The organism is Streptococcus sp. 1449 (genome assembly GCF_013276805.1).
Lineage (GTDB): Bacteria > Bacillota > Bacilli > Lactobacillales > Streptococcaceae > Streptococcus > Streptococcus pseudopneumoniae.
This window is the reverse complement of sequence record NZ_VMLS01000039.1, coordinates 1-54,010: the sequence shown is the minus strand read 5'-3', so window position 1 is coordinate 54,010 and position 54,010 is coordinate 1. Positions and strand designations below refer to the sequence as shown.

50 protein-coding genes, 3 tRNA genes and 1 pseudogene are annotated in these 54,010 nt (G+C 36.4%); 24 read left to right on the top strand and 30 right to left on the bottom strand.

Annotated features, from left to right (window positions below):
- Positions 1-234: 234 nt before the first annotated feature.
- From cbpD to HT687_RS07795, 8 genes are all read right to left on the bottom strand, one after another.
- Positions 235-1,353: a choline binding-anchored murein hydrolase CbpD gene (gene cbpD / locus HT687_RS07830; protein WP_050207776.1), complete on the bottom strand. Its 1,119-nt coding sequence runs from the start codon at positions 1,351-1,353 to the stop codon at positions 235-237.
- Positions 1,354-1,441: 88 nt separating this feature from the next.
- Positions 1,442-1,708 carry a Veg family protein gene (locus HT687_RS07825; RefSeq protein WP_001278160.1) on the bottom strand — a complete coding sequence of 89 codons (267 nt, stop codon included), beginning with the start codon at positions 1,706-1,708 and terminating at the stop codon, positions 1,442-1,444.
- 1 nt (position 1,709) lies between these two features.
- Positions 1,710-3,062 (bottom strand): replicative DNA helicase, encoded by a 1,353-nt coding sequence (gene dnaB / locus HT687_RS07820; protein ID WP_000852490.1) that lies wholly within the window; start codon positions 3,060-3,062, stop codon positions 1,710-1,712.
- 43 nt (positions 3,063-3,105) lie between these two features.
- Positions 3,106-3,558: a 50S ribosomal protein L9 gene (rplI, locus tag HT687_RS07815; RefSeq protein WP_000864214.1), complete on the bottom strand. Its 453-nt coding sequence runs from the start codon at positions 3,556-3,558 to the stop codon at positions 3,106-3,108.
- Positions 3,555-5,528, bottom strand: coding sequence for a DHH family phosphoesterase (locus HT687_RS07810; protein ID WP_054392555.1), 1,974 nt, complete (start codon positions 5,526-5,528; stop codon positions 3,555-3,557). The genes rplI and HT687_RS07810 overlap by 4 nt, the downstream gene beginning before the upstream one ends.
- A 135-nt stretch (positions 5,529-5,663) precedes the next feature.
- Entirely contained in the window at positions 5,664-6,212 is a 549-nt protein-coding gene (gene raiA / locus HT687_RS07805; protein WP_000599099.1) for a ribosome-associated translation inhibitor RaiA, read from the bottom strand.
- A gap of 79 nt (positions 6,213-6,291) precedes the next feature.
- On the bottom strand, positions 6,292-6,954 hold the full coding sequence (locus HT687_RS07800; protein ID WP_023936284.1) for a ComF family protein: 663 nt from the start codon (positions 6,952-6,954) through the stop codon (positions 6,292-6,294).
- Positions 6,951-8,249: a DEAD/DEAH box helicase gene (locus HT687_RS07795; RefSeq protein WP_023936282.1), complete on the bottom strand. Its 1,299-nt coding sequence runs from the start codon at positions 8,247-8,249 to the stop codon at positions 6,951-6,953. The genes HT687_RS07800 and HT687_RS07795 overlap by 4 nt, the downstream gene beginning before the upstream one ends.
- A 56-nt stretch (positions 8,250-8,305) precedes the next feature.
- On the opposite strand from HT687_RS07795, the gene HT687_RS07790 reads away from it, so the two are divergent.
- The 3 genes and pseudogenes from HT687_RS07790 to cysK all read left to right on the top strand — a co-directional run bounded on the left by HT687_RS07790 (position 8,306) and on the right by cysK (position 10,152).
- The gene (locus tag HT687_RS07790) at positions 8,306-8,941 is read left to right on the top strand and encodes a YigZ family protein (RefSeq protein ID WP_000395743.1); all 636 of its coding nucleotides are present in this window, start codon (positions 8,306-8,308) and stop codon (positions 8,939-8,941) included.
- Positions 8,942-9,045: 104 nt separating this feature from the next.
- Positions 9,046-9,129: pseudogene (locus HT687_RS11945) on the top strand (PH domain-containing protein); the annotation flags it as partial.
- 96 nt (positions 9,130-9,225) lie between these two features.
- On the top strand, positions 9,226-10,152 hold the full coding sequence (gene cysK, locus HT687_RS07785; RefSeq protein ID WP_023936280.1) for a cysteine synthase A: 927 nt from the start codon (positions 9,226-9,228) through the stop codon (positions 10,150-10,152).
- Positions 10,153-10,273: 121 nt separating this feature from the next.
- Here the strand turns inward: cysK and tsf are convergent, their stop codons facing one another.
- The 12 genes from tsf to HT687_RS07725 form a co-directional block, all read right to left on the bottom strand.
- Entirely contained in the window at positions 10,274-11,314 is a 1,041-nt protein-coding gene (gene tsf, locus HT687_RS07780; protein WP_172924140.1) for a translation elongation factor Ts, read from the bottom strand.
- 78 nt (positions 11,315-11,392) lie between these two features.
- Positions 11,393-12,172 carry a 30S ribosomal protein S2 gene (gene rpsB, locus HT687_RS07775; protein WP_000268466.1) on the bottom strand — a complete coding sequence of 260 codons (780 nt, stop codon included), beginning with the start codon at positions 12,170-12,172 and terminating at the stop codon, positions 11,393-11,395.
- Between the two features lie 222 nt (positions 12,173-12,394).
- A complete protein-coding gene (locus HT687_RS07770; protein WP_023936275.1) occupies positions 12,395-13,582 on the bottom strand; it encodes a CHAP domain-containing protein in 1,188 nt (395 codons plus the stop codon).
- Positions 13,583-13,675: 93 nt separating this feature from the next.
- A complete protein-coding gene (gene mreD / locus HT687_RS07765) occupies positions 13,676-14,170 on the bottom strand; it encodes a rod shape-determining protein MreD (protein WP_023933023.1) in 495 nt (164 codons plus the stop codon).
- Positions 14,170-14,988: a rod shape-determining protein MreC gene (mreC, locus tag HT687_RS07760; protein ID WP_001078988.1), complete on the bottom strand. Its 819-nt coding sequence runs from the start codon at positions 14,986-14,988 to the stop codon at positions 14,170-14,172. The genes mreD and mreC overlap by 1 nt, the downstream gene beginning before the upstream one ends.
- Positions 14,989-15,047: 59 nt before the next feature.
- Complete coding sequence (locus tag HT687_RS07755) at positions 15,048-15,842, bottom strand: energy-coupling factor transporter transmembrane protein EcfT (RefSeq protein ID WP_023936273.1); 795 nt, start codon at positions 15,840-15,842, stop codon at positions 15,048-15,050.
- A complete protein-coding gene (locus tag HT687_RS07750; protein WP_023936271.1) occupies positions 15,835-16,674 on the bottom strand; it encodes an energy-coupling factor transporter ATPase in 840 nt (279 codons plus the stop codon). Before HT687_RS07750 ends, HT687_RS07755 begins: the two co-directional genes overlap by 8 nt.
- Positions 16,659-17,486, bottom strand: coding sequence for an energy-coupling factor ABC transporter ATP-binding protein (locus tag HT687_RS07745; protein WP_000835726.1), 828 nt, complete (start codon positions 17,484-17,486; stop codon positions 16,659-16,661). The genes HT687_RS07750 and HT687_RS07745 overlap by 16 nt, the downstream gene beginning before the upstream one ends.
- Positions 17,483-18,028 (bottom strand): CDP-diacylglycerol--glycerol-3-phosphate 3-phosphatidyltransferase, encoded by a 546-nt coding sequence (pgsA, locus tag HT687_RS07740; protein ID WP_000712127.1) that lies wholly within the window; start codon positions 18,026-18,028, stop codon positions 17,483-17,485. Before pgsA ends, HT687_RS07745 begins: the two co-directional genes overlap by 4 nt.
- Positions 18,029-18,038: 10 nt before the next feature.
- Positions 18,039-18,881, bottom strand: coding sequence for a cytoskeleton protein RodZ (gene rodZ / locus HT687_RS07735; protein WP_023936269.1), 843 nt, complete (start codon positions 18,879-18,881; stop codon positions 18,039-18,041).
- A 41-nt stretch (positions 18,882-18,922) separates the two neighbouring features.
- Entirely contained in the window at positions 18,923-20,206 is a 1,284-nt protein-coding gene (locus HT687_RS07730; protein ID WP_023936267.1) for a pitrilysin family protein, read from the bottom strand.
- Entirely contained in the window at positions 20,203-21,453 is a 1,251-nt protein-coding gene (locus HT687_RS07725; protein WP_172924139.1) for a pitrilysin family protein, read from the bottom strand. The genes HT687_RS07730 and HT687_RS07725 overlap by 4 nt, the downstream gene beginning before the upstream one ends.
- Positions 21,454-21,611: 158 nt before the next feature.
- Between HT687_RS07725 and yaaA the strand changes: the two genes are divergently transcribed.
- Positions 21,612-21,980 (top strand): S4 domain-containing protein YaaA, encoded by a 369-nt coding sequence (yaaA, locus tag HT687_RS07720; protein ID WP_000455902.1) that lies wholly within the window; start codon positions 21,612-21,614, stop codon positions 21,978-21,980.
- Between the two features lie 2 nt (positions 21,981-21,982).
- Positions 21,983-23,080 (top strand): DNA replication/repair protein RecF, encoded by a 1,098-nt coding sequence (recF, locus tag HT687_RS07715; protein WP_000266672.1) that lies wholly within the window; start codon positions 21,983-21,985, stop codon positions 23,078-23,080.
- Positions 23,081-23,129: 49 nt separating this feature from the next.
- Here recF and guaB read toward each other — a convergent pair whose 3' ends face one another.
- Together guaB and trpS are read right to left on the bottom strand one after the other, a co-directional pair.
- Positions 23,130-24,608, bottom strand: coding sequence for an IMP dehydrogenase (gene guaB, locus HT687_RS07710; RefSeq protein WP_000073428.1), 1,479 nt, complete (start codon positions 24,606-24,608; stop codon positions 23,130-23,132).
- Between the two features lie 151 nt (positions 24,609-24,759).
- Complete coding sequence (gene trpS / locus HT687_RS07705; protein ID WP_023936262.1) at positions 24,760-25,785, bottom strand: tryptophan--tRNA ligase; 1,026 nt, start codon at positions 25,783-25,785, stop codon at positions 24,760-24,762.
- 205 nt (positions 25,786-25,990) lie between these two features.
- On the opposite strand from trpS, the gene HT687_RS07700 reads away from it, so the two are divergent.
- The gene (locus HT687_RS07700; protein ID WP_000958774.1) at positions 25,991-27,613 is read left to right on the top strand and encodes an ATP-binding cassette domain-containing protein; all 1,623 of its coding nucleotides are present in this window, start codon (positions 25,991-25,993) and stop codon (positions 27,611-27,613) included.
- Between the two features lie 59 nt (positions 27,614-27,672).
- Positions 27,673-30,216, top strand: coding sequence for a YfhO family protein (locus HT687_RS07695; protein WP_023936260.1), 2,544 nt, complete (start codon positions 27,673-27,675; stop codon positions 30,214-30,216).
- Between the two features lie 29 nt (positions 30,217-30,245).
- Here the strand turns inward: HT687_RS07695 and HT687_RS07690 are convergent, their stop codons facing one another.
- Complete coding sequence (locus HT687_RS07690; RefSeq protein ID WP_023936258.1) at positions 30,246-32,885, bottom strand: YhgE/Pip domain-containing protein; 2,640 nt, start codon at positions 32,883-32,885, stop codon at positions 30,246-30,248.
- A gap of 127 nt (positions 32,886-33,012) precedes the next feature.
- Here HT687_RS07690 and HT687_RS07685 point away from each other — a divergent pair, with 127 nt between their 5' ends.
- Positions 33,013-33,555, top strand: a complete 543-nt coding sequence (locus tag HT687_RS07685; RefSeq protein ID WP_001158278.1) for a TetR-like C-terminal domain-containing protein — start codon at positions 33,013-33,015, stop codon at positions 33,553-33,555.
- Positions 33,556-33,595: 40 nt separating this feature from the next.
- Here HT687_RS07685 and HT687_RS07680 read toward each other — a convergent pair.
- From HT687_RS07680 to rlmH, 7 genes are all read right to left on the bottom strand, one after another.
- Positions 33,596-33,669: transfer RNA gene (locus HT687_RS07680), tRNA-Asn, on the bottom strand.
- Between the two features lie 5 nt (positions 33,670-33,674).
- Positions 33,675-33,746 (bottom strand) — tRNA-Glu (locus HT687_RS07675).
- A gap of 51 nt (positions 33,747-33,797) precedes the next feature.
- Positions 33,798-34,550, bottom strand: coding sequence for a competence system response regulator transcription factor ComE (gene comE / locus HT687_RS07670; RefSeq protein WP_000866065.1), 753 nt, complete (start codon positions 34,548-34,550; stop codon positions 33,798-33,800).
- Positions 34,547-35,872 carry a competence system sensor histidine kinase ComD gene (gene comD, locus HT687_RS07665; protein ID WP_001048117.1) on the bottom strand — a complete coding sequence of 442 codons (1,326 nt, stop codon included), beginning with the start codon at positions 35,870-35,872 and terminating at the stop codon, positions 34,547-34,549. Before comD ends, comE begins: the two co-directional genes overlap by 4 nt.
- Positions 35,873-35,892: 20 nt before the next feature.
- On the bottom strand, positions 35,893-36,018 hold the full coding sequence (gene comC / locus HT687_RS07660; protein ID WP_000799687.1) for a competence-stimulating peptide ComC: 126 nt from the start codon (positions 36,016-36,018) through the stop codon (positions 35,893-35,895).
- Between the two features lie 164 nt (positions 36,019-36,182).
- Positions 36,183-36,256: transfer RNA gene (locus HT687_RS07655), tRNA-Arg, on the bottom strand.
- 40 nt (positions 36,257-36,296) lie between these two features.
- Positions 36,297-36,776, bottom strand: coding sequence for a 23S rRNA (pseudouridine(1915)-N(3))-methyltransferase RlmH (gene rlmH / locus HT687_RS07650; RefSeq protein ID WP_000695932.1), 480 nt, complete (start codon positions 36,774-36,776; stop codon positions 36,297-36,299).
- Between the two features lie 182 nt (positions 36,777-36,958).
- Between rlmH and HT687_RS07645 the strand changes: the two genes are divergently transcribed.
- The 16 genes from HT687_RS07645 (at position 36,959) to HT687_RS07575 (ending at position 53,896) form a co-directional block, all read left to right on the top strand.
- Positions 36,959-38,140: a S1C family serine protease gene (locus HT687_RS07645; protein WP_023936253.1), complete on the top strand. Its 1,182-nt coding sequence runs from the start codon at positions 36,959-36,961 to the stop codon at positions 38,138-38,140.
- Between the two features lie 57 nt (positions 38,141-38,197).
- On the top strand, positions 38,198-38,956 hold the full coding sequence (locus HT687_RS07640) for a ParB/RepB/Spo0J family partition protein (RefSeq protein WP_000410378.1): 759 nt from the start codon (positions 38,198-38,200) through the stop codon (positions 38,954-38,956).
- 212 nt (positions 38,957-39,168) lie between these two features.
- A complete protein-coding gene (dnaA, locus tag HT687_RS07635; protein ID WP_023936251.1) occupies positions 39,169-40,530 on the top strand; it encodes a chromosomal replication initiator protein DnaA in 1,362 nt (453 codons plus the stop codon).
- A gap of 158 nt (positions 40,531-40,688) precedes the next feature.
- The gene (dnaN, locus tag HT687_RS07630; protein ID WP_023936249.1) at positions 40,689-41,825 is read left to right on the top strand and encodes a DNA polymerase III subunit beta; all 1,137 of its coding nucleotides are present in this window, start codon (positions 40,689-40,691) and stop codon (positions 41,823-41,825) included.
- A gap of 64 nt (positions 41,826-41,889) precedes the next feature.
- On the top strand, positions 41,890-42,084 hold the full coding sequence (locus HT687_RS07625) for a DUF951 family protein (protein ID WP_000285186.1): 195 nt from the start codon (positions 41,890-41,892) through the stop codon (positions 42,082-42,084).
- Positions 42,085-42,168: 84 nt separating this feature from the next.
- On the top strand, positions 42,169-43,284 hold the full coding sequence (gene ychF, locus HT687_RS07620; RefSeq protein ID WP_001218709.1) for a redox-regulated ATPase YchF: 1,116 nt from the start codon (positions 42,169-42,171) through the stop codon (positions 43,282-43,284).
- A 71-nt stretch (positions 43,285-43,355) separates the two neighbouring features.
- The gene (gene pth / locus HT687_RS07615) at positions 43,356-43,925 is read left to right on the top strand and encodes an aminoacyl-tRNA hydrolase (protein ID WP_000163938.1); all 570 of its coding nucleotides are present in this window, start codon (positions 43,356-43,358) and stop codon (positions 43,923-43,925) included.
- The gene (gene mfd / locus HT687_RS07610; RefSeq protein WP_054388172.1) at positions 43,926-47,429 is read left to right on the top strand and encodes a transcription-repair coupling factor; all 3,504 of its coding nucleotides are present in this window, start codon (positions 43,926-43,928) and stop codon (positions 47,427-47,429) included.
- A 57-nt stretch (positions 47,430-47,486) separates the two neighbouring features.
- Positions 47,487-47,753 (top strand): RNA-binding S4 domain-containing protein, encoded by a 267-nt coding sequence (locus tag HT687_RS07605; RefSeq protein ID WP_001234978.1) that lies wholly within the window; start codon positions 47,487-47,489, stop codon positions 47,751-47,753.
- A complete protein-coding gene (locus tag HT687_RS07600) occupies positions 47,746-48,114 on the top strand; it encodes a septum formation initiator family protein (protein WP_000041903.1) in 369 nt (122 codons plus the stop codon). The genes HT687_RS07605 and HT687_RS07600 overlap by 8 nt, the downstream gene beginning before the upstream one ends.
- Before the next feature lie 4 nt (positions 48,115-48,118).
- Positions 48,119-48,241 (top strand): SP_0009 family protein, encoded by a 123-nt coding sequence (locus HT687_RS12200; RefSeq protein WP_000429334.1) that lies wholly within the window; start codon positions 48,119-48,121, stop codon positions 48,239-48,241.
- Entirely contained in the window at positions 48,234-49,502 is a 1,269-nt protein-coding gene (locus HT687_RS07595) for a serine hydrolase (protein ID WP_001224763.1), read from the top strand. The genes HT687_RS12200 and HT687_RS07595 overlap by 8 nt, the downstream gene beginning before the upstream one ends.
- Complete coding sequence (gene tilS / locus HT687_RS07590; protein ID WP_054388171.1) at positions 49,499-50,776, top strand: tRNA lysidine(34) synthetase TilS; 1,278 nt, start codon at positions 49,499-49,501, stop codon at positions 50,774-50,776. Before HT687_RS07595 ends, tilS begins: the two co-directional genes overlap by 4 nt.
- Before the next feature lie 4 nt (positions 50,777-50,780).
- The gene (hpt, locus tag HT687_RS07585; RefSeq protein ID WP_000892175.1) at positions 50,781-51,323 is read left to right on the top strand and encodes a hypoxanthine phosphoribosyltransferase; all 543 of its coding nucleotides are present in this window, start codon (positions 50,781-50,783) and stop codon (positions 51,321-51,323) included.
- 15 nt (positions 51,324-51,338) lie between these two features.
- The gene (gene ftsH, locus HT687_RS07580; protein ID WP_023936238.1) at positions 51,339-53,297 is read left to right on the top strand and encodes an ATP-dependent zinc metalloprotease FtsH; all 1,959 of its coding nucleotides are present in this window, start codon (positions 51,339-51,341) and stop codon (positions 53,295-53,297) included.
- 119 nt (positions 53,298-53,416) lie between these two features.
- Complete coding sequence (locus HT687_RS07575) at positions 53,417-53,896, top strand: sigma-70 family RNA polymerase sigma factor (RefSeq protein WP_000588858.1); 480 nt, start codon at positions 53,417-53,419, stop codon at positions 53,894-53,896.
- Positions 53,897-54,010: the final 114 nt, after the last annotated feature.

The window sequence follows — 54,010 nt, the reverse complement described above, 5'->3', positions numbered from 1 at the left end:
CCTGTTCGTAGAGCCACGATTTCGCTATCCCTTCCTCTGACGATTCTTATTTCCAGTGTCAGACTTAAAACGGTCTATCCCCAGACCGTTTTAATCCGCTACCTCACGATAGTCAGGCTTGGGAATCGCTATTGGGTTCACCGGTAGCAGGTGCCCACCGAGGACTTACACCTCAGATGCACGACATGCCCGTCGTACCAGAAAAGAGCAGGAAAAATTTCCTACTCCAATTTTCTACACTCGTTCTCCATCACTGTTTACTCTGTAGCCATCCACCGTCGTATTAACAGCTAGGGCACCTGAAGAGTAAGAATAATACCACTTACCAGAAACTTGATACCAGCCTGTTTTCATTGCCCCTGAACTATCCAGATAATACCACGAGCCATTTTCCTTTAACCATCCTGTCTGCATTTCACCAGATGATTTCAAATAATACCAGCTAGAACCGTCTTTCAGCCAGCCTGTTGATTTAGAACCATTTGATTTGAAATGATACCAACTACCATTTATTTTCTTCCAACCGACAGTTGGACTACTATTGGATCTATAGCTAGAGCTATTTCCTGATTGATTCTGATAATTTTGTGAAGAAGTCACTCCCTCTAGCTGTATATAGCGACGACTTCCGTTATAAGCCGTATAACTCAACCACTTGTAGCCATCTTTTTCGAGAATTTGATCATAATGAACCTTCTCCCCAGGATAATAGTAATCAATCACAGTTGCGCTAGCTAGAGGTTGATTTTTGATAGCTGACTTAGTCTTAAAATAATGTGTGCCCCCTGTTGAAGCTAAGGATTGACTAGTCCCAACACTGCCACCAGCCAAATCTTTAAAATGAATAAATCCTGTCATCGTATTTGCTTTTATACTTCGTTTATTATAGGCTTCTGTATAACCATAGTTATATTCCTCGATCTCAATCTGATCTCCCATTACATTTGACACCCAGGCAACATGCCCATAAGTTCCTGCAGTAGACCAAGCAATGGAGCCAATCGTCGGTGTATTATCTACACGATAGCCTTCACGACGAGCACGATGCCCCCATTCATTCGCATTTCCATAAGCCCTTGGAATCTCAAAACCATTGACATTACTCAAACGAAAGGCTGCGAAAGAAGTACACTGACGAGAATACATGCGCCACTGATCAATCTCCTGGCTCCCATTTTTATAATAAGCAGGATAATCATCTCCACGCGCAATCGATCCATTCCCTCCAGAGTAGGCATAGACACTATCACCCGCTGCTAGCATCAATCCTACTACTAAAAAAGAAACAAGCTTTTTAACTGACATCTTCAAGTAATAACTTGTCCCTCTTGCTATAAACGGTAAAATTTTCATTCTTCCTCCTTGAAAAATAATATAAATCGAAGATTGCCTTCACTTAAACTATTCGGAGAAAAAAGAAAAAGTGAGAAAATTTCTCACTTTAGTCCAGATAATGAATCAAATTCTTTTCTGTAAGGATATCTGAGTAGGTAAAGGATTCAACGTAAACATTAGCTTGTTTATCTCCTTCAACGTTCCCAAATTCCACAATAAATAGGGATGGATAAACTTCAATTAACTTACCCAATCTATTTTTTTGGCGCTTGCGCCCATTTTCCAAAGTCATTTCAATTACATGACCCTCATGCGCCTTGATTTCCTCTTTGATTTTTTTCATCTTGGCTACATCTGTAAATGCATCTGACATCTTATGCCTCCCTCTTTGAGATACTTGAAAATTTATTGTATTCTTTTTGGAAAATCAATTCCACAGTTCCACGAGCTCCACTACGGTTTTTCTCGATAATAACTTCCACCTTATTATTTGGTATGCCTTCCTCTTCTTCACCACCACGCTCATAGTAATCGTCGCGATAAAGAAAGGCTACGATATCAGCGTCCTGCTCGATAGACCCAGATTCACGAATATCAGACAAGACTGGTCTTTTATCCTGACGTTGTTCTACACCACGAGACAACTGACTCAGAGCGATTACTGGAACCTTCAGTTCCTTGGCTAGGATTTTCAACTGACGTGAAATTTCTGAAACTTCTTGTTGGCGGTTTTCTCGCCCAGTTCCCGTGATAAGCTGCAAGTAATCTATCAAAATCAAACCTAGATTGCCCGTTTCTTGAGCCAGTTTACGAGAACGAGAACGAATCTCTGTAATTCGAATCCCTGGCGTATCATCGATATAGATACTTGCGTTTGCTAGGTTCCCTTGAGCAATGGTATATTTTTGCCACTCCTCATCGGTCAATTGACCTGTACGGATAGAATGCGACTCAACCAACCCTTCTGCCGCTAACATACGATCGACTAGACTTTCCGCACCCATTTCCAGCGAAAAGATAGCAACCGTTTTGTCCAACTTAGTCCCAATATTCTGAGCGATATTCAAGGCAAAAGCTGTCTTACCAACCGCCGGACGAGCTGCTAAGATAATCAACTCCTCTTCATGCAGACCAGTCGTCATATGATCTAAATCACGATAGCCTGTCGCAATACCTGTAATATCGGTCGTTTGTTGCGAGCGAGCTTCCAGATTTCCAAAGTTGACATTCAACACATCTCGAATGTTCTTAAACCCGCTTCGATTAGCATTTTCACTGACATCAATCAGGCCTTTTTCTGCCTGAGCAATGATTTCATCAGCTGGTTGCGACGCTTCGTAAGCTTGATTGACAGACTCTGTCAACTTGGCGATTAATCGCCGTAACATAGCCTTTTCTGCAACGATTTTAGCATAATACTCCGCATTAGCAGAAGTTGGCACAGAATTGACAATCTCAACCAAGTAAGACAAGCCACCAATATTCTGCAAATCGCCTTGATTATCAAGAATGGTACGAACCGTTGTTGCATCTATGGCATCGCCACGATCGGATAAATCGACCATAGCTTGGAAAATCAAACGATGGGCATACTTAAAAAAGTCCCGAGACTCAATATATTCTCGCACAAAAACAAGCTTACTCTCATCAATAAAGATAGCCCCCAAAACGGATTGTTCAGCTAAGATATCTTGAGGTTGTACTCGCAACTCTTCTACTTCTGCCATCAGATTTCCCTTCCTTTTACAATCTTGTCAAGAAGGTGTAAACTTATCCTTCTTTCACACGAAGATTGATTACACTTGTGATATCTTGATAGATTTTCACTGGCACATCAATCAAACCAACTGCTCGAATCGGAGCTTGTACTTGAATATGACGTTTATCAATCTTAATTCCAAATTGCTTTTGCAATTCTTCTGCAATCTTCTTATTGGTAATAGAACCAAAGGTACGACCATCTGGACCAACTTTTTCAACAAATTCTACAACCGTTTCTTCTGCTTCAAGTTGGGCTTTAATTGCTTTTGCTTCTGCAATCATCTCAGCGTGAGCTTTCTCTTCAGATTTTTGTTTACCACGAAGTTCACCTACAGCTTGAGCAGTCGCTTCTTTTGCTAGGTTCTTTTTGATAAGAAAGTTTTGCGCATACCCTGTTGGTACTTCCTTAATTTCGCCTTTTTTACCTTTTCCTTTAACATCTGCTAAAAAAATTACTTTCATTCTTCTTTCTCCTTTTCCTTTATTTCATTTAATACAATTTCTGTCAGTTTTTCACCTGCTTCTGACAAGGTTAAATCTTTAATTTGAGCTGCTGCCAAATTAAAGTGACCTCCACCGCCTAACTCTTCCATAATCCGTTGCACATTCAGTTTACTACGACTCCGAGCTGAGATGGATATAAAGCCTTGTGTATTTTTCGCAAGAACAAAACTCGCTTCAATACCTGACATAGCTAACATGGCATCTGCTGCCTTACTAATAACAACTGTATCATAGCATTTCGTGTCCTTAGCCTCTGCTATTAGTACATCTGAACCTAATTTACGCCCCTGTAAAATCAGTTCATTGACCTCACGATATTCTTCAAAATCTGTCGCAGCGATTTCTTGGATAGCAATACTATCACTTCCGCGCGTTCTGAGATAGCTAGCAACATCAAATGTCCGACTAGTCACTCGTGAGGTGAAATTTTTAGTATCCAGCATCATACCAGCCATCAAGACACTTGCTTGCATACGACTCAAACGATTTTTCTTAGAATTTTGGAACTGAATCAACTCCGTTACCAACTCACTGGCACTGCTTGCACCACTTTCGATATAAGTGATAACTGCATTGTCTGGGAAATCCTGATCCCTTCTATGGTGGTCAATAACAATGGTTTGGGTAAATAAATCATAAAAATCTTTTGATAATGTTAAGGCTGTCTTTGAATGGTCTACAAGAATCAACAAAGAACGATTGGTCACCATCCCCATTGCATCCTTAACAGACAACAACTTCGTAACTCCTTCTTTTTCTAAGAATGAAACAGCTCGTTCAATATCTGGAGACATTTGTTCTTCGTCATAAAGAGCATAGCTATTTTCAATCACATTGCTGGCGAACAACTGCATACCTACAGCAGAGCCCAAAGCATCCATATCTAAATTTCTATGCCCAACTACAAACACTTGATCCACACTACGAATCTTATCAGATATGGCTGTCATCATTGATCGAGTACGGGTACGAGTGCGCTTGATGGACGCAGCCGACCCACCGCCAAAGTAGACTGGATTTTTCGTTTCATCATTCTCCTTGACAACCACCTGGTCGCCACCACGTACTTCAGCCAAGTTCAAGTTGAGCAAAGCAACTTTCCCTATTTCATCATGATTTCCATCGCCATAAGAAAATCCCATACTTAAGGTCAAGGGCAACTGCCTCTGTTTCGACTCTTCTCTGAAAGCATCAATAACAGAAAATTTATCATTCATCAAGCCCTCAAGCACCGTATAGTCAGTAAATAGATAAAATCGATCCATACTTACCCGACGAGAAAACATCATGTATTTTTCTGAAAACTCTGATATAAAATTAGCTACAAAACTATTGATTTGACTAATATCTGACTCAGAAGTTGCATCCTCCAAATCATCATAATTATCCACAGACACAACTCCAATCACTGGTCGACTCGTTACTAATTCATCTGTTATGGCTTGCTCCCTGGATACATCTACAAAATACAAAACACCGGAAGAAGAATCCATATGAACAGCATAACGCTTCTCACCCAGCTTAGCATAAGTAGACGGATTTCCTACTGAAGCCTTGATAATCGTTTGAACAGCTTCTAAATCAAAATCGCCATCTTCCTTGGTCAAAATCAATTCAGCATAGGGATTAAACCACTCAACCTCTCCAGAAGATAAATTCAATTTCATAACACCTACAGGCATCTGTTCCAATAGAGATGTCAAACTTTCTTCCGCTTGGTGGTTTACATACTGTATCTGTTCTACATCACTCCTTGTATAATGCACTCTCAGTTTCTTAAATAAAAAAACATAGCCTCCTACAAAAAGAAACAAAATGAAAACCGTCAACAGATTATTATTAACAAAAATAATGAAAGTGGATAAGACTCCAAACGCAATCAATCCTACTAGAATAGGAAAAATTGGACTTACATAAAATTTTTTCATTCAAAACCTCTTGGCACCCATTATACCATAATACCCCTCAAAAAGCGACTTTTTAAAAGTGTAATCAGTAATTCTATCAATTATAAGAAAAAGGTAGTTTACAATTCAGTAAACCTACCTTTACACATATTGAAATTAAGATTCTTTAACCTCTAACAAACCAATTTCGCCATCCTCACGACGATAAATCACATTGGTTGTCTGATCTTCAACATCCACATAGATAAAGAAATCATGCCCCAATAAATCCATTTGTAGAATTGCTTCTTCCAAATCCATTGGTTTTAAATCAATTTGTTTTGAACGAACAACTTTAGACTGGACAACATTTGAATCTTCCACCAAAGCATCTGTAAATAATTGACCAGTTGCTACCTTATTTTTATTTTTACGCTCGATTTTTGTTTTATTTTTACGAATCTGACGTTCAATTTTATCAGTTACAAGGTCAATTGAACCATACATATCTTGAGATACATCTTCTGCACGAAGAGTAATAGAGCCAAGCGGAATCGTTACTTCCACTTTAGCAGTTTTTTCACGATACACCTTCAAGTTAACTCGAGCATCCAACTCTTGTTCAGCTTGAAAATACTTTTCGATCTTTTCGAGTTTAGAAACTACATAATCACGAATTGCTTCTGTTACTTCTAGGTTTTCACCACGTATACTATATTTAATCATATGAGTACCTTCTTTCTAAACATTTTTGTTTTTATGATTTTATTATAACGCTTTCATTCTATTTTTGCAAATTTTTTCCTCATCTTACAAGGGAAAATGTTTTTACATCCTTAGCACCAGCTTCTTCCAACAGTTTCTTGACACGATTTATAGTTGCTCCTGTAGTATAGATATCATCTATAAGTAGGATTTTTTTAGGAATAGTGACTCCACTTTTTATAAAGAAAGGAAGTTCTGTCCCCAAGCGTTCTGAACGATTTTTAGAAGAACTGGCTCTCTCTTCTCTTTTCCCTAGTAAATCCAGATACGAAAAACCTGCTGCCTCTACCAAGCCCTCAACCTGATTAAATCCTCTGTTAACATATCTATCAGGACTTAGGGGAATGACTACAAATTGATACTCTTTGTACTTTTTTAACTCCTCACTTAAAACTGAAGCAAACACTTTTCTTAAAAGGAAGTCTCCATCAAACTTATACCGACTGAAAAAATCCTTCATAGCTTGATTGTAAGTAAAAATCGCTCTATGACTGACTTCAACTCCTTCTTTACACCAAAATTGACAACCTTGACACTTTGTTGACAATCCTATTTTCATACAGTTTGGACAGTGCTCTTCTCCAATCCTCTCAAAAGTAGAATCACAATCTAAACAAAGACAGGAGGCATCATTCTTCAGAAGTAAGAGACTACTAAAAGTTAAAACAGTCTTCATAGTCTGCTCACATAACAAGCACTTCATAGACCAGCCTCCTTATTCATCATCTGAATTTCCTTAATCGCCTTCTTAATTGAAGCATTTAACCCATCATGGAAGAAAAGCAAATCTCCTGTCGGTCTATCCATACTTCGTCCAACTCGTCCACCAATTTGAATCAAACTAGACTTGGTAAACAAACGATGATTGGCCTCTACTACGAAAACATCCACACAAGGGAATGTAACTCCACGCTCCAAGATTGTCGTACTGATAAGTATTGTCAGCTCCCCATCTCGAAAAGCTTGTACTTGCTCTAATCGATCCTCTGTTACAGAAGATACAAAGCCAATTTTCTCATTTGGAAATTGCTCCTGTAAGATTTCTTTTAACTGCTCCCCTTTCTTAATTTCTGAAGCAAAAATAAGTAACGGATAACCTGTCTTTCTCTGCTTATCAATATAGGACTTTAACTTTGGCGACAAACACTTCTTATCTAAGTAGCGATTAAAATCCGATAACCAAATTGGTTTTGGAATAATCAACGGATTTCCATGAAACCGTCTCGGTAAGCTCAATCTTTTTAGTTCTCCTAAACGGACTTTCCTATCTAACTCATCTGTCGAAGTCGCTGTTAAAAAGATTCTCAATCCATTCTCCTTTACACTATTCTTGACAGCATGGTAAAGCGTGGGATTGTCAACATAAGGAAAGGCATCTACTTCATCCACTATCAGCAAATCAAAAGCTTGATAAAACTTCAATAACTGATGGGTCGTCGCAACAACTAGTGGTGTTCGAAAATACGGCTCTGATTCTCCGTGTAGTAAAGATATCTCGCAAGCAAAATCATCTTGCAGGCGCTTGTATAGCTCCAAACAAACATCTATGCGAGGACTGGCCAAACATACTGCACCACCTTCATCAATCACTTTGGCCACTACTTGATAAATCATTTCTGTCTTTCCAGCTCCTGTTACAGCGTGAACCAAGGTTGGCTCCTGCTTGTCTACTGCTCGAATCAGTCCCTGTGATACCTTCTCTTGAAAAGGAGTTAATTGACCACTCCATTTAAGAACATCTTGCTTCGGAAAATCCTCCTGCGGAAAATAGTATAAAGCTTGATCACTCCTGAATCGCTTCATCAGTAAACACTCCCTACAATAGTAAGCACCGATGGGCAAATACCATTCATCTAAAATAGCACTATCACAACGTTGACAGAAAAGTTTCCCTTTCTCCTTTCTCATTGCTGGAAGTTTCTCCGCCAACTGACGTTCCTCTTTAGTTAATTCATTCTCAGTAAACAAACGACCGAGATAATTTGGATTTACTTTCATACTTCTTTATTCGTAAAAACCTAGCGCTTTAGATGATTTTTTAGTACAATTAAATCATGGAATTTAGAACAATTAAAGAGGACGGTCAAGTCCAAGAAGAAATCAAAAAATCTCGCTTTATCTGCCATGCCAAGCGTGTTTATAGCGAAGAAGAGGCTCGTGACTTCATTACTGCCATCAAAAAAGAACACTACAAAGCGACACATAACTGCTCTGCCTTTATTATTGGAGAACGTAGTGAAATTAAACGTACAAGTGATGATGGTGAGCCTAGTGGTACTGCTGGTGTTCCCATGCTTGGGGTACTAGAAAATCACAATCTCACCAATGTCTGTGTGGTTGTGACACGCTACTTTGGTGGTATTAAACTAGGCGCTGGAGGACTAATTCGTGCTTACGCCGGCAGTGTCGCCTTAGCTGTCAAAGAAATTGGCATCATTGAAATAAAGGAACAGGCGGGCATTGCTATTCAAATGTCTTATGCTCAGTACCAAGAGTACAGTAACTTTCTTAAAGAACATAATCTCATGGAGCTGGATACAAACTTTACAGATCAAGTCGATACGATGATTTATGTTGATAAAGAAGAAAAAGAAACTATTAAAGCTGCACTGGTAGAATTTTTTAATGGAAAAGTCACTTTAACTGATCAAGGTTTACGCGAAGTTGAGGTTCCTGTAAACCTAGTGTAAACAATAGATAATACAGTGTTTCACTGATATTTCCACCGCTACTTTAATTAGCAAAATAAAAAGATGCGTACCAAAATATACTAGAAAATGAAGCAATTCAAACGAAACCTGATATCGTTTTCCTTTACACCTATTTACTAGAATTAGCTGAACACAATCGCTTAAAAATTAATGGCTTAGACCTGTGATATAAAAAAATCCTATCACTTCGATAGGATTTCTATATTTTACAAATGGTATAGATAGCGTTATACTAGAAATATCTTATACAAAGAGGTATTCATATGTCTATTTATAACAACATTACTGAACTAGTCGGTCAAACACCGATTGTTAGACTCAACAACATTGTGCCAGAAGGTGCTGCAGATGTCTATGTAAAACTTGAAGCATTTAATCCTGGTTCATCTGTAAAAGACCGTATTGCCCTTAGCATGATTGAAAAAGCTGAACAAGATGGTATTCTGAAACCTGGTTCTACTATTGTTGAAGCAACAAGTGGAAACACTGGTATTGGACTTTCATGGGTAGGGGCTGCTAAAGGGTATAAAGTTGTCATCGTTATGCCTGAAACTATGAGTGTAGAACGCCGTAAGATTATCCAAGCCTATGGTGCTGAACTCGTCCTTACGCCTGGTAGCGAAGGAATGAAGGGTGCTATTGCTAAGGCTCAAGAAATCGCTGCTGAACGTGATGGCTTCCTTCCTCTTCAATTTGACAATCCAGCTAATCCAGAAGTACACGAAAGAACAACAGGAGCTGAAATACTAGCTGCTTTCGGTAAAGATGGACTAGATGCCTTTGTTGCTGGAGTGGGTACCGGTGGAACGATTTCTGGTGTTTCTCATGCACTCAAATCAGCAAATTCAAACATTCAAGTTTATGCAGTGGAAGCTGATGAATCTGCTATTCTATCTGGTGAAAAACCTGGTCCTCACAAAATTCAAGGTATCTCAGCTGGATTTATTCCTGATACACTTGATACTAAAGCCTATGATGGTATCGTTCGTGTAACATCAGATGATGCTCTTGCACTCGGACGTGAAATTGGTGGAAAAGAAGGCTTCCTTGTAGGGATTTCCTCAGCTGCAGCTATCTACGGAGCCATCGAGATTGCCAAAAAATTAGGTACAGGTAAAAAAATCCTTGCTCTAGCACCAGATAACGGTGAACGTTATCTCTCTACAGCACTCTATGAATTTGAAGTTTAGTCTCCTAAATACAATTGGCCCTTATTATAGGGCTTTTTATTTTTACCTTGAAAATAGGAAGCTCTCCCTATAAGGATCGACTGCATAGAAAAAAGGAAGCAAATTTACTTCCTTTCTATAATTAGTTATTCAAGGCTGCTGCCATTGTAGCTGCAACTTCAGCTTCAAAGTCGTTTGCAGCTTTCTCAATACCTTCACCAACTTCAAAGCGAGCGAACTCAACTACTGAAGCGTTAACTGATTCAAGGTATGCTTCAACTGTCTTGCTGTCATCCATGATGTAAACTTGTGCAAGAAGTGTATAAGCTTGGTCAACTTTAGTGTTGTCAAGCATGAAGCGATCCATTTTACCTGGGATAATTTTGTCCCAGATTTTTTCTGGTTTGCCTTCTGCAGCCAACTCAGCTTTGATGTCAGCTTCAGCTTGAGCAATCACTTCATCAGTCAATTGTGCTTTTGATCCATACTTCAAGTGTGGAAGAGCTGGTTTGTTAACCATTGCACGACTTTCGTTATCTTGGTCGATAACGTGGTTCAATTGTGCCAACTCATCTTTAACAAATTGCTCATCCAATTCTTTGTATGAAAGAACTGTTGGTTTCATCGCTGCGATGTGCATTGAAATTTGTTTAGCAAGTGCTTCGTCTCCACCTTCGATTACAGAGATAACACCGATACGTCCACCGTTATGTTGGTAAGCTCCAAAGTGTTGTGCGTCTGTTTTTTCAATCAATGCAAAGCGACGGAATGAGATTTTTTCTCCGATAGTTGCTGTTGCAGATACGTATGCAGCTTCAAGAGTTTCACCTGAAGGCATTGTCAAAGCAAGAGCTTCTTCGTTGTTAGCTGGTTTTCCTTCAACGATTGCTTTAGCTGTTGCGTTTACTAACTCAACAAATTGAGCGTTTTTCGCAACGAAGTCAGTTTCAGCATTTACTTCAACAACTGCTGCAATGTTACCGTCAACATAAACACCAGTCAAACCTTCTGCAGTAACACGGTCAGCTTTCTTAGCTGCCTTAGCCATACCTTTTTCACGAAGCAATTCAATCGCTTTTTCGATGTCACCGTCTGTTTCTACAAGCGCTTTTTTAGCGTCCATAACACCGGCACCAGATTTTTCACGCAACTCTTTTACAAGTTTAGCTGTAATTTCTGCCATTTTGATTCTCCTATATTTTTTAAAAATAGGAGAGCCGGGCTAAGCCCCGCCCTCCTAGGTAATTACTATTTATATAAATTAAGCGTTGTCGCCTTCTACAACTTCAACGATTTCTTCAATTGAATCTGCTTGAGTTTCTGAAGCTGCAAATTCTGCTTCAACTGCTACTGCATCCTCACCTTGACGTCCTTCGATGATAGCGTCAGCCAATTTAGCTGTGATCAATTTAACAGCACGGATAGCGTCATCGTTAGCTGGGATGATTACATCAATATCATCTGGATCAGTATTTGTGTCAACCATCGCTACAACTGGGATTCCCAATTTTTTAGCTTCTTTAACAGCGATTTGCTCTTTATGTGGGTCAACTACGTACATCACATCTGGGATACGAGGCATATCTTCGATACCACCCAAGAATTTTTCAAGACGCGCACGTTGTTTGTTAAGAAGTGCAACTTCTTTCTTAGGAAGAACTTCGAAAGTTCCATCTTCTTCCATACGTTTGATTTCTTTCAAACGAGCGATACGTTTTTGGATTGTTCCCCAGTTTGTAAGAGTTCCACCCAACCAACGGTGGTTGATGAAGTATTGACCTGAACGTACTGCTTCTTCAGCAACTGCATCAGCTGCTTGTTTCTTAGTACCAACGAACAATACAACTGCATCGTTAGCTGCTGCATCACGCATGAAGTCGTATGCTTGGTCAGCATATTTTACAGTTTGTTGCAAGTCGATAACGTGGATTCCGTTACGTTCAGTAAAGATGTACTTAGCCATCTTAGGGTTCCAGCGACGAGTTTGGTGACCAAAGTGTACACCAGCCTCAAGAAGTTGTTTCATTGAAATTACTGCCATGAGTATTTCTCCTTTTTGTTTTTTCCTCTTCTTGACTTCAACTCGCAAAACGACCCAAGGGCAACTGCTTCACAATTCATCAAGAATGAGTATTATCGTTCATACGACAATTTTTATTCTACCATACTTTTTCGATATTTTCAAGCTATTTTGATGGGATTTTTAATAGTTATTGTCTCTGGTAAAATCTGAAAAGAGGGCTCTATTCGAGTCCCTCTATAATTAGTCTGCATAAATATATGTTACAAAACCTTCAGAAGTCGTTGTTGGATTGAACCATCCACGGTGATTTCCAATTGTACGATTCCCAGCATAATTTGATTCTGATACTTGGATACGTGTTGTTGATTCAACAGCTGTAACAACCGCTACGTGACCATATCCACCATCGTTCCAACATGCAATTGCTCCAACTTGAGGTGTTGAACCTGTACGGAAACCTGCTGCTGCTGCACTTGTGGCCCACTGTGCTCCATTACCCCAATAGTCTCCAGCCCAAGGTGCTAATGTTTTAACTCCCCATGTACATTCACCAATTGGATAAGTTGAAGCATTTGTACTGTATGTTGGGCGTTGTTTGACTGCCACAGGAGTATATGTTGTTGATTCCGAAGAAGCTACAGCTTGAACCTGTGCTGCAAAAGTCGTATTTCCAGAAGCAACAACTGTTTGTTGTTGACTTACTTGTTTTGCCTTATAAGCTGCTTCTGCTGCCGCAGCTGCACGAGCCTCTGCCTCAGCTGCTGCTTTTTGCTCTAATAGACTTGCTTTTTCCCCTTCAGCTGTCGCTTTCTCAGCAGCAAGACTCAATTCAGCAGCCTTTAGTTCTGCCTGTTTCGTAGTCAATGCTTGAGCATCATCAGCTAATTTTTGTTGATTAGCAATTACAGTATTGATAGCATCATTATTTGCTACTTGTTTTTCAGAAATAGCTTTTTTATCTGCCTTTTGTTGTTCTAACATTTTGTTGTTCGCAGATACGATTTCACTCATTGCAGTAACACGTGAAATAGCTTCTGTAATTGATTTTGAGTTTACAATGGTATTGATATAGCTAGTTGCAGCTCCATTTGTTTGAGCACTACGAGCTTGTTTTTCCAAAGATTGGTTACGAGAAACAATGTTTTTGGAAAGTTCTGTAATCTCACCCTCGAGTTTCTTAGATTCTGCTTGTAATCTATCATTTTCAGATTGCAAGTTAGATTGCTCTGCTTGAATCGCAGATACTTGCTCCTGAATTTGATCAACTTGTTTTTGTGCTTCTTCTTGTTGTGCTGTTAAATTACTAATTTTATTATCTTGAGCAGCAATTTTGTCATCAGTCGTTTCTGCATGGGCAGTCGTCAATACTGCTGCCTGGGAAACCATTACTGTACTTAATAAAAGCGAGGCTAAGATTTTTTTCTTCATGGCTAATAAATACTCCTTCTGTTTAAGACAATACTAGTATACCAAAAAAAATTCCAATAAACATTACGCCTTTGTTACATTTATATGTCGTTCTTATAGATAATATTTTTCAAAAATAAATTGAAAAACAGTAATCCATAAAAAATTTAAAATCATCGTCGGTACCAAGCTATAGACTATAAAAATCGACATGCTATCTACTGTCAACCCTACCATAAAAGCCAAAAGATAACTACCCATTTCAAACAGGAATGTCAGCACAATCATAGCTAGCATTCTTGTCCAACGATTCAACAAAATAACACTATTCAATTTATGAAGGAAGGCTCCCAATAAGATAAATAAGAGAGTTGCAATCCCTATTAGATGGAAAAAGTAAACATCATAAACCAAGCCTATAACAAAACAATAGACTAGATAGAGATACTCTGATACTTCTATCGTCTCAAATAAGAGAAATAGAAACAGAAAATGACTAGCCAAATGTACATGGGGGAAAAATGAGCCCAGAAGCTGGCTAATATGGGCGTCAATTAGAACAAAGAAAGGAAGCAATAAAAATACTCCAACCTGCTTCAACTGTCTCATTATGAATTCCCCACTAATTCTATCACATCCACATTATGAGTATCTGCACTCAATTTAACAGTTACTTCTCGTGTCAAATAGTCTGTACTATGCGTTGTGGCAACCACTTCACCAACAGGAATATCCGCAACATTAAAGTTTCCTAATCCACCCGTTGTCACCTTATCGCCTGAACTAATATCGCTATTACTATTTAATTGGCTAATTTTAAGAACTTCATTTTCCTTGTCGTAGCCAACAATAATACCATAAATTGTGGTAGTGCCGTGTTGAATTTTAACAGAAATCTTATCAGCATTTTCCGTATTTGTCAGAAGGTTGACCATAGTAGAGTTGTCCTCCACTTTTGAAACACTCCCAATCAAACCACCGTTTGCAATTACTAACATATTCTCAGAAGCACCTTTTGATCTACCTGCATCCAAGGTCAACTCCTGCTTCCAAGATACCGGAGAACGCATAATAACATCTGCTGCCAAAGTCTTTGTGGCTTGCAATTTAGACTTCATATCAAGCAATTGACGCAGTTGTTCATTTTCCGTCTTTAAACTTTCCGCCTCATTTGATTTGACTTCTAACTGGTAAAGCTGTTTCTTCAAACTTTCATTTTCATTATATGCTCGTGTCAAATGAGCCAAATCTGATTTGACAGAATCAAACCACCGAAAAGGTTTTTGCACAACCCTATCAACCAATGAGATTCCATCTCCTAATTTTGTCACAATTGTACTTGAATAAGTCGTCGCTAAGAGAGCTGAGACAAGCAGAACAGTGACAAAAACAATAATGACATATTTTGATTTTTTAAAACGGTTCATATCCCTACCTTTATATCAAGAACTGTTACAGTAACTTTTTTATCAATTCCTGAAAGCTACTAAGATTTTAAGAAAAATAAGCAACAACCAAGTACGATAATAACAAGAATGGTCAGCGTATCCTTTAGAGTCCATTTCAATTGTCGATATTGACTTCTGCCTTTTCCACCCTGATAACCACGCGCTTCCATAGCGATAGCCAAGGAATCCGCACGTTTTAAACTTGTTGCAAAAAGAGGAATCAAAATGGGAATCATCGCCTTTACTTTTTGAACAATGCTTCCTTCACCAAAATCCACTCCACGCGCTTTCTGCGCATTCATAATCCGCGTCGTATCATCCATTAATGTTGGGACAAAACGTAGACTCATGGACAGCATCAATCCAATTTCATGAACTGGAACTTTCACACGCTTTAAAGGCGCTAACAAAGCTTCGACAGCTGATGCTAAACTTAAGGGCATGGTCGTTAAGGTTAACAAAGTTGAAAAGAAAATAATCAATACAAAACGACAAAAAATAATTCCAGCTTGTTGCAAAGCATAATCCGTGATTCTCACAAACGAAAACTCAAATAAAACATTCCCATTAGAAATGAAAAATAGTTGAAAAATAGTTGTGAAGGCAATCAAGAAAAACATAGACTTCAAGCCCTGAATAAAAAATGAAAGAGATACTCCTGACAAGGCAATAAATATCCCTGTCGCTATAAAAAGAATCAGATTCGTCAAGGGGTTATTAGCCCAAAACACAATCAAAATCAGTAGCATCATAGCAAGCAATTTGCTACGTGGATCCAATCGGTGAACAATCGAATCCCCTGGGATATAACGCCCTAAAATCATACTATCCATTTAGCGACTCCTTGAACTCCTCTATCTTAATCGGTAATCGTTTAAATGACACGCCTCTATCAGCCAATCGTTTACAAAAGGCCGTAATTTTAGGTACTCCCAACTGCACTTCTTCCATAAAGACAACATCTTGAAAGACATCACTTGGCTTACCACCCTTAACTAGACGTCCCTTTTCCATCACATAGACTTGATTCGCATGTTCAGCAACATCATCCATCAAATGTGTTACCAAGACGATGGTCATCCCTGACTGGTGGAGTTTTCTGAACAGGGTCATCAACTCTTTTCTCCCTAGAGGATCTAGACCAGCTGTTGGCTCATCTAAGACTAATATAGCTGGTTCCATGGCAAGTATGCCTGCAATGGCGACACGTCTCATTTGTCCACCAGACAACTCAAACGGACTACGATTAAAAAGTGATTCATCAATTCCAACCAAAGCCAGTTTCTCACGCGCAATCTGCTCCGCATCTTCCTCAGAAACTCCAAAATTTTGCGGTCCAAAAGCAACGTCTTTCAAAACCGTTTCTTCAAAAATCTGATTTTCAGCAAACTGAAATACCAAGCCAACCTGTTTTCTAATTTGACGAATATCTTTATTTTTAGAAGTCGAGGTGATTAAGGTATCAAAAACCCTCACACTCCCTTGACTTGGCACCAATAAACCATTTAAGAGTTGTAAAATAGTTGATTTACCACTACCTGTGTGCCCAATTAAAGCCGTATAAGAACCATCTTCAATCGTCAAAGAAACATCCGACAAAGCTGTTGAAGCTAAGGGAGTCCCTTCTTGATATGTAAAACTCACATTTTCTAGAGCAATTCCCATAATTTATCCTCTAGCTCACTTTCTGTCAAATAATTTTCAGGTAAATCATAGCCATTCTGGCTCAAAGAATATTTTACTTGATTGGCAAAAGGATCGTCTAATCCAATTTGATCTAAATCATTTCGAGAGAAAAGTTCTCTTGGGCTACTAGTTGATTCAATTTCCCCTTTTTTCATGACCAATACGCGGTCACTCATGGCAACTTCTTCCAAATCATGGGTAATAGAAATGACCGTCATATCATAGTCTTTCCGAATTCCCTGTACTGTCTCAATCAGTTCTCTACGCCCCTCAGGGTCCAACATACTCGTTGCTTCATCTAAGATTAAAATAGCTGGTCTTAGGGCTACAACACCTGCAATGGCCACACGTTGTTTTTGGCCACCTGATAGACGCGCCGGCTCTCTCTTTTTAAAGTCCAACATGCCAACCAAATCTAGAGCTTCCTCCACTCTCTTTTTCATTTCTTGACGAGAAAGACCCTGATTTTCCAAACCAAAGGCTACATCATCTTCAACAGTCGCTCCAACAAATTGATTGTCTGGATTTTGAAAAACCATACCGATTTGACGACGTATTTTCCAAACATTTTCCTCAGTCAACCGTTGACCATCTATTACAATCTCTCCAGATTCTGCTTCCAGTAAGCCATCAATTAATCGAACCGTCGTTGATTTACCACTACCATTATGCCCTACAATCGAAAGCCATTCTCCACGTTTCACGTGAAACGTAATATCCTTCACATCATAGTATTCTTGACTTTCCTTATAACGAAAAGAAAGATTTTTTACATCAATTATTGATTTCATTTCGAACCAAATGTCCCTTTAAATACATAGGCACTACCCTTGAAATAATCATAGCCAGAGTAGATAGTGAAAAACAAGGCCACATAAAGTAGAACTTGACCAAGCAAAGTCCAATGTAATAGCAAGAAAATAATGGCAAACATCTGACTAAAAGTTTTAATTTTTCCAGGCATTGCTGCTGCTAAAACTGTTCCACCAGTTTCAACCAATAAAAGCCTTAAACCTGTCACAGCCAACTCACGACAGATGATCACTGCAACAATCCAAGCTGGAGCCATACCTAACTCAATCAGCATAATAAAAGCCGACATAACTAGTAACTTATCCGCCATAGGATCTGCAAATTTACCAAAATTACTGACCACATTCCATTTACGAGCTAAATATCCATCTAAATAATCTGTAATACTAGCAATAGCAAAGATAATAGCTGCCACTATATGACTCTCTATCGAATTTCCTATCGTTAAAATAAAGATAAAAATAGGTATAAAGAGAATTCGACCTATTGTTAAAAGATTGGGAATTTGTTCTTTTTTCATTCGTTTTTCCTTAATTTTTAGTAAAGGTTACAGTGATTTGTCCAGTCTGAGCTGTTAATTTCGATAAATCAACAGTCTGATTATCTACTGTCAAAGCAACACCTTTTACAACACCTAAGGTAATTGTTACAGGACTTTTAGTTGCAACTGTTGCTTCTGCACTTTTCTTCTCTGGCGATAAGGTTACACCGCCCTCAAGTTCGCTTTCTGAAACGCTGACCCAACTTGTAACATCTGAAACTGCCAATTGCAATTTAACTGTTTCCTTACTTGTCTTATAAGCGATTTCTACATGATTTCCTTCACCTGATACACTTATAGCTGATTCTATACTAGAAGAACTGCTAGATGAACTACTACTTGAGGAGTGGGGAACAGAGCTAGTTGAACTTATTGAACTTGTTGATTGAACCACACTGTAATTAGAAAGAGAAGGCCCCTCTGGTTGAGTTTGAATATAGTTCCAAACATAATAGGTCACAAAAATTAAAATAGATAAGGCAAAAAGGATAAAATAAAATAAAGGTAAAAAGGATGGTTTTTTCTTATTTTTCTTACTTGAACGTCTGCGCCCTGTCAACTCGTCTTCATCAACATCTACTTCCTCATAAGTAATCATACTCCCAGAATCATAAGCATCCAAGACAATTTGGTCATCTAACTCAACAGCCCATGCATATTTTCTCAAGAAAGAACGCGTGTAAAAAGGACTTGGAAGTTGATCGAAATCGTCTGCTTCCATTGCTTCCAACATATCTAACTGGATTTCTGTCTTTTTCTGCAATTCATCTAAACTCAATCCCTGATTGATTCTAGCTAATCGTAAAACCTCACCAATTGTTTTTTTTCTCATACTTGTCATCCCTTCTTTCTAGTGTCTATTATGATAGGTTACTACGATGGGAATATTGTGAAATCAACTATATCCCCTTCATCTATTAAGTGATGCCCTGCTTCAAGGACATCCTCTAAAGTAATTTCCTGTAAAATTTTCGGCAAATCAAAAATTGTCTCACTATGTTCAAAAGCATCATATTGCGTTGCAAGCAATTCAAGAGAGTTCATGCTACTGAAAAATTCTCCAAACATCTCTCTTTTGATAATATCTAAATGATCCTCTGTAATATCTAAATCCTTTGTAAAATTACGAATGGCCTTCCTAAATTGATGGGATAAAGCAACTGGCTCTTTCGTATCCATTGTCAACATAACAAAATGAAAACGACTTGTTACTTCAATTTCAAGAGATAAGGAAGCATCTATTTTACCTGATTCATAACATTTTTGAAAACGATCCGAAGTCCAACCAAACATCATTGCAAACAATAATTTTAATAAAATATGATGTCGATAGCAATCCGCCTCAGCAACTTCTCGCTTACCTCTAACTCCAATCGCTAGTTTGGGAGAAGATACTTCCATTCTCATACTGTCTGTTTGCTTTACAGCCTGTAAAAGAAACTTTTCTCTTGCTAGTTCCTGAACATCTAAATCTTTCAGTTTTTTTCTTTCAAAATAGTCCTGTACTTTCTCTACATCAAAATCACCAACTAAAAACAGAGACATGTTTACAGGTTTGTAAAATCTTGCAAAATTTTCTTGCAAATTAGTTAGATTTATTTGGGAAATGGACTCCTCACTTCCAACTATATCCGTCGCTAAAGGTGTACCTGGATACAAATTCGCTAAGGTTGAAAAGAATAAACACGAATCTGGATCATCTTGATACATTTCTCGTTCTTGCTGAATAATATCCTGCTCTCTTAAAATGGAATCTTCAGTAAAATGTGCTGATGTTACCAATTCATCAAGTAAATCTAAATTTTCTAAAAAATGATCCGTTGCTGAAAAAAGATAGCTTGTTTTTGTAAAGCTTGTAAAGGCATTACTATCTGCACCTAGACTCGTAAAAGCAGACATCAAATCGCTAGAATCTTCTCTCTCAAATAATTTATGTTCAAGAAAATGAGCAATTCCCGCAGGATATTCTTTTACATCTCCGTCAACTTCTGTGACAAGCGTATCTACCGAACCAAACTGTACAGTGACACTCCCGTAAACCTCTTTAAATTCCTTTTTAGGCAAAAGAACAACTGTTAATCCATTTGACAAACGAGTTCGATAAATCATTTCTTTTACAGCTGGATAGTATTTTTCTTCAAAAACAACCTTTGTCATTCTATTCCTTCCATAAAGTAAATCGCCTGTAGTTTCACATTATTAGCTGCTCTACAAATAGCATCTTTGTCAACTTGCTCGAGTTTTGCAATCCAACCTTTAAAGTCTGCTGAAGATTTTCCAAGTAAGGCATTTTGATAAGCACGTTCAATCAATGAACCTTGATTATCTTGAGAAAGCAACAAAGACCGACGAATCATTTCCTTGGTCTGCTCTAGCTCAAGCTCTGTAAAATAACCTTTTTTTAAATCAAGTAATTGATTATTCATCATTTTTCGAGCCTGATTCCTATTTTCTCGATTGATACCAGCATACATTCTCAAGAATCCACTAAATAAATCAAGCTGACTTGAAATGGTATAAGCTAATCCAGCATTTTCACGGACATTTGTAAAGAGCTTAGAGTGAGCAAATCCACCAAGTAAACCATTCATTACAATCATGGGTAAATGTTGCTCATCGCCATATTCAGCAGAGCAATAATATCCCAACTCTAAAATAGACTGTCCCACATTTTTCCGAACCATACCTTCCTGAAGGATATTGGAATAAGGTTGACAATACTGAACCTTCATATCTCCTTTTCGAGCTTTAAAGGCAAATGATTCTAATACATTTTGAATTTCAACCTCATTAAAATCACCTAGGAAAAAGAAATCTATTCGATCATTGGCCAAAAATTCTTGGAAACAAGAATAAGAACTTTGTGGAGTTTCAGCTAAAATACGATTTCGTAAATCACTATATTCCAATTGAAGACGTTCATCATGAAAAAACAATTTATCCAATTCTTTATGTGCAAAATAAAAAGAATCATCCATATCAGCTGCTAAACTTGCTAGCAATTGTTTTTTCTCAATTTCAAATAAGGCCGGATCAAACCCATTATCAACTACTACGGGTGAAAAAAGAGTTTCTTTTACAAGTTCCAAAATCTGAGAGGTTAGCACGTTTTTCCTACTTAAAAACTCATCACGAACATAGGTAAATGTCAATTCTATAATGTGGCTTTGCCCTCTTCTGAAACAATTGGTTGACATATCTGTACCGTATAGACTGGCCAAGTGTCTCCTCAAATCTTGAGAAGTGGGGTACATCTGATTAGCAGTCTCTAGCATACTTGCACTCAACATGTGACCTGCAATCGTATCAAGGGATAATGGAGCGGTAAAACGCACGGTAATTTTGTTTGTTTTAAACTTTTTTGATTGGATAAAATGTGTTGAAATTCCATGCACTAACTCCATGATTTACCTCCTTATATACAGACTTCTATTATATCACGAAAACCTGAAATTTTCTTGTTCCCTGTAACACTTTTGAAATAAAAATCGCTTACATTTCTCGCTGTCTCTCTCACTATTTTTAGGAAAATATGGTATAATACCAAAGATTGAGGTGAATTATGGAATACAAATTATTTGAAGAATTTATTACCCTCCAAGCACTACTCAAAGAACTTGGAATTACACATAGCGGAGGAGCTATTAAATCATTTCTCTCTGAACATTCTGTTTACTTTAATAGGGAATTAGAGAGTCGTCGTGGAAAAAAACTTCGTATTGGCGATAAAGTTGACATCCCTGACATGAACATTGACATCTTGTTGACACAACCTACTTCTGAAGAACAAGATGAATACCAAGCTGATAAAGTTGAAAAAGAACGGATCGCTAAACTTGTCAAAAAGATGAATAAGGGAGTTAAAAAAGACAAATCGAAACCTGCTTCATCACCAAAAAGCAAACAAGCTCCACGATTCCCTGGTAGATAATCATGTGGCTACAACACCTATCTCTCAAAACTTTTCGTAACTACAAAGAGACGAAAATAGACTTTAATCCTAAATTAAATGTCTTTTTAGGACGTAATGCACAAGGTAAAACAAATATGTTAGAGGCTATCTATTTTTTAGCCTTAACACGTAGCCATCGAACTCGAACAGATAAAAATCTCATTCATTTTGATGAGGAACAACTTCATCTTTCAGGTCTCGTTCAGAAAAAAACGGGATCTATTCCTCTCGAAATTGAACTAACACAAAAAGGACGTGTTACAAAAGTTAATCACTTAAAACAGGCACGACTTTCAGACTATGTAGGACACATGAATGTTGTCTTATTTGCTCCTGAAGATTTACAACTAATTAAAGGGGCACCTTCAGTTCGACGAAAATTCATTGATATGGAGCTTGGGCAAATTAAGCCAATCTATTTATCGGATTTAACCAATTATAACCACATCCTAAAACAAAGAAACACTTACCTAAAATCAGCTCAAAAAATAGATGAAACCTTCCTTTCAGTCTTAGATGATCAGCTAGTTGATTATGGATGTCGTGTAATGAATCACCGCTTAGATTTCATAAAAAAACTAGAGCATTTTGGTCGTAAGAAACATTTTGAACTTTCTAATCAGATTGAAGAACTGTCACTATCCTATCAATCTTCTGTAAAGATAACTGACAAAGAAGACTTATCAGAATCTTTCAAAATTGCTTTAGAAAAAAGTAGATCCAGAGATTTATTTAAAAAGAATACTGGTGTCGGTCCTCATCGAGATGACATTTCTTTTTATATAAATGGGATGGATGCTAGTTTCGGAAGTCAAGGGCAACATCGTAGTCTCGTCCTTTCTATAAAATTAGCAGAAATCGAATTAATGGAAAGTATTACTACAGAATCTCCGATATTATTGCTTGACGATGTGATGAGTGAACTTGACAACACTAGACAACTAAAATTATTAGAAACGATTTCTCATTCAATCCAAACCTTTATCACAACAACAAGCTTAGACCATCTTCAAAATCTGCCAGAAAATCTAAGTATTTTCACTATTCAAGATGGTAAAGTTGTTGTAAATAAAACTTAACAGCATTGTAAAAGAACTCCTGTTTTCGCAGGAGTTCTTTTCATTTCTTTTACATAGAATAATTTGGTGCCTCATTCGTAATTTGTACATCGTGAGGGTGGCTTTCTTTCAAACCAGCACCAGACATTTCAATAAATTGAGCATTATCGTGTAGTTCTTTAAGGTTAGCTGCACCACAGTAACCCATACCAGAGCGAATACCACCAATCATTTGGAAGACAATATCAGCTGCCGCACCTTTATAAGCAACACGACCTTCAATTCCTTCTGGAACAAGTTTGTTTGCTTCATTAACAGAACCTTGGAAGTAACGATCGCTTGAACCTTTCTTCATAGCAGCAATTGATCCCATACCACGGTAAGTCTTGAACTTACGTCCTTGGAAGATTTCAGTTTCACCTGGTGCTTCATCAGTTCCAGCAAACATTGATCCAAGCATAACAGCATTTCCACCAGCCGCAAGTGCTTTTACAATATCTCCAGAATACTTGATTCCACCGTCAGCAATGATAGTCTTACCATATTCACGCGCAACAGCTGCAGCATCGTAGATAGCTGTTACTTGCGGAACACCAACACCTGCAATCACACGAGTAGTACAGATAGAACCTGGACCAATCCCAACCTTGACAACGTCTACACCTGCTTCATAAAGAGCACGTGCACCTTCAGCAGTAGCAATATTTCCAGCAATTAAAGTACGATCTGGAAAATGAGCACGAATCTCAGCAATTTTACGCAAGACACCTGCAGAATGACCATGTGCAGTATCAATAACAATCGCATCCGCTCCTGCCTCAAAAAGAGCCTCTGCACGTTCAAATGTATCTGAAGTAACACCTACTGCACCTGCAACTAGAAGACGACCAAACTCATCTTTAGCCGCATTTGGAAACTCAATAACTTTTTCAATATCTTTGATAGTGATCAAACCAGAAAGACTGCCTTCTTCATCGACCAACGGAAGTTTTTCAATACGATGCTCTTGAAGAATACTCTCAGCCGTTGCAAGATCCGTACCCACAGGAGCAGTAACAAGATTTTCACTAGTCATATGGTTTGAAATTGGTTGATTATAATCTGAAATAAAACGAAGATCTCGGTTTGTCAAAATACCAACCAATTTACGATTTTCAAGTGTTTCAACAACTGGAACACCACTGATGCGGTAACGACCCATAAGCTCATCTGCTTCAGCAATTGTATGTTCAGGCGTCAAGAAGAACGGATCAATAATAACTCCATTTTCAGAACGTTTTACCTTACGAACCTCGTCTGCTTGTTGAGCAATTGACATGTTTTTATGGATAACTCCGAGACCGCCTGCACGAGCAATAGCAATGGCCATTTGACTCTCTGTAACTGTGTCCATGGCAGCGGTAATAATTGGGATATTTAAAGTCAAATTATCTGCCAATTTAGTTGTTAAATCTGCATCGTTAGGCAACACATGACTTTCAGCTGGAATAAGCAATACATCATCAAAGGTAAAACCTTTTTTCAAAAATTTAGTGTCCCAATTAGACATTCGAAGTTTCCTCTTTTCTTTCTTTTTGAGCTTGACTCTTTTTATATTGTATCTATCATACCATTCTATAAAAATTTGTCAAATGTTACAGGGGTAAATAAAAAACTATCTTTTCTTTGAGATAGAAATGATAGTTTCTTGTAAAATAAACCTAGTTAAAGTAATGAAGTCCCATTGCTCCTTTAACCTCAGATAAGGTCTGACCTGCAACTTCACGTGCTCTTTCACTACCTTTTTGAAGCATATTATAAACTTCTCCCATATCCTTAGTAAATTCAATACGGCGCTCACGAATAGAACCCAGTTCACGTTCTAATATTTCAAGTAGATAACGCTTGGTCTTCACATCACCAAGACCACCTCGTTGATAATGTTCTTTCATGTCAGCAATTTCTTGAGCATCTTCTGGACGACCAAAAACATCTAGATAATGGAAAACCATATTTCCCTCAATCTTACCTGGATCTTCCACTCGAATATGATCTGGATCTGTATACATACTCATTACTTTTTTACGTAAAGTATCCGCATCATCAGCTAAATAAATACCGTTATTGAGTGATTTAGACATTTTAGCATTCCCATCCAAACCAGGCAAACGCCCTGCTCTTTCATTTTCTGGGTAAATACCTTCCGGTTCTACCAAGACATCACAGTTATATGCATTGTTAAAAGAACGAACAATTTCACGAGTTTGCTCAATCATTGGTTTCTGATCTGTCCCAACAGGAACATAATTAGCCTTGAAAGCTGTGATGTCAGCTGCTTGAGCTATTGGATAGACCAAGAATCCTGTCGGAATGCTTTCTCCAAATCCTTTCTGAGCAATTTCTGTCTTGACAGTTGGATTACGCTCCAGACGTGCTAATGAAACCAGATTCATATAATACATAGACAACTCAGCCAGCTCTGGAATCTGGCTTTGAATAAAGATAGTTGATTTACTTGGATCCAATCCAACTGCAAGATAATCCAAAGCCACATTTCCGATAGACTCTACAATGGTTTGAGGATCTTTGGCATGATCTGTCAAGGCTTGTTGGTCAGCCAAGAACACAAACATATCATACTTATCCTCTTCCTGTAATAATACTCGATTTTTGAGACTTCCAACATAATGTCCAATATGCAATTTTCCTGTTGGACGGTCTCCTGTTAAAATAATGGGTTTAGTCATTTTGTTCTCCTTCGATATAGTCCCTTCAATTATAGCATTTTTTTAATGAAATAACCGCAATTTATCAAAATAAATCAACCTTACTATTCACGGATTTGTGTAAAGTATGCTGTAAAATTAATTTACACAAAATTGACAGATAAAAATTTGAATATTTCCGTATTTTCTAGTAGAATAAATATATTACACATATAGGAGAAAAACATTGCTTACAGTATCTGATGTTTCACTACGTTTTAGTGATCGCAAACTTTTTGATGATGTCAATATCAAATTTACAGAAGGAAATACTTACGGATTAATCGGTGCTAATGGTGCCGGAAAATCAACCTTTTTAAAAATTTTAGCCGGAGATATCGAACCTACTACTGGTCACATCTCTCTTGGTCCAGATGAACGTCTCTCTGTTCTTCGTCAAAATCACTTTGACTATGAAGATGAACGTGCCATTGATGTTGTTATCATGGGAAATGAAAAACTTTATAGCATCATGAAAGAGAAAGATGCTATCTACATGAAGGAAGATTTCTCAGACGAGGACGGGGTTCGTGCTGCCGAACTCGAAGGAGAGTTTGCTGAGCTTGGAGGCTGGGAAGCAGAAAGCGAAGCCTCTCAACTCCTTCAAAACCTAAACATTCCAGAAGAATTACACTACCAAAACATGAGCGAATTGGCCAACGGTGAGAAAGTAAAGGTTCTCCTTGCCAAAGCACTTTTTGGTAAACCAGATGTTCTTCTCTTGGACGAGCCTACCAACGGTTTAGACATCCAATCAATTACATGGTTAGAAGACTTCTTGATTGACTTTGATAACACAGTTATCGTAGTATCCCACGACCGTCACTTCTTAAACAAAGTATGTACTCACATGGCCGACCTTGACTTTGGAAAAATCAAACTCTATGTCGGAAACTACGACTTCTGGAAGGAATCTTCTGAACTCGCTGCTAAATTGCTAGCAGACCGTAATGCTAAAGCAGAAGAAAAAATTAAACAATTGCAAGAATTCGTTGCTCGTTTCTCTGCTAATGCTTCTAAATCAAGACAAGCAACATCACGTAAGAAAATGCTTGATAAGATTGAACTAGAAGAGATTGTACCATCTAGTCGTAAATATCCATTTATTAACTTTAAAGCGGAGCGTGAAATAGGTAATGATCTCCTGACAGTAGAAAATCTAACTGTAAAGATTGATGGTGAGACTATTTTAGATAATATCAGTTTTATCTTGCGTCCAGGTGATAAGACAGCGCTTATTGGTCAAAATGACATCCAAACGACTGCATTAATTCGTGCAATCATGGGGGACATTGACTATGAAGGAACTGTCAAGTGGGGAGTAACTACTAGCCGTTCTTACTTGCCAAAAGATAACTCGGCAGATTTTGCAGGAGGAGAGTCAATCCTTGACTGGTTGCGTCAATTCGCAAGTAAAGAAGAAGATGACAATACTTTCCTACGTGGCTTCCTCGGCCGTATGCTCTTCTCTGGAGATGAGGTTAACAAACCTGTAAATGTCTTGTCAGGGGGAGAAAAAGTTCGTGTCATGCTTTCAAAACTCATGCTTTTAAAATCAAATGTCCTTGTACTTGATGATCCAACAAATCACTTGGACTTGGAATCTATCTCAAGCTTGAATGATGGATTGAAAAACTTTAAAGAATCAATCATCTTTGCCAGCCATGACCACGAGTTTATTCAAACTCTAGCTAACCATATCATTGTCTTGTCTAAAAATGGCGTCATTGACCGTATCGATGAAACCTATGATGAATTCCTAGAAAATGCAGAAGTACAAGCAAAAGTTAAAGAACTTTGGAAAGACTAAAAAAATTCAAAACTCAGTTGGGTTAACCAGCTGAGTTTTCTAACATTTTATGAGGTAACATGAAATTATTTTTTAAAACATATTGGATCTATTTTGTTTCTTTCATCATTCCTGTAGTAATTATGATAGGAGTATATCTATCTCAAGGTATCTACTGGAATAGCGACAAATCTCCTCTATTAGGAGATGGCTTTCATCAATACGTTATTTTTGATATAGCTCTAAGAAATATCCTACATGGAAATAGTAGTCTGTTTTACACCTTTACAAGTGGTCTAGGGCTAAACTTCTATGCTCTATCTAGTTATTACTTGGGTAGTTTTCTTTCACCTCTGGTTTACTTTTTTGATCTAACGAATATGCCAGATGCTGTCTATCTGACCACTCTCTTAAAATTTGGATTGATTGGTCTGTCAACCTTTTTTAGTTTGAATAAATTGTTTCAATCTATCCCTCAGACTTTAAAACTAGCCTTATCTACTTCCTATACTCTGATGAGTTTCACTGTCAGTCAATTAGAGATAAAAACCTGGCTAGATGTTTTTATCTTGATTCCTTTAATTATAACTGGTTTACATCTACTGATAACTGAAAAGAAACTCCTATTGTACTTTACAAGTCTGTCAATCTTATTTATTCAAAATTATTATTTTGGATATATGACAGTATTGTTTCTTATTTTCTGGTATCTCTGTCAAATTTCGTGGGACTTTAAGACTCGAAAATCATCTGTTCTTGATTTCATAGTTATCTCCTTTTTAGCTGGTGTGGCTAGTTTGATTATGACTCTTCCCACTCTGTTTGATTTACAGACACATGGGGAAAAATTGACTGAAGTTACAAAGTTTCAAACTGAAAGTAGCTGGTATCTTGATCTCTTTGCTAAGCAATTCATTGGTTCCTTTGACACAACAAAGTATGGGGCCATCCCAATGATTTTTGTTGGACTACTTCCCTTTATTTTGACCATTTTATTTTTTACGCTGAAATCTATTAAGTTTCACGTGAAACTCATATATGTAATATTCTTTGCATTTCTAATTGCAAGCTTTTACATAGAAGCTCTTGACTTATTTTGGCAAGGTATGCATACTCCAAATATGTTTTTACATCGCTATTCTTGGATTTTCTCTACCTTGTTAATTTACACAGCAGCGGAAGTCTTAAATCGTCTGAAAGAAATTAAAATCTGGAATTTTTTAGTTTCGCTTTTTCTTATAGTAACAGGATTTTTAGCTACCATCTATCTAAAATCACATTATTCTTTTTTAACAGATTTGAATATTCTACTGACTCTTGAATTTTTAGTTGTCTATTCTCTTTTACTCCTTGCAGTTATCAAAAAGTTTATCTCTGTAAATCTATTTGCCATTCTAATCTCTTTATTTATAATGGTTGAAATAAGTTTAAATGCTTCATCTCAAATAGACGGAATTGCTAAAGAATGGGGATTTGCTTCTCGAAGTGCATATAATCGAGATATCCCAGCTATGAAATCTTTCTCAACATATATTGGAAATCAATTTACTCGTACTGAAAAACTAGAGACTCAAACAGGAAATGACAGTATGAAATTCAACTACAATGGAATATCTCAATTTTCATCTGTTCGAAATCGTTCAGCAAGCTCTACTTTGGATAAACTTGGGTTTAAATCCTCTGGGACTAATCTCAATCTACGCTATGCAAATAATAGTATTTTGGCTGATAGTTTATTTGGTATCCAGTACAATATCTCAGACAGTCCTAGTGATAAGTATGGTTTTAAAGATATCTATCAAAAAGATAATCTTACCCTATATGAAAATCAATTCTCTCTTCCGATTGCCTTTGCTAGTCAATCTGTTTACAATGATGTCAAGTTCAATGAACATACTTTAGATAATCAAGCCTCGTTTTTAAATCAACTTGCTAACGTCGATTTTGATTATTTTTCTACAATCCCTTATGACAAAACAGAAAATACTAATGATTTGATTATTGTCACAAGTTCTTCAAATGAGGATGCAGCAATCCAGTATCAAATTGAAGTGCCAGAAAACAGCCAAGTTTATCTTTCTTTCACAAACCTTCACTTTTCTAATGATAAACAAAAAAAGGTTGACATCCTTGTAAATGGAGAAAAGAAAACTTTTACAACTGATAATATCTTCTCCTTCTTTAATCTAGGCTATACAAAAGAGAAAAAAACTTTCAATATCAATGTTAGTTTCCCTGGAAATTCACAAGTATCATTTGAATCTCCTACCTTCTACCGTTTAGATACCAAAACATTCACCGAGGCAATTCAAAAAATTAAAGAACAACCTGTCACAGTATCAACTTCTAAAAACAAGGTCTTTGCTACATATGATGTTAAACAAGATACGTCCATTTTCTTCACCATTCCTTATGACAAAGGTTGGTCTGCCTACCAAGATGGTAAGAAAATAGAAATTAAACAAGCTCAAACTGGATTTATGAAAGTTGAGGTTCCCAAGGGGAAAGGAACTATTACACTCTCCTTCATTCCCAATGGTTTTATTACTGGAGCAATTTGTTCCTTTACTTCTCTCTTACTATTTGGAACCTATAATCACAGACGAAAGTCATCTAAGGCATAAAAAATCGACCAATTAATCGGTCGATTTTTTTAATCTTCTTCCATTTTCTTAGGTTGATAGGCTAGCATACCTAAACCAGTAAATAGAGCTAGTATGGCATCTAGGAAAATGACTTGCTGATGAATATTTCCTGTCATAGAGATTGTTTGTCGTAATCCCGAAACTGAATAACTCATTGGTAACCAAGGACTAATAGTTCTAAAGAAATCATTTGTCAAGGCAAGTGGATAAGTACCGGCACTTGATGCTAACTGTAATAAAAGCAAAATAAGTGAGAAGAAAGCTCCTATACGGCTATTCCATGTTGTTAATGCGGTCACCATGGACATGAATACTAAACTTGTTAGGATAATGAGAATAAATGTTCTCATCTCATGATTAGCCGTTAGACCAATAAGATGAACTCCTCCATATACCAAAATTCCTGCCAAAACAGCTATAATACCATTTATTTCAGCCCGAGATTTCAACCAAGCCCAACGGCTCTCTGGATGACGTCCTGAAGGCAGCTTCGCAAAGATCATATTCGTTGATATTGCTGCAACAAAGAGAGCAACTGATATCATATAAGGAGCCATTGCAATTCCATTTACAGGAACTTGGTCATTGTCTGTTTTGGAAAGATTGAGTGGATTTGACAAAATATCTGCATTTTGAGATTCCGTAGATGCTGATTTGAGTTGATCACTAGCATTACTTAGTCCTTGTCCTAAAGAAGCAACTCCTGTCTGTAAACCTTCCAATCCAGAAGTTAACTTTGTTCCACCTTCTGCTAATTTCCCAGCTCCATCTGCCAATTTATTAGCTCCACTTTCTAATTGAGAAGCACCTGAAAGTAACTGACTGGATTTGTCAGCTAGTCGGCTAGATCCTGACTGCAATTTATCAACTCCTGCTATCAATTCTTGACTCTTTTGATTCAATTGGTTAGAGCCAGTTGATAATTTTTCAATACCAGATACTAATTCTGGAGTTTTTTCAACTAATTGACTAACTCCTGCTGTCAAGCTAGAAGATTTTTGTGTCAAGGTGTTTGAGCCTGAAACTAGTTGATCCAAACTACCTGTCAAGGTGGCATTTTTTTCACTTAGTTTACTTGCTCCCTGAGAAACTTTATCAACACCTGTAGTATATGCGTTTACACCTGATGCAATCGACTGACTATCAGGAACTAATTTGCTAGTAACAGCTCCTTGTATCTCTGTTAATCCACTTGACAATCTTGTCAAAGAAGTAGAAGCAATAGGTAATACTTGATTAGCTTGATTTTTTAAAGTCGCAAGATTAGAAGATTGATTTTGTAAGTTTTCTAAACTTCCCTGTAAACCTTTAACTACAGCTACAATTGACTGTGCTGATTGAATACTATCAGTCGAATTTTGAGATACAGAAGCACTTATTTCACCTTGTTGCTCACTTGTCAAAGATTGATAAGCTGCTGTCGATTGAATATTGGCTAATGTAGTCGCTTTAGCAGACTGAGCACTTGCTAACATTTGATTAGAAAGAGATACTATACTTGATAAAACAGAATCTAATTGTTTTGTATCTCCAACATCAATATTTTGAATGGCTTGATTTAACTGATTCAGACCAGAAGATAATTGATTAATTTGATCTTTTTTCCCAGACGAAGCATCTAACTTGCTAGAAAGTTGTTGAATCCCTTCACTTAATTGCTCCACCCCTATTCGAAGTGTAGCTGATTGATTAGATAACTGATTAGCACCTGTTGCAAGACTTCCCACTCCATTGGTGTAGGCACTAACACCAGATGAAAATTGATTAAGACCAGCATTAAGCTGAGAAACACCGCCAGTATAGGATTCTACACCAGAATATAACTGATTGATTCCTCCTACTAATTCAGGACTTTTAGAAGATAATTGACCTAATCCGCTATCTAATTGACTCACTGCACCAGTATATGTAACTAAACCACTATTAAAATTCCCTAAGCCAAGATGAAGTTGTTCAACACCAGAGACATAAGAGGATAATCCTTTAGTAAACTGCTCCGTTCCATTTGAAAATGTTAAACTTGAAGCTGCTAAAGAGTGTAGGTTAGTAGTTAATGTTTGACTTCCTGCCACTAACTGATTCGCTACATCAGTTAGTTTTTCACTTCCAGAATCTGCTTGGCTCATACCATCCTTTAAATAGACCATTTTGTTGAATAAAGCTTTAGTATAGGTCTCGGTTACATTGGTAGAAACACTCTGCTTTAATTGTGTCATAGCAGAATCGCTCATCTTGCTGGCAATAAAACTATGACCACTTGAAGTCTGATAATCGATTTGCATTTGCTCTGGATAATCCATTAAAATAGAAGCTGCTTTTTCAGATAAATCACTTGGTAAAGTCACTACCATATAGTAATCGCCATTTTCTAAACCCTTCTTACCTTCTTCATCTACAAAATGAAAATCCAAGGTTTTATTTTCTTTTAAATTGGACACCATGTCTTTTCCTATAGACATGCTATTACCATTATAGGAAGCCTCTTTATCATTATTGACAACTGCCACAGGTAAGTCAGACAATTGCCCATATGGATCCCACATTGATGACAAAAATATGATATTGTACAGAGCTGGAATAAGAGAAATCCCTATCATGACAATAATAAAGGTTGGTTTTTTAAAAATTGCTTTCCATTCTTTAAACATAGTTTCTCCTTTTTTAAACATATTGTCTAAAATTTTGATATAATAGATTATACAATAAAAAATCTAAATTACAATATAAAAAATCCATTTTTAGACATATAGTCTAATTTGTTTACAAGGAGGAAATATGCAAGAAAGTAACAAACGCTTAAAAACAAAGCGAACTATTGAAAATGCTATGGTACAATTACTAATGGAACAGCCATTTGATCAAATTTCTACTGTCAAGTTAGCAGAAAAATCCAGAATTAGCCGTTCCAGCTTCTATACGCACTATAAGGATAAGTATGATATGATTGAGCACTATCAAAGCAAGCTATTTCATACATTTGAATATATTTTTCAAAAACATGCTCATCACAAAAGAGACGCTATTTTAGAAGTTTTTGAATATCTAGAGTCAGAACCACTTCTGGCTGCCCTTCTTTCTGAAAATGGGACTAAAGAAATCCAAAATTTCTTACGAAATAAACTTCATATCATGCTCAGTACAGATTTACAAAAGCGATTTATGCAACTGAATCTAAATACCACTGAATTAGAATATAGTAGCATCTATCTAACTCATGCACTTTTTGGTGTCTGCCAAACTTGGATTGCACATGGAAAAAAAGAAAGTTCTCAAGAAATAACAAACTTCCTTATGAAAATGCTTGGTGATACAAATTGATACAAAAAGAGGAACACAGCTGTGTTCCCTTTTATCTATACTCCGCCAGTAGGACTCGAACCTACGACATCATGATTAACAGTCATGCGCTACTACCAACTGAGCTATGGCGGATAAAATAGTCCGTACGGGATTCGAACCCGTGTTACCGCCGTGAAAAGGCGGTGTCTTAACCCCTTGACCAACGGACCTTCTATCTGTAGCAGATATAACCATTATATCAATTTCTTGCTAATTGTCAATCACTTCTGAGATTTTTTCTCTAAAATATCTTTTAATTTTCTAATTTTTAATCTTGAAATAGGACAACGATGATCTTCATAGAAAACAATTTCTAGATTTTTTCGATCAATCTCTCTAATATTGCCTATATTTACCAAAAATGACTTATGAGGAGAATAAAATCGCTGAGTATGTTTGTCCTTTTCCTGAATATCTGTCATAGTACCGTAAAACTCTTTGGCAAAATTCTTACCAATAATACGTAATTTATGAGAGACTCCTGTCGTTTCAATATACAAAATATCATGGTAAGGGATTTTTAAATCATTTCCCTTGTAATTGTAGTCAAAATAATCCACCACATCTTCATTTTCAAGTAACATACTCTTCGTGTAAAAGATATTTTGCTCAATTCTCTTCTTAAACATCTCATCGTTGATATCCTTATCAACAAAATCTAGGGCTGATACCTGGTATTTATAGGTTAGAGTCGCAAACTCTGATCGACTGGTGATAAAGACGATAATAGCGTAAGGATTGTAATGACGAATGAGCTGAGCCACTTCAAATCCCTTTTTCTCAATTCCATGAATATCAATATCTAGGAAATAAAGCTGATTTACTTCATCGTTTTCAATGTATTCTTCAAATTCACGGACTTTTCCCGTTGTCTTGTATGATATTGGAATATTCGATTCTTTCGAAATTTCATCCAATATTCTCTCTAGTCTCACTTGATGTTCAATAACATCTTCTAAAATTAAAACTTTCATTCAAATTCCCTCTTACATCTAATGATTTGTCTAAATGTACTGCCTTCCATCTCTGTTTCTAAAATAATATTGTTGTACTTATCTAGTAGTTCCTTCACATTATTTAATCCGACTCCGCGATTTCTTCCCTTAGTGGAGAATCCTAAGGCAAATAGATTTCCTGAAGGAGTCATCGTCATTTTACATGAATTCTGAATCACAATCACTGTTTCAGTTTCCATCTTAATAACTGCTACTTCCATCTGCTTTTTATAACTATCAGCCGATCCTTCGACAGCATTGTTCAATAAAACACTCATAATACGAACCAAATCCAATAGTTCAATTGGGAGCTTGGTAATCGTATCTTTTACTTCCAGTGTAAACTCTACACCATTATTTCGAGCATAGACAATGGACTGAGCAACCAAACTTCGTAAAGCTGAATCTTCTATGTTGTTCAAATCAAAGTAAGTGTACTTATCTGAACGCAGTTTGTGATTAGCTTTGACCAAAACTTCATTGTAAACTCTGTCAATTTCTTGTAAATCACCACTGTCAATTGCCATCTGCATGCTGACAAGCATTCCAGCATAGTCATGTCGAAAACCACGGATTTCATTATACAGTCCGACAATTTCGTCTGTATAGTTTTGTAAATGTTTCTGTTCAAATTTCTTCTGCTTCAAAGCAATCTCTTTTTCCATTTGTTCTTTATGCGAATTCATTGCAAAGAAGGTCAAAAGTAACGAGATAAAAACAATAGATGACAAAATACTTCCAAAACTATTCAAATGTTTAACCGTACTTACCATATCTGAAACGAAAGATACAATATGGAGCAGTAGTAAGGCAAAAAATACTTTTTTCAAGAAAGGATAGAGGTAGTCTTTGTCAAAATAGGCTAGTTCCAAATGGAAATAATGAATGATTTTTAAGACAACAAAATAGGTCAACACCGTTACAACGAAAAAGAATGGGGCATGATATTGTGAAACAAAATTGTCTCCTGTTATAGAAGAGAAAGTTACGGACAGAAAGTTATGAGTGCTCTCATATAAAAGAGATAGTAGTAAACTTAGGAATAGTCCTCTATCCCTCTCATACTGTTTAATCCATCGAAAATAGGAATATAGGCCCAAAGGAAATAAAAATCTTTCAATCACTATTTCATCTAAATATAGAAGATAAAAGGAAAGTTCAAGTACTGCTTCTACTAGTAATGTATAGAGACCAAAAAAATATAGTTCCTTTGATTTTATTTGACCTTTACAAATTAAACGGTAACTGTGACTAATAATTAAAAAATGACCAATAACTGTCCCAAATCCAAATAAATTCATTACTCTTTCCCCTTATTTTATTACTTTTTTCTTGGGAAAATAAAATCACGGAGGATTTTTGGAAGTCTCATTTCCCCACCTTTAATCTTTTGCAAGTCTTTTTCCTTCAAGGCTACAAACTGTTCCAATTTAACTGTGTTTTTCATAATAAAATCTCCTAAAATGTTTTTTCTTGTAAGCTAACTTACAAAAACCATTATACAAAATGGAATTTCGTTTTAGATAAAATTCTCTCAACTGTCATTTTTTTCTCCCAAAGTGTACTTTTTTAAGAAAAAAGCCGGGAAAATTCCCAGCTTTGCTATTATATTGATCCCAGCAGGATTCGAACCTGCGACCGTTCGCTTAGAAGGCGAATGCTCTATCCAGCTGAGCTATGAGACCTAACACAATTATTCTACCAAAAATTCAATTAAAAGTCAATTTATTTATGATAGGGTGATCCCTGCTGAATCGTAAAAGCGCGATAGATTTGTTCAACAAGAACTAGTCTCATTAACTGATGGGGCAAGGTTAGGCGACCAAAACTGACAGAAAGATTGGCTCTATTTTTTACAGCTGATGACAATCCTAAACTTCCCCCAATAATAAAGGTAAGAGTAGAAAATCCTTTTATAGAAGCTTCTTCTAACTGCTTACTAAATTCTTCTGAAGAGAACATTTTCCCTTCAATAGCTAATGCAATAACAAAATCACGGTCAGCAACTTTTGATAAAATTCTCTGACCTTCTATTTCTAAAATCTTTTGATTTTCTGATTCACTGGCCTTATCTGGTGTTTTTTCATCTGATAACTCAATCATTTCAAACTTAGCAAATCTAGAAATTCGTTTTGAATACTCTGCGATACCATCTTTTAAATACTTTTCTTTCAGTTTCCCAACTGTTACAACTTTAATTTTCATGACTCTATTCTAACATATTCTCTATTTTTTCACATCTTATTCACAAAATAAAAAATAGATTTCAATTAAGAAAATCACAGCTTCAAAAGAGTTATCCACAGTTTGTGTAAAACTTTTGTGTTTAAGTTATAATTAAGCTAGTCAGTTTATACTTTCAGTAATTCAAACATATGGAGGCAAATATGAAACATCTAAAAACATTTTACAAAAAATGGTTTCAATTATTAGTCGTTATCGTCATTAGCTTTTTTAGTGGAGCCTTGGGTAGTTTTTCAATAACTCAACTAACTCAAAAAAGTAGTGTAAACAACTCTAACAACAATAGTACTATTACACAAATTGCCTATAAGAACGAAAATTCAACAACACAGGCTGTTAACAAAGTAAAAGATGCTGTTGTTTCTGTTATTACTTATTCGGCAAACAGACAAAATAGCGTATTTGGCAATGATGATACTGACACAGATTCTCAGCGAATCTCTAGTGAAGGATCTGGAGTTATTTATAAAAAGAATGATAAAGAAGCTTACATCGTCACCAACAATCACGTTATAAATGGCGCCAGCAAAGTAGATATTCGATTGTCAGATGGGACTAAAGTACCTGGAGAAATTGTCGGAGCGGACACTTTCTCTGATATTGCTGTCGTCAAAATCTCTTCAGAAAAAGTGACAACAGTAGCTGAGTTTGGTGATTCTAGTAAGTTAACTGTAGGAGAAATTGCTATTGCCATCGGTAGCCCGTTAGGTTCTGAATATGCAAATACTGTTACTCAAGGTATCGTATCTAGTCTCAATAGAAATGTATCCTTAAAATCGGAAGATGGACAAGCTATTTCTACAAAAGCCATCCAAACTGATACTGCTATTAACCCAGGTAACTCTGGCGGCCCACTGATCAATATTCAAGGGCAGGTTATCGGAATTACCTCAAGTAAAATTGCTACAAATGGAGGAACATCTGTAGAAGGTCTTGGTTTTGCAATCCCTGCAAATGATGCTATCAATATTATTGAACAGTTAGAAAAAAACGGAAAAGTGACGCGTCCAGCTTTGGGAATCCAGATGGTTAATTTATCTAATGTGAGTACAAGCGACATCAGAAGACTCAATATTCCAAGTAATGTTACATCTGGTGTAGTTGTTCGTTCGATACAAAGTAATATGCCTGCCAATGGTCACCTTGAAAAATACGATGTAATTACAAAAGTAGATGACAAAGAGATTGCTTCATCAACAGACTTACAAAGTGCTCTTTACAATCATTCTATCGGAGACACCATTAAGATCACTTACTATCGCAACGGTAAAGAAGAAACTACATCTATTAAACTTGACAAGAGTTCAGGTGATTTAGAATCTTAATTGACATCTATGTAAAGAAAGCTTTACATAAGAGAAAAGATGTGTTAGTGTAGAATCATGGAAAAATTTGAAATGATTTCTATCACAGATATACAAAAAAATCCCTATCAACCCCGAAAAGAATTTGATAGAGAAAAACTAGATGAACTAGCACAGTCTATCAAAGAAAATGGGGTCATTCAACCGATTATTGTTCGTCAATCTCCTGTTATTGGTTATGAAATCCTTGCAGGAGAGAGACGCTATCGGGCTTCACTTTTAGCTGGTCTACGGTCTATCCCAGCTGTTGTTAAACAGATTTCAGACCAAGAGATGATGGTTCAGTCCATTATTGAAAATTTACAGAGAGAAAATTTAAACCCAATAGAAGAAGCACGCGCCTATGAATCTCTCGTAGAGAAAGGATTCACCCATGCTGAAATTGCAGATAAAATGGGCAAGTCTCGTCCATATATCAGCAACTCCATTCGTTTACTTTCCTTGCCAGAACAGATTCTCTCAGAAGTAGAAAATGGCAAACTATCACAAGCCCATGCGCGTTCCCTAGTTGGGTTAAATAAGGAACAACAAGACTATTTCTTTCAACGGATTATAGAAGAAGATATTTCTGTAAGGAAGTTAGAAGCTCTTCTGACAGAGAAAAAACAAAAGAAACAGCAAAAAACGAATCATTTCATACAAAATGAAGAAAAACAGTTAAGAAAACTACTCGGATTAGATGTAGAAATTAAACTATCTAAAAAAGACAGTGGAAAAATCATTATTTCTTTTTCAAATCAAGAAGAATATAGTAGAATTATCAACAGCCTGAAATAAGGCTGTTCTTTTATTTTTTTATCTCACAAGGTTATCCACTATGTTTTTCGATAAAAAGCTTAATAAATCAATAATTTCTTCTTTTATCCCCAACCTGTGGATAAAGTTTGGTAACATTGTGGATTATTTTTCACAGCTTGTGGAAAATTCTTGCTATCTATGGTAAAATATCTCTAGTATTAAACTTTTAAATAGTAAAGGAGGAGAAAAGATTGAAAGAAAAACAATTTTGGAATCGTATATTAGAATTTGCACAAGAAAGACTGACTCGATCCATGTATGATTTCTATGCTATTCAAGCTGAACTCATCAAGGTAGAGGAAAATGTTGCCACTATATTTCTACCTCGCTCTGAAATGGAAATGGTCTGGGAAAAACAACTAAAAGATATTATTGTAGTAGCTGGTTTTGAAATTTATGACGCTGAAATAACTCCCCACTATATTTTCACCAAACCTCAAGATACGACTAGCTCACAAGTTGAAGAAGCTACAAATTTAACTCTTTATGACTATAGTCCAAAGTTAGTATCTATTCCTTATTCAGATACGGGATTAAAAGAAAAGTATACCTTTGATAACTTTATTCAAGGGGATGGAAATGTTTGGGCTGTATCAGCCGCTTTAGCTGTCTCTGAAGATTTGGCTCTGACCTATAACCCTCTTTTTATCTATGGAGGACCAGGCCTTGGTAAGACTCACTTATTAAACGCTATTGGAAATGAAATTCTAAAAAATATTCCAAATGCACGTGTCAAATACATACCTGCTGAAAGCTTTATTAATGACTTTCTTGATCACCTAAGACTTGGGGAAATGGAAAAATTTAAAAAAACCTATCGTAGTCTTGATCTTTTGTTAATCGATGATATCCAGTCACTCAGCGGAAAAAAAGTCGCAACTCAGGAAGAATTTTTCAATACCTTTAACGCCCTTCATGACAAGCAAAAACAGATTGTCCTAACCAGTGATCGTAGTCCAAAACATTTAGAAGGGCTCGAGGAGAGGCTTGTCACGCGCTTTAGTTGGGGATTGACACAAACTATCACACCCCCTGACTTTGAAACACGCATTGCCATTTTACAAAGTAAAACGGAACATTTAGGCTACAATTTCCAAAGTGATACTCTAGAATACCTAGCTGGGCAATTTGATTCAAATGTTCGAGATCTTGAGGGAGCCATAAACGACATCACTTTAATTGCCAGAGTAAAAAATATCAAGGATATCACTATTGATATTGCTGCAGAAGCTATTAGAGCTCGAAAACAAGATGTTAGCCAAATGCTCGTCATCCCAATTGACAAAATCCAAAATGAAGTTGGTAACTTCTATGGAGTTAGTGTCAAAGAAATGAAGGGAAGCAGACGCCTTCAAAACATTGTGTTAGCCCGTCAAGTAGCCATGTATTTATCTAGAGAACTAACAGATAATAGTCTTCCAAAAATTGGGAAGGAATTTGGTGGAAAAGATCATACAACAGTTATTCATGCCCATGCTAAAATTAAATCTTTGATTGATGAAGACGATAATTTACGCTTAGAAATTGAATCAATCAAAAAGAAAATCAAATAAGTTGTGGATAACTTTTACTTTATTATCTTTTTTATCCACATTTTTTAAACAAGCCAAAAAACTTGATATGACTTGTTTAAAGTCTGTTTTCCACAGATTTCACAGACTCTATTATTACTATTATCCTTCTAATACTAAAAATAAATAAAGGAGAATCCATGATTCATTTTTCAATTAATAAAAATTTATTTCTACAAGCCTTAAATACAACTAAAAGAGCTATTAGTTCTAAAAATGCCATTCCTATTTTATCAACTGTCAAAATTGACGTGACCAATGAAGGTGTTACTTTAATTGGTTCAAATGGTCAAATTTCAATTGAAAATTTTATTTCTCAAAAAAATGAAGATGCTGGTCTATTAATTACTTCTTTAGGTTCGATCCTTCTTGAAGCTTCTTTCTTTATCAATGTGGTATCTAGCCTACCTGATGTAACTCTTGATTTTAAAGAAATTGAACAAAATCAAATTGTTTTAACCAGCGGCAAATCAGAAATTACCTTAAAAGGAAAAGATAGTGAACAGTATCCACGAATCCAAGAAATTTCAGCAAGCACTCCTTTGGTTCTTGAAACAAAATTGCTCAAGAAAATTATCAATGAAACAGCTTTTGCTGCAAGTACACAAGAAAGTCGTCCAATTTTAACAGGTGTTCATTTTGTATTGAGTCAGCATAAGGAGCTAAAAACAGTGGCAACAGACTCTCATCGTCTAAGCCAGAAAAAATTAATGCTTGAGAAAAATAGTGATGATTTTGATGTCGTGATTCCTAGCCGTTCTCTACGCGAATTTTCAGTGGTATTTACAGATGATATCGAAACTGTAGAGATTTTCTTTGCCAATAACCAAATCCTCTTTAGAAGCGAAAATATTAGCTTCTATACTCGTCTCCTAGAAGGAAACTATCCTGATACAGATCGCTTGATTCCAACAGACTTTAACACTACAATTACTTTTGATGTGGTAAACTTACGTCAGTCAATGGAGCGTGCCCGTCTTTTATCAAGTGCGACTCAAAATGGTACTGTGAAACTTGAAATTAAAGATGGGGTTGTTAGCGCCCATGTTCACTCTCCAGAAGTTGGTAAAGTAAACGAAGAAATCGATACTGATCAGGTTACTGGTGAAGATTTGACCATTAGTTTCAACCCAACTTACTTGATTGATTCTCTTAAAGCTTTAAATAGCGAAAAGGTGACCATTAGCTTTATATCAGCTGTTCGTCCATTTACTCTTGTGCCAGCAGATACTGACGAAGACTTCATGCAGCTCATTACACCAGTTCGTACAAATTAAGTGAAAGAGGTTGAGCTTAGCTCGCCTCTTTTATGATATAATCGAAAAAGAAAAGGAGAATAGTATGTATCAAGTTGGAAATTTTGTTGAAATGAAAAAACCACATGCTTGCACCATCAAGTCAACAGGAAAAAAAGCTAATCGTTGGGAAATTACACGTGTAGGAGCAGATATCAAAATAAAATGCAGTAATTGTGACCATGTTGTCATGATGGGACGCTATGATTTTGATCGAAAAATGAATAAAATTATTGACTGAGAACCCTTAGTTAGAGAGTGAGCAAGTTTTTCCTTTTTGTGTTATAATATTAGGGATTGAAATGAAAACGGAGAATGAGAAAATATGGCTTTAACAGCAGGTATCGTTGGTTTGCCAAACGTTGGTAAATCAACACTATTTAATGCAATTACAAAAGCAGGAGCAGAGGCAGCTAACTACCCATTTGCGACGATTGATCCAAACGTTGGAATGGTTGAAGTTCCAGATGAACGTCTACAAAAATTGACTGAAATGATTACTCCTAAAAAGACAGTTCCAACCACATTTGAATTTACAGATATCGCAGGAATTGTAAAAGGAGCTTCAAAAGGAGAAGGGCTAGGGAATAAATTCTTGGCCAATATTCGTGAAGTAGATGCGATTGTTCACGTAGTTCGTGCTTTTGATGATGAAAATGTGATGCGCGAGCAAGGACGTGAAGACGCCTTTGTAGATCCACTTGCCGATATTGACACCATTAACCTAGAATTGATTCTTGCTGACTTAGAATCGGTGAACAAACGATATGCGCGTGTAGAAAAGATGGCACGTACGCAAAAAGATAAAGAATCAGTAGCTGAGTTTAATGTTCTTCAAAAGATTAAACCAGTCCTTGAAGATGGGAAATCAGCTCGAACTATTGAATTTACAGATGAGGAACAAAAGGTTGTAAAAGGTCTTTTCCTTTTGACGACTAAACCAGTGCTCTATGTTGCTAATGTTGACGAGGATGTGGTTTCAGAACCTGACTCTATCGACTATGTCAAACAAATTCGTGAATTTGCAGCGACAGAAAATGCTGAAGTAGTCGTCATTTCTGCGCGTGCTGAGGAAGAAATTTCTGAATTGGACGATGAAGATAAAAAAGAGTTTCTTGAAGCCATTGGTTTGACAGAATCAGGTGTAGATAAGTTGACGCGTGCAGCTTACCACTTGCTTGGATTGGGAACTTACTTCACAGCTGGTGAAAAAGAAGTTCGCGCTTGGACTTTCAAACGTAGTATGAAGGCTCCTCAAGCAGCTGGGATTATCCACTCAGACTTTGAAAAAGGATTTATTCGTGCAGTAACCATGTCATATGAGGATTTAGTGAAATACGGATCTGAAAAGGCCGTAAAAGAAGCTGGACGCTTGCGTGAAGAAGGAAAAGAATATATCGTTCAAGATGGCGATATCATGGAATTCCGCTTTAATGTCTAAAAAATTAATAAATGGTGTCAATTAGGTTGGAAAAAAATTCCAACCCTTTTGGCTTTTGAAAGGAAAAATAAATGACCAAATTACTTGTAGGCTTGGGAAATCCAGGAGATAAATATTTTGAAACAAAACACAATGTTGGATTTATGTTGATTGACCAACTAGCGAAAAAACAAAATGTCACTTTTACACATGATAAGATATTTCAAGCTGACCTAGCATCCTTTTTCCTAAATGGAGAAAAAATTTATCTTGTCAAACCAACGACATTTATGAATGAAAGTGGAAAAGCGGTTCATGCTTTATTGACTTATTATGGTTTGGATATTGAAGATTTACTCATCATTTACGATGATCTTGACATGGAAGTTGGAAAGATTCGTTTAAGAGCAAAAGGTTCAGCAGGTGGTCATAATGGTATCAAGTCTATTATTCAACATATTGGAACCCAAACCTTTAATCGTGTTAAGATTGGAATCGGAAGACCTAAAAATGGCATGTCAGTTGTTAACCATGTTTTGAGTACCTTTGACAAGGATGATTATATCGGTATTTTACAGTCTATTGACAAAGTTGACGACTCTGTAAACTACTATTTACAAGAGAAAAACTTTGAAAAAACGATGCAGAGGTATAACGGATAAATGGTGACCTTATTAGATTTATTCTCAGAAAATGATCAGATAAAAAAATGGCATCAAAATCTGACAGATAAGAAAAGACAATTAATGTTAGGTTTGTCAACTTCTACAAAAGCTTTAGCAATAGCTAGTAGTTTGAGACAGGAAGATAAGATTGTGTTATTGACGTCAACTTATGGAGAAGCAGAAGGACTTGTTAGTGATCTTCTATCTATCTTGGGTGAGGAATTTGTCTATCCATTTTTGGTAGATGACTCCCCTATGGTAGAATTTTTGATGTCTTCACAAGAAAAAATCATTTCACGGGTTGAAGCCTTGCGTTTTTTGACTGATTCATCTAAGAAAGGGATTTTAGTTTGTAATATCGCAGCAAGTCGATTGATTTTACCGTCTCCAAATGTATTCAAAGATAGTATTGTAAAAATCTCAATCGGTGAAGAATATGATCAACACGCGATTATCCATCAGTTGAAGGAAATTGGCTATCGAAAAGTTACACAAGTACAAACTCAAGGCGAATTTAGTCTTCGAGGAGATATTTTAGATATTTTTGAAATATCCCAGTTAGAACCTTGCCGAATTGAGTTTTTTGGTGATGAAATTGATGGTATCAGGTCATTTGAAGTAGAAACACAATTATCGAAAGAAAATAAGACAGAACTCACCATATTTCCAGCTAGCGACATAATTTTGAGAGAAAAGGATTATCAACGAGGTCAGTCAGCTTTAGAAAAACAGATTTCAAAAACGTTATCACCTATTTTAAAATCATACTTAGAAGAAATTCTTTCAAGTTTTCACCAAAAACAAATGCATTCTGATTCACGGAAATTTTTATCTTTATGCTATGATAAGACATGGACTGTATTTGATTATATTGAAAAAAACATACCAATATTCTTTGATGATTATCAAAAATTGATGAATCAGTATGAAGTCTTTGAAAGAGAATTAGCGCAGTACTTTACAGAAGAATTACAGAATAGTAAAGCATTTTCTGATATGCAGTATTTTGCTGATATTGAACAAATCTATAAAAAACAAAGTCCGGTGACTTTTTTCTCTAATCTTCAAAAGGGACTAGGAAATCTCAAGTTTGACCAAATTTATCAATTTAATCAATATCCTATGCAGGAGTTTTTCAATCAATTTTCTTTTTTAAAAGAAGAAATTGAACGATACAAAAAAATGGATTACACTATTATCCTGCAATCTAGCAATTCAATGGGAAGTAAAACATTGGAGGATATGTTAGAGGAATATCAGATTAAATTGGATTCCAGAGATAAGTCAAGAATCTATCAACAATCTGTAAACTTAATTGAGAGTAACCTAAGACATGGTTTTCATTTTGTAGATGAAAAGATTTTATTGATAACTGAACATGAGATTTTTCAAAAGAAATTGAAACGTCGTTTTCGAAGACAGCATGTTTCAAACGCAGAGAGATTAAAAGATTACAATGAACTTGAAAAAGGAGATTACGTTGTTCACCATATTCATGGGATTGGTCAATATCTAGGAATTGAAACAATTGAAATCAAGGGGATTCACCGTGATTATGTTAGTGTTCAATACCAAAACGGGGATCAAATCTCTATCCCAGTAGAACAGATTCATCTACTGTCTAAATATGTTTCAAGTGATGGGAAAGCTCCAAAACTCAATAAATTAAATGACGGTCATTTTAAAAAAGCAAAGCAAAAAGTTAAGAACCAGGTAGAGGATATAGCAGACGATTTAATCAAACTCTATTCTGAGCGTAGTCAGTTGAAGGGTTTTGCTTTTTCAGCTGATGATGAAGATCAACATGCTTTTGATGATGCATTTCCTTATGTTGAAACGGATGATCAACTTCGTAGTATTGAGGAAATCAAGAGGGATATGCAAGATTCTCAGCCAATGGATAGGCTATTGGTTGGGGATGTTGGTTTTGGAAAGACTGAAGTTGCAATGCGTGCAGCCTTTAAGGCTGTCAATGATCACAAACAGGTTGTCGTTCTAGTTCCGACGACGGTTTTAGCGCAACAGCACTATACGAATTTTAAGGAACGATTCCAAAATTTTGCAGTTAATATTGATGTGTTGAGTCGCTTTAGAAGTAAAAAAGAGCAGACTGAAACACTTGAAAAATTGAAAAACGGTCAAGTCGATATTTTAATTGGAACACATCGTGTTCTGTCAAAAGATGTTGTGTTTTCTGATTTGGGCTTGATGATTATTGATGAAGAACAACGATTTGGTGTCAAGCACAAGGAAACCTTGAAAGAGTTGAAGAAACAAGTGGATGTCCTAACTTTGACCGCTACGCCAATCCCTCGTACCCTCCATATGTCTATGTTGGGAATCAGAGATTTGTCTGTTATTGAAACTCCGCCGACTAATCGTTATCCTGTTCAGACCTATGTTTTGGAAAAGAATGATAGTGTCATTCGTGATGCTGTTTTGCGTGAAATGGAGCGTGGAGGTCAAGTTTACTATCTTTACAATAAAGTTGACACGATTGACCAGAAGGTTTCAGAATTACAGGAGTTGATTCCAGAGGCTTCGATTGGTTATGTTCACGGACAAATGAGTGAAATCCAGTTGGAAAATACTCTACTAGACTTTATTGAGGGACAATACGATATCTTGGTGACGACTACCATTATTGAGACAGGGGTGGACATTCCAAATGCCAATACTTTGTTTATTGAAAATGCAGACCATATGGGCTTGTCAACCTTGTATCAGTTAAGAGGAAGAGTCGGCCGTAGTAATCGTATTGCTTATGCCTATCTCATGTATCGTCCAGAAAAATCGATTAGTGAAGTCTCTGAAAAGAGATTAGAAGCGATTAAAGGATTTACAGAATTGGGATCCGGATTTAAGATTGCTATGCGAGATCTTTCGATTCGTGGAGCAGGGAATCTCCTAGGAAAATCCCAGTCTGGTTTCATTGATTCTGTTGGTTTTGAATTGTATTCGCAGTTATTAGAGGAAGCTATTGCTAAACGAAACGGTAATGCTAACACAAGAACCAAAGGGAATGCTGAGTTGATTTTGCAAATTGATGCCTATCTTCCTGATACTTATATTTCTGATCAACGACATAAGATTGAAATTTACAAGAAAATTCGTCAAATTGACAGCTGTGTCAATTATGAAGAGTTACAAGAGGAGTTGATAGACCGTTTTGGAGAATACCCAGATGTAGTTGCTTATCTTTTAGAGATTGGTTTAGTCAAGTCATATTTGGACAAGGTCTTTGTTCAACGTGTGGAAAGAAAAGATAATAAAATTACAATTCAATTTGAAAAAGTCACTCAACGACTGTTTTTAGCTCAAGATTATTTTAAATCTTTATCCGCAACGAACTTAAAAGCAGGCATCGCTGAGAATAAGGGATCAATGGAGCTTGTATTTGATGTCCGAAATAAGAAAGATTATGAAATTTTAGAAGGTCTGCTGATTTTTGGAGAAAGTTTATTAGAGATAAAAGAGTCTAAGAAAGAAAATTCCATTTGATATTTTTCTTCTATAAAGTAGATAAAAATGGTACAATAATAAGTTGAGGTAATAAGGATGAGATTAGACAAATATTTAAAAGTATCACGAATTATCAAGCGTCGTACAGTCGCAAAGGAAGTAGCAGATAAAGGCAGAATTAAGGTTAATGGAATCTTGGCCAAAAGTTCAACGGATTTGAAAGTTAATGACCAAGTTGAAATTCGCTTTGGCAATAAGTTGCTACTTGTAAAAGTACTGGAGATGAAAGATAGTACAAAAAAAGAAGATGCAGCAGGCATGTATGAAATTATCAGTGAAACACGGGTAGAAGAAAATGTCTAAAAATATTGTACAATTGAATAATTCTTTTATTCAAAATGAACACCAACGTCGTCGCTACCTGATGAAAGAACGACAAAAACGGAATCGTTTTATGGGGTGGGTATTGATTTTGATTATGCTATTATTTATCTTGCCAACTTTTAATTTAGCGCAGAGCTATCAGCAATTACTCCAAAGACGTCAGCAATTAGCAGACTTGCAAACTCAGTATCAAACCTTGAGTGATGAAAAGGATAAGGAGACAGCATTTGCTACCAAGTTGAAAGATGAGGATTATGCTGCCAAATATACACGAGCGAAGTACTATTATTCTAAGTCGAGGGAAATAGTTTATACGATTCCTGACTTGCTTCAAAGGTGATAAAATGGAAAATTTATTAGATGTAATTGAGCAATTTTTGAGTTTATCAGATGAAAAGCTGGAAGAATTGGCTGATAAAAATCAATTATTGCGTTTACAAGAAGAAAAGGAAAGGAAGAATGCGTAAATTCTTAATTATTTTGTTGCTACCGAGTTTTTTGACCATCTCAAAAGTCGTTAGCACAGAAAAAGAAGTCGTCTATACTTCGAAAGAAATTTATTACCTTTCACAATCTGACTTTGGTATTTATTTTAGAGAAAAGCTAAGTTCTCCTATGGTTTATGGAGAAGTTCCTGTCTATGCGAATGAAGATTTAGTAGTGGAATCTGGAAAATTGACTCCTAAAACAAGTTTTCAAATAACCGAGTGGCGCTTAAATAAACAAGGAATTCCGGTATTTAAGCTATCAAATCATCAATTTATAGCTGCGGACAAACGATTTTTATATGATCAGTCAGAGGTAACTTCAACAATAAAAAAAGTATGGTTAGAATCTGACTTTAAACTGTATAATAGCCCTTATGATTTAAAAGAAGTGAAATCATCCTTATCAGCTTATTCGCAAGTATCAATCGACAAAACCATGTTTGTAGAAGGAAGAGAATTTCTACATATTGATCAGGTTGGATGGGTAGCTAAAGAATCAACTTCTGAAGAAGATAATCGGATGAGTAAAGTCCAAGAAATGTTATCGGAAAAATATCAGAAGGATTCATTCTCTATTTATGTTAAGCAACTGACTACTGGAAAAGAAGCAGGTATCAATCAAGATGAAAAGATGTATGCAGCTAGCGTTTTGAAACTCCCTTATCTCTATTATGCGCAAGAAAAAATAAATGATGGTCTTTATCAGTTAGATACGACTGTAAAATACGTATCTGCAGTCAATGATTTTCCAGGTTCTTATAAACCAGAGGGAAGTGGTAGTCTTCCTAAAAAAGAGGATAATAAAGAGTATTCTCTCAAGGACTTAATCACAAAAGTATCTAAAGAATCTGATAATGTAGCTCATAATCTATTGGGTTATTACATTTCAAACCAATCTGATGCCACATTCAAATCCAAGATGTCTGCCATTATGGGAGATGATTGGAATCCAAAAGAAAAATTGATTTCTTCCAAGATGGCCGGGAAGGTCATGGAAGCTATTTATAATCAAAATGGATTTGTGCTAGAGTCTTTGACTAAAACAGATTTTGATAATCAGCGAATTGCCAAAGGTGTTTCTGTGAAGGTAGCTCATAAAATTGGGGATGCGGACGAATTTAAGCATGATACGGGTGTTATCTACGCAGATTTTCCATTTATTCTTTCTATTTTCACTAAGAATTCTGATTATGATACGATTTCTCAGATAGCCAAGGATGTTTATGAGGTTCTAAAATGAGAGAACAAGATTTTTTAAATCATTTTCTCAAGAGAGGATATTTTAAAAAGCATACTAAGGTGGTGCTAGCTCTTTCTGGTGGATTAGATTCTATGTTTCTATTTAAGGTATTGTTTACTTATCAAAAAGAGTTAGAGATTGAATTGATTCTGGCTCATGTGAATCATAAGCAGAGAATTGAATCAGATTGGGAAGAACAGGAATTAAGGAAGTTGGCTGCTGAATCTGGACTTCCTATTTATGTCAGCAATTTTTCAGGAGAATTTTCAGAAGCGCGTGCACGAAATTTTCGCTATGATTTTTTTCAAGAGGTCATGAAAAAGACAGGTGCGACAGCCTTAGTCACTGCCCACCATGCGGATGACCAGGTGGAAACGATTTTGATGCGCTTGATTCGAGGTACTCGCTTGCGCTATCTATCAGGAATTAAGGAGAAGCAAGTAGTCGGAGAGATAGAAATCATTCGTCCCTTCTTGCATTTTCAGAAAAAAGACTTTCCATCAATTTTTCACTTTGAAGATACATCAAATCAGGAGAATCATTATTTTCGAAATCGTATTCGAAACTCTTACTTACCAGAATTGGAAAAAGAAAATCCTCGATTTAGGGATGCAATCTTAGGCATTGGCAATGAAATTTTAGATTATGATTTGGCAATAGCTGAATTATCTAACAATATTAATGTGGAAGATTTACAGCAGTTATTTTCTTACTCTGAGTCTACACAAAGAGTTTTACTTCAAACTTATCTGAATCGTTTTCCAGATTTGAATCTTACAAAAGCTCAGTTTGCTGAAGTTCAGCAGATTTTAAAATCTAAAAGCCAGTATCGTCATCCGATTAAAAATGGCTATGAATTGATAAAAGAGTACCAACAGTTTCAGATTTGTAAAATCAGTCCGCAGGCTGATGAAAAGGAAGATGAACTTGTGTTACACTATCAAAATCAGGTAGCTTATCAAGGATATTTATTTTCTTTTGGACTTCCATTAGAAGGTGAATCAATTCAACAAATACCTGTTTCACGTGAAACATCCATACACATTCGTCATCGAAAAACAGGAGATGTTTTGATTCAAAATGGGCATAGAAAAAAACTCAGACGTTTATTTATTGATTTGAAAATCCCTATGGAAAAGCGAAAATCTGCTCTGATTATTGAGCAATTTGGTGAAATTGTCTCAATTTTGGGAATTGCGACCAGTAATTTGAGTAAAAACACGAAAAATGATATAATGAACACTGTACTTTATATAGAAAAAATAGATAGGTAAAAAAATGTTAGAAAACGATATTAAAAAAATTCTCGTTTCACACGATGAAATTACAGAAGCTGCTAAAAAATTAGGTGCTCAACTCACTAAAGACTATGCAGGAAAAAATCCAATCTTAGTCGGGATTTTAAAAGGATCTATTCCTTTTATGGCTGAATTGGTTAAACATATTGATACACATATTGAAATGGACTTCATGATGGTTTCTAGCTACCATGGTGGAACAGCAAGTAGTGGTGTTATCAATATTAAACAAGATGTGACTCAAGATATCAAAGGAAGACATGTTCTATTTGTAGAAGATATCATTGATACAGGTCAAACTTTGAAGAATTTGCGAGATATGTTTATTGCAAGAGAAGCAGCTTCTGTTAAGATTGCAACCTTGTTGGATAAACCAGAAGGACGTGTTGTAGAAATTGAGGCAGACTATACCTGCTTTACTATCCCAAATGAGTTTGTAGTAGGTTATGGTTTAGACTACAAAGAAAATTATCGTAATCTTCCTTATGTTGGAGTATTGAAAGAAGAAGTGTATTCAAATTAGAAAGAATAATTTTTAATGAAAAAACAAAATAATGGTTTAATTAAAAATCCATTTCTATGGTTATTACTTATTTTTTTCCTAGTTACAGCTTACCAGTATTTTAGTACAGGTAGTGTTGCAGGGAAAAGTGAGCAAATTAATTATACAGAATTGGTAAAAGAAATTACCGATGACAATGTAAAAGAATTAACCTACCAACCAAATGGCAGTGTTATCGAAGTTTCGGGTGTCTATAAAAATCCTAAAACAAGTAAAGAAGAAACAGGCATTCAGTTCTTTTCTCCATCTGTTACAACAGTAGAGAAATTTTCAAGTATTATTCTTCCCTCTGATACCACAGTATCAGAATTGCAAAAACTTGCTTCGGACCATAAAGCAGAAGTAACTATTAAGCATGAAAGTTCAAGTGGTATGTGGATTAATCTACTCGTATCCATTGTGCCATTTGGAATTCTATTCTTCTTCCTATTCTCTATGATGGGAAATATGGGGGGAGGCAATGGTCGTAACCCAATGAGTTTTGGACGTAGTAAGGCTAAAGCTGCAAATAAAGAGGATATTAAAGTAAGATTTTCAGATGTTGCTGGAGCTGAGGAAGAAAAGCAAGAACTAGTTGAAGTTGTTGAATTCTTAAAAGATCCAAAACGATTTACAAAACTTGGAGCCCGTATTCCAGCAGGTGTTCTTTTGGAGGGGCCTCCGGGAACAGGTAAAACTTTGCTTGCTAAAGCAGTCGCCGGAGAAGCAGGTGTTCCATTCTTGAGTATCTCAGGTTCTGATTTTGTAGAAATGTTTGTCGGAGTTGGAGCTAGTCGTGTTCGTTCTCTTTTTGAAGATGCCAAAAAAGCAGCGCCAGCTATCATCTTTATCGATGAAATTGATGCTGTTGGTCGCCAACGTGGTGTCGGCCTCGGTGGAGGAAATGATGAACGTGAGCAAACCTTGAACCAACTCTTGATTGAGATGGATGGTTTTGAGGGAAATGAAGGGATTATCGTCATTGCTGCGACAAACCGTTCAGATGTACTAGACCCTGCCCTTTTACGTCCAGGACGTTTTGATAGAAAAGTATTGGTTGGTCGCCCTGATGTTAAAGGTCGTGAAGCAATCTTGAAAGTTCATGCTAAGAACAAGCCTTTAGCAGAAGATGTTGATTTGAAATTAGTGGCTCAACAAACTCCAGGCTTTGTTGGTGCTGATTTAGAGAATGTCTTGAATGAAGCAGCCTTGGTTGCTGCTCGTCGCAATAAATCGATAATTGATGCTTCAGATATTGATGAAGCAGAAGATAGAGTGATTGCTGGACCTTCTAAGAAAGATAAGACAGTTTCACAAAAAGAACGTGAATTGGTTGCCTACCATGAGGCAGGACATACCATTGTTGGCCTAGTCTTATCGAATGCCCGCGTTGTTCATAAGGTTACAATTGTACCAAGAGGCCGTGCAGGCGGATACATGATTGCACTTCCTAAAGAAGATCAAATGCTTCTATCTAAAGAAGATATGAAAGAGCAATTGGCTGGCTTAATGGGTGGACGTGTAGCTGAAGAAATTATCTTTAATGTCCAAACTACAGGAGCTTCAAACGACTTTGAACAGGCGACACAAATGGCGCGTGCAATGGTTACAGAGTACGGTATGAGTGAAAAACTTGGCCCAGTACAATATGAAGGAAATCATGCTATGTTTGGTGCACAGAGTCCTCAAAAATCAATTTCAGAACAAACAGCTTATGAAATTGACGAAGAGGTTCGTTTATTATTGAATGAAGCACGAAATAAAGCTGCTGAAATTATTCAGTCAAATCGTGAAACTCACAAGTTGATTGCAGAAGCACTATTGAAATACGAAACATTGGATAGTACACAAATTAAATCTCTCTATGAAACAGGAAAGATGCCTGAAGCAGTAGAAGAGGAATCTCATGCATTATCTTATGATGAAGTAAAGTCAAAAATGAATGATGAAAAATAACCCAAAGAGAGGCAAGACCTCTCTTTTTTGTGCAGTTGAGGAGCTAAAGGGTGCAGAATGGATGAAATGTACCAAAAGTGTTTCTAATCTGTTAGACTGTATCTAGAAAGGGGAAAATTATGATTAAAGAATTGTATGAAGAAGTCCAAGGGACTGTGTATAAGTGTAGAAATGAATATTACCTTCATTTATGGGAATTGTCGGATTGGGACCAAGAGGGAATGATATGTCTATATGAATTGATTAGTAAAGAAGAAGGATTAGTAGAAGATATCTCTCGTTTAAGGAAATATTTTAAGACTAAGTTTCGGAATCGAATTCTAGACTATATCCGTAAACAAGAAAGCTACAAACGAAGATATAATAAAGAACCATATGAAGAAGTAGGTGAGATTAGTCATCGTATAAGCGAGGGAGGTCTGTGGATAGATGACTATTATCTCTTTTATGAAACACTAAGAGATTATAGAAACAAACAAAGTAAAGAGAAACAAGAAGAGCTAGAACGCATTTTAAGAAATGAACGATTCCGAGGGCGTCAAAGAGTGTTAAGAGACTTACGTATTGTGTTTAAAGAGTTTGACATCCGTAGCCGGTAAGAAGCAATGCAAAAAAATGAAAAAAATAGGAAAAGGTGTGTCAATCGAAAGTGATGATGCCCCAAAAAATGGTGAGATTGAGGGCAATTATTTTGCTTTCATTTGACACTAGAA

Coding starts and splice junctions, on each gene's coding strand:
- cbpD (WP_050207776.1), bottom strand. CDS start 1,353: ATGAAAATTTTACCGTTTATAGCAAGAGGGACAAGTTATTACTTGAAG.
- HT687_RS07825 (WP_001278160.1), bottom strand. CDS start 1,708: ATGTCAGATGCATTTACAGATGTAGCCAAGATGAAAAAAATCAAAGAG.
- dnaB (WP_000852490.1), bottom strand. CDS start 3,062: ATGGCAGAAGTAGAAGAGTTGCGAGTACAACCTCAAGATATCTTAGCT.
- rplI (WP_000864214.1), bottom strand. CDS start 3,558: ATGAAAGTAATTTTTTTAGCAGATGTTAAAGGAAAAGGTAAAAAAGGC.
- HT687_RS07810 (WP_054392555.1), bottom strand. CDS start 5,528: ATGAAAAAATTTTATGTAAGTCCAATTTTTCCTATTCTAGTAGGATTG.
- raiA (WP_000599099.1), bottom strand. CDS start 6,212: ATGATTAAATATAGTATACGTGGTGAAAACCTAGAAGTAACAGAAGCA.
- HT687_RS07800 (WP_023936284.1), bottom strand. CDS start 6,954: ATGAAGTGCTTGTTATGTGAGCAGACTATGAAGACTGTTTTAACTTTT.
- HT687_RS07795 (WP_023936282.1), bottom strand. CDS start 8,249: ATGAAAGTAAATCCAAATTATCTCGGTCGTTTGTTTACTGAGAATGAA.
- HT687_RS07790 (WP_000395743.1), top strand. CDS start 8,306: ATGGAATTTAGAACAATTAAAGAGGACGGTCAAGTCCAAGAAGAAATC.
- cysK (WP_023936280.1), top strand. CDS start 9,226: ATGTCTATTTATAACAACATTACTGAACTAGTCGGTCAAACACCGATT.
- tsf (WP_172924140.1), bottom strand. CDS start 11,314: ATGGCAGAAATTACAGCTAAACTTGTAAAAGAGTTGCGTGAAAAATCT.
- rpsB (WP_000268466.1), bottom strand. CDS start 12,172: ATGGCAGTAATTTCAATGAAACAACTTCTTGAGGCTGGTGTACACTTT.
- HT687_RS07770 (WP_023936275.1), bottom strand. CDS start 13,582: ATGAAGAAAAAAATCTTAGCCTCGCTTTTATTAAGTACAGTAATGGTT.
- mreD (WP_023933023.1), bottom strand. CDS start 14,170: ATGAGACAGTTGAAGCAGGTTGGAGTATTTTTATTGCTTCCTTTCTTT.
- mreC (WP_001078988.1), bottom strand. CDS start 14,988: ATGAACCGTTTTAAAAAATCAAAATATGTCATTATTGTTTTTGTCACT.
- HT687_RS07755 (WP_023936273.1), bottom strand. CDS start 15,842: ATGGATAGTATGATTTTAGGGCGTTATATCCCAGGGGATTCGATTGTT.
- HT687_RS07750 (WP_023936271.1), bottom strand. CDS start 16,674: ATGGGAATTGCTCTAGAAAATGTGAGTTTTACATATCAAGAAGGGACT.
- HT687_RS07745 (WP_000835726.1), bottom strand. CDS start 17,486: ATGAAATCAATAATTGATGTAAAAAATCTTTCTTTTCGTTATAAGGAA.
- pgsA (WP_000712127.1), bottom strand. CDS start 18,028: ATGAAAAAAGAACAAATTCCCAATCTTTTAACAATAGGTCGAATTCTC.
- rodZ (WP_023936269.1), bottom strand. CDS start 18,881: ATGAGAAAAAAAACAATTGGTGAGGTTTTACGATTAGCTAGAATCAAT.
- HT687_RS07730 (WP_023936267.1), bottom strand. CDS start 20,206: ATGACAAAGGTTGTTTTTGAAGAAAAATACTATCCAGCTGTAAAAGAA.
- HT687_RS07725 (WP_172924139.1), bottom strand. CDS start 21,453: ATGGAGTTAGTGCATGGAATTTCAACACATTTTATCCAATCAAAAAAG.
- yaaA (WP_000455902.1), top strand. CDS start 21,612: ATGGAATACAAATTATTTGAAGAATTTATTACCCTCCAAGCACTACTC.
- recF (WP_000266672.1), top strand. CDS start 21,983: ATGTGGCTACAACACCTATCTCTCAAAACTTTTCGTAACTACAAAGAG.
- guaB (WP_000073428.1), bottom strand. CDS start 24,608: ATGTCTAATTGGGACACTAAATTTTTGAAAAAAGGTTTTACCTTTGAT.
- trpS (WP_023936262.1), bottom strand. CDS start 25,785: ATGACTAAACCCATTATTTTAACAGGAGACCGTCCAACAGGAAAATTG.
- HT687_RS07695 (WP_023936260.1), top strand. CDS start 27,673: ATGAAATTATTTTTTAAAACATATTGGATCTATTTTGTTTCTTTCATC.
- HT687_RS07690 (WP_023936258.1), bottom strand. CDS start 32,885: ATGTTTAAAGAATGGAAAGCAATTTTTAAAAAACCAACCTTTATTATT.
- HT687_RS07685 (WP_001158278.1), top strand. CDS start 33,013: ATGCAAGAAAGTAACAAACGCTTAAAAACAAAGCGAACTATTGAAAAT.
- comE (WP_000866065.1), bottom strand. CDS start 34,550: ATGAAAGTTTTAATTTTAGAAGATGTTATTGAACATCAAGTGAGACTA.
- comD (WP_001048117.1), bottom strand. CDS start 35,872: ATGAATTTATTTGGATTTGGGACAGTTATTGGTCATTTTTTAATTATT.
- comC (WP_000799687.1), bottom strand. CDS start 36,018: ATGAAAAACACAGTTAAATTGGAACAGTTTGTAGCCTTGAAGGAAAAA.
- rlmH (WP_000695932.1), bottom strand. CDS start 36,776: ATGAAAATTAAAGTTGTAACAGTTGGGAAACTGAAAGAAAAGTATTTA.
- HT687_RS07645 (WP_023936253.1), top strand. CDS start 36,959: ATGAAACATCTAAAAACATTTTACAAAAAATGGTTTCAATTATTAGTC.
- HT687_RS07640 (WP_000410378.1), top strand. CDS start 38,198: ATGGAAAAATTTGAAATGATTTCTATCACAGATATACAAAAAAATCCC.
- dnaN (WP_023936249.1), top strand. CDS start 40,689: ATGATTCATTTTTCAATTAATAAAAATTTATTTCTACAAGCCTTAAAT.
- HT687_RS07625 (WP_000285186.1), top strand. CDS start 41,890: ATGTATCAAGTTGGAAATTTTGTTGAAATGAAAAAACCACATGCTTGC.
- ychF (WP_001218709.1), top strand. CDS start 42,169: ATGGCTTTAACAGCAGGTATCGTTGGTTTGCCAAACGTTGGTAAATCA.
- pth (WP_000163938.1), top strand. CDS start 43,356: ATGACCAAATTACTTGTAGGCTTGGGAAATCCAGGAGATAAATATTTT.
- mfd (WP_054388172.1), top strand. CDS start 43,926: ATGGTGACCTTATTAGATTTATTCTCAGAAAATGATCAGATAAAAAAA.
- HT687_RS07605 (WP_001234978.1), top strand. CDS start 47,487: ATGAGATTAGACAAATATTTAAAAGTATCACGAATTATCAAGCGTCGT.
- HT687_RS07600 (WP_000041903.1), top strand. CDS start 47,746: ATGTCTAAAAATATTGTACAATTGAATAATTCTTTTATTCAAAATGAA.
- HT687_RS12200 (WP_000429334.1), top strand. CDS start 48,119: ATGGAAAATTTATTAGATGTAATTGAGCAATTTTTGAGTTTATCAGAT.
- HT687_RS07595 (WP_001224763.1), top strand. CDS start 48,234: ATGCGTAAATTCTTAATTATTTTGTTGCTACCGAGTTTTTTGACCATC.
- tilS (WP_054388171.1), top strand. CDS start 49,499: ATGAGAGAACAAGATTTTTTAAATCATTTTCTCAAGAGAGGATATTTT.
- hpt (WP_000892175.1), top strand. CDS start 50,781: ATGTTAGAAAACGATATTAAAAAAATTCTCGTTTCACACGATGAAATT.
- ftsH (WP_023936238.1), top strand. CDS start 51,339: ATGAAAAAACAAAATAATGGTTTAATTAAAAATCCATTTCTATGGTTA.
- HT687_RS07575 (WP_000588858.1), top strand. CDS start 53,417: ATGATTAAAGAATTGTATGAAGAAGTCCAAGGGACTGTGTATAAGTGT.